Annotated in this window: 35 protein-coding genes, 1 rRNA gene and 2 pseudogenes; 5 read left to right on the top strand and 33 right to left on the bottom strand. The window is 41.0% G+C overall.

The window, feature by feature from the left end; translation table 11 throughout:
- Nucleotides 1-232: 232 nt before the first annotated feature.
- Together KQI87_RS06230 and KQI87_RS17175 are read right to left on the bottom strand one after the other, a co-directional pair.
- Complete coding sequence (locus KQI87_RS06230) at nt 233-1,639, bottom strand: MATE family efflux transporter (RefSeq protein WP_253292400.1); 1,407 nt, start codon at nt 1,637-1,639, stop codon at nt 233-235.
- A gap of 350 nt (nt 1,640-1,989) precedes the next feature.
- A pseudogene (locus KQI87_RS17175) lies at nt 1,990-2,103 on the bottom strand (DUF6783 domain-containing protein); the annotation flags it as partial.
- Here KQI87_RS17175 and KQI87_RS17170 point away from each other — a divergent pair.
- Nucleotides 2,053-2,232: pseudogene (locus KQI87_RS17170) on the top strand (DUF6783 domain-containing protein). The pseudogenes KQI87_RS17175 and KQI87_RS17170 overlap by 51 nt on opposite strands.
- Nucleotides 2,233-2,302: 70 nt before the next feature.
- Here the strand turns inward: KQI87_RS17170 and KQI87_RS06225 are convergent.
- From KQI87_RS06225 to KQI87_RS06200, 6 genes are all read right to left on the bottom strand, one after another.
- The gene (locus tag KQI87_RS06225) at nt 2,303-3,163 is read right to left on the bottom strand and encodes a carbohydrate ABC transporter permease (protein ID WP_216459366.1); all 861 of its coding nucleotides are present in this window, start codon (nt 3,161-3,163) and stop codon (nt 2,303-2,305) included.
- Complete coding sequence (locus KQI87_RS06220) at nt 3,163-4,215, bottom strand: carbohydrate ABC transporter permease (protein WP_216459365.1); 1,053 nt, start codon at nt 4,213-4,215, stop codon at nt 3,163-3,165. The genes KQI87_RS06225 and KQI87_RS06220 overlap by 1 nt, the downstream gene beginning before the upstream one ends.
- Nucleotides 4,216-4,417: 202 nt before the next feature.
- Nucleotides 4,418-5,665 carry an ABC transporter substrate-binding protein gene (locus KQI87_RS06215; RefSeq protein ID WP_442860612.1) on the bottom strand — a complete coding sequence of 416 codons (1,248 nt, stop codon included), beginning with the start codon at nt 5,663-5,665 and terminating at the stop codon, nt 4,418-4,420.
- A 373-nt stretch (nt 5,666-6,038) separates the two neighbouring features.
- Nucleotides 6,039-6,203 carry a substrate-binding domain-containing protein gene (locus KQI87_RS06210; protein WP_216459363.1) on the bottom strand — a complete coding sequence of 55 codons (165 nt, stop codon included), beginning with the start codon at nt 6,201-6,203 and terminating at the stop codon, nt 6,039-6,041.
- Between the two features lie 130 nt (nt 6,204-6,333).
- A complete protein-coding gene (locus tag KQI87_RS06205; protein ID WP_253292399.1) occupies nt 6,334-7,899 on the bottom strand; it encodes an alpha-amylase family glycosyl hydrolase in 1,566 nt (521 codons plus the stop codon).
- Nucleotides 7,900-8,167: 268 nt separating this feature from the next.
- Nucleotides 8,168-9,814: a glycoside hydrolase family 43 protein gene (locus KQI87_RS06200; protein WP_216459362.1), complete on the bottom strand. Its 1,647-nt coding sequence runs from the start codon at nt 9,812-9,814 to the stop codon at nt 8,168-8,170.
- A 264-nt stretch (nt 9,815-10,078) separates the two neighbouring features.
- Between KQI87_RS06200 and KQI87_RS06195 the strand changes: the two genes are divergently transcribed.
- A complete protein-coding gene (locus tag KQI87_RS06195; protein ID WP_216459361.1) occupies nt 10,079-10,924 on the top strand; it encodes a helix-turn-helix domain-containing protein in 846 nt (281 codons plus the stop codon).
- A gap of 79 nt (nt 10,925-11,003) precedes the next feature.
- Here KQI87_RS06195 and KQI87_RS06190 read toward each other — a convergent pair whose 3' ends face one another.
- The 12 genes from KQI87_RS06190 to KQI87_RS06135 all read right to left on the bottom strand — a co-directional run bounded on the left by KQI87_RS06190 (nt 11,004) and on the right by KQI87_RS06135 (nt 29,441).
- Complete coding sequence (locus KQI87_RS06190; RefSeq protein WP_216459360.1) at nt 11,004-11,618, bottom strand: ECF transporter S component; 615 nt, start codon at nt 11,616-11,618, stop codon at nt 11,004-11,006.
- Between the two features lie 382 nt (nt 11,619-12,000).
- Nucleotides 12,001-13,173, bottom strand: a complete 1,173-nt coding sequence (locus KQI87_RS06185; RefSeq protein WP_008705797.1) for an NAD(P)-dependent malic enzyme — start codon at nt 13,171-13,173, stop codon at nt 12,001-12,003.
- Between the two features lie 199 nt (nt 13,174-13,372).
- Nucleotides 13,373-15,136 (bottom strand): DUF4179 domain-containing protein, encoded by a 1,764-nt coding sequence (locus tag KQI87_RS06180; protein ID WP_243097063.1) that lies wholly within the window; start codon nt 15,134-15,136, stop codon nt 13,373-13,375.
- Between the two features lie 7 nt (nt 15,137-15,143).
- Nucleotides 15,144-15,794 carry an RNA polymerase sigma factor gene (locus KQI87_RS06175; protein ID WP_118521738.1) on the bottom strand — a complete coding sequence of 217 codons (651 nt, stop codon included), beginning with the start codon at nt 15,792-15,794 and terminating at the stop codon, nt 15,144-15,146.
- 318 nt (nt 15,795-16,112) lie between these two features.
- Nucleotides 16,113-16,619 (bottom strand): HD domain-containing protein, encoded by a 507-nt coding sequence (locus KQI87_RS06170; protein WP_118593596.1) that lies wholly within the window; start codon nt 16,617-16,619, stop codon nt 16,113-16,115.
- A 156-nt stretch (nt 16,620-16,775) separates the two neighbouring features.
- Nucleotides 16,776-21,644, bottom strand: a complete 4,869-nt coding sequence (locus KQI87_RS06165; RefSeq protein WP_216459359.1) for a YDG domain-containing protein — start codon at nt 21,642-21,644, stop codon at nt 16,776-16,778.
- 104 nt (nt 21,645-21,748) lie between these two features.
- Nucleotides 21,749-22,444, bottom strand: a complete 696-nt coding sequence (locus KQI87_RS06160; RefSeq protein ID WP_253292398.1) for a TetR/AcrR family transcriptional regulator — start codon at nt 22,442-22,444, stop codon at nt 21,749-21,751.
- 398 nt (nt 22,445-22,842) lie between these two features.
- Entirely contained in the window at nt 22,843-24,000 is a 1,158-nt protein-coding gene (locus KQI87_RS06155; RefSeq protein ID WP_216459358.1) for an FprA family A-type flavoprotein, read from the bottom strand.
- A 203-nt stretch (nt 24,001-24,203) separates the two neighbouring features.
- Nucleotides 24,204-24,812 carry a cytidylate kinase-like family protein gene (locus KQI87_RS06150; RefSeq protein WP_216459357.1) on the bottom strand — a complete coding sequence of 203 codons (609 nt, stop codon included), beginning with the start codon at nt 24,810-24,812 and terminating at the stop codon, nt 24,204-24,206.
- Nucleotides 24,813-24,932: 120 nt separating this feature from the next.
- Nucleotides 24,933-26,291, bottom strand: coding sequence for a Na+/H+ antiporter NhaC family protein (locus tag KQI87_RS06145; RefSeq protein ID WP_253292397.1), 1,359 nt, complete (start codon nt 26,289-26,291; stop codon nt 24,933-24,935).
- A gap of 145 nt (nt 26,292-26,436) precedes the next feature.
- Nucleotides 26,437-27,918 (bottom strand): aldehyde dehydrogenase family protein, encoded by a 1,482-nt coding sequence (locus tag KQI87_RS06140; RefSeq protein ID WP_216459356.1) that lies wholly within the window; start codon nt 27,916-27,918, stop codon nt 26,437-26,439.
- 152 nt (nt 27,919-28,070) lie between these two features.
- Nucleotides 28,071-29,441: a putrescine aminotransferase gene (locus tag KQI87_RS06135; protein WP_216459355.1), complete on the bottom strand. Its 1,371-nt coding sequence runs from the start codon at nt 29,439-29,441 to the stop codon at nt 28,071-28,073.
- A gap of 368 nt (nt 29,442-29,809) precedes the next feature.
- On the opposite strand from KQI87_RS06135, the gene KQI87_RS06130 reads away from it, so the two are divergent.
- A complete protein-coding gene (locus KQI87_RS06130; RefSeq protein ID WP_216459354.1) occupies nt 29,810-30,565 on the top strand; it encodes a helix-turn-helix domain-containing protein in 756 nt (251 codons plus the stop codon).
- 35 nt (nt 30,566-30,600) lie between these two features.
- Here KQI87_RS06130 and KQI87_RS06125 read toward each other — a convergent pair whose 3' ends face one another.
- Nucleotides 30,601-31,548, bottom strand: coding sequence for a 3-hydroxyacyl-CoA dehydrogenase family protein (locus KQI87_RS06125; protein ID WP_216459353.1), 948 nt, complete (start codon nt 31,546-31,548; stop codon nt 30,601-30,603).
- A 258-nt stretch (nt 31,549-31,806) separates the two neighbouring features.
- Here KQI87_RS06125 and KQI87_RS06120 point away from each other — a divergent pair, with 258 nt between their 5' ends.
- Complete coding sequence (locus KQI87_RS06120) at nt 31,807-32,544, top strand: epoxyqueuosine reductase (protein ID WP_216459352.1); 738 nt, start codon at nt 31,807-31,809, stop codon at nt 32,542-32,544.
- Nucleotides 32,545-32,608: 64 nt separating this feature from the next.
- Here KQI87_RS06120 and KQI87_RS06115 read toward each other — a convergent pair whose 3' ends face one another.
- The 10 genes from KQI87_RS06115 to hflK form a co-directional block, all read right to left on the bottom strand.
- Nucleotides 32,609-34,423, bottom strand: a complete 1,815-nt coding sequence (locus tag KQI87_RS06115; RefSeq protein WP_216459368.1) for an amino acid ABC transporter ATP-binding/permease protein — start codon at nt 34,421-34,423, stop codon at nt 32,609-32,611.
- 43 nt (nt 34,424-34,466) lie between these two features.
- Nucleotides 34,467-36,209 (bottom strand): ABC transporter ATP-binding protein/permease, encoded by a 1,743-nt coding sequence (locus KQI87_RS06110; protein ID WP_216459351.1) that lies wholly within the window; start codon nt 36,207-36,209, stop codon nt 34,467-34,469.
- Between the two features lie 44 nt (nt 36,210-36,253).
- Nucleotides 36,254-36,613 (bottom strand): nitrous oxide-stimulated promoter family protein, encoded by a 360-nt coding sequence (locus KQI87_RS06105; protein WP_216459350.1) that lies wholly within the window; start codon nt 36,611-36,613, stop codon nt 36,254-36,256.
- 1 nt (nt 36,614) lies between these two features.
- The gene (locus tag KQI87_RS06100) at nt 36,615-37,010 is read right to left on the bottom strand and encodes a YbaN family protein (RefSeq protein WP_216459349.1); all 396 of its coding nucleotides are present in this window, start codon (nt 37,008-37,010) and stop codon (nt 36,615-36,617) included.
- 208 nt (nt 37,011-37,218) lie between these two features.
- Nucleotides 37,219-38,085 (bottom strand): hypothetical protein, encoded by an 867-nt coding sequence (locus KQI87_RS06095; protein ID WP_128866726.1) that lies wholly within the window; start codon nt 38,083-38,085, stop codon nt 37,219-37,221.
- The gene (locus KQI87_RS06090) at nt 38,078-38,977 is read right to left on the bottom strand and encodes a metal-dependent transcriptional regulator (RefSeq protein WP_216459348.1); all 900 of its coding nucleotides are present in this window, start codon (nt 38,975-38,977) and stop codon (nt 38,078-38,080) included. Before KQI87_RS06090 ends, KQI87_RS06095 begins: the two co-directional genes overlap by 8 nt.
- A gap of 267 nt (nt 38,978-39,244) precedes the next feature.
- The gene (locus KQI87_RS06085) at nt 39,245-39,679 is read right to left on the bottom strand and encodes a HEPN domain-containing protein (protein WP_118521733.1); all 435 of its coding nucleotides are present in this window, start codon (nt 39,677-39,679) and stop codon (nt 39,245-39,247) included.
- Entirely contained in the window at nt 39,670-40,023 is a 354-nt protein-coding gene (locus tag KQI87_RS06080; protein WP_008705807.1) for a nucleotidyltransferase domain-containing protein, read from the bottom strand. Before KQI87_RS06080 ends, KQI87_RS06085 begins: the two co-directional genes overlap by 10 nt.
- 156 nt (nt 40,024-40,179) lie before the next feature.
- Nucleotides 40,180-41,046, bottom strand: a complete 867-nt coding sequence (hflC, locus tag KQI87_RS06075; RefSeq protein WP_019160930.1) for a protease modulator HflC — start codon at nt 41,044-41,046, stop codon at nt 40,180-40,182.
- An 86-nt stretch (nt 41,047-41,132) separates the two neighbouring features.
- On the bottom strand, nt 41,133-42,155 hold the full coding sequence (gene hflK / locus KQI87_RS06070; RefSeq protein ID WP_330655705.1) for an FtsH protease activity modulator HflK: 1,023 nt from the start codon (nt 42,153-42,155) through the stop codon (nt 41,133-41,135).
- 374 nt (nt 42,156-42,529) lie between these two features.
- Here hflK and pepT point away from each other — a divergent pair, with 374 nt between their 5' ends.
- Complete coding sequence (pepT, locus tag KQI87_RS06065; RefSeq protein WP_216459346.1) at nt 42,530-43,747, top strand: peptidase T; 1,218 nt, start codon at nt 42,530-42,532, stop codon at nt 43,745-43,747.
- A gap of 272 nt (nt 43,748-44,019) precedes the next feature.
- On the opposite strand, the gene KQI87_RS06060 is transcribed toward pepT, so the two are convergent.
- On the bottom strand, nt 44,020-44,640 hold the full coding sequence (locus KQI87_RS06060) for a methylated-DNA--[protein]-cysteine S-methyltransferase (RefSeq protein ID WP_216459345.1): 621 nt from the start codon (nt 44,638-44,640) through the stop codon (nt 44,020-44,022).
- Nucleotides 44,641-44,764: 124 nt separating this feature from the next.
- Nucleotides 44,765-44,987 (bottom strand): 23S ribosomal RNA (locus KQI87_RS06055); the annotation flags it as partial.

Below are 44,987 nucleotides of genomic sequence, written 5' to 3'. Positions count from 1 at the left end.
AGACAGGTCTGCCATTAACGTCTTATTTTCTTGGAAACGGAGACATTAAAAAAGTGCTAAGTCATAGGTTCTAATCTATGGCTTAGCACTACTTTTTTAATTCAACTCCTAAAGTCAGGGATGATACACTATAGTATATCGGTTAGTCAAGCCAAATGTTATTGAGAATTATTATCATTTCATTCACGGTGCCAATCATAAAAACACTCCTGAAAACTTTGGAGCACGATACTTATGACACAATATTCTGCAGCCATACCCCTTTCTTAACCAGCACAAATCCAATCACACATTTAATCAGATCTGCCAGCTGTACACAAGCATAAATCGCCAGCACATGAATTCCTGTAAAGCGGCTCAACACAAACGCGATCGGCACACTGACACACCAGATAAACACACTGTCAAACAGGAACGTAATAATCATCTTTCCACCGGAACGCAGAGTAAAATAGGTTGCATGCAAAAACGCATTCTGCGGCATAAAGAATGCTGTGAGCATAATCAGATACTTCGCCAGCTCCCTCGCCTCATCATTAGTATTATAGAGCATTGGAAACAGCGGTGCCATAACAAACATCACCATTGCCACACAGGTACAGCACATCACTGAGAACGCGATCATCTTGTTATCTGTATCTCTCGCTTTCTTCATATCTCCCGCACCCAGAAGCTGTCCCACAATAATCGCAACAGAATCTCCCAGCGCAATAAACACAATATTAAACACATTGTTGATGGTATTGGAAATATTCAGCGAAGCAACCACATTCAGCCCTCGAATCGAATAACACTGAGTCAGCATCGCCATGGCCGAAGCCCATAAAGTCTCATTAAACAACAGCGGTGTACCCTTAACCAAAATCTTCTTTGTCAGATTCGCAGGAACCTTAAGCGTACTGTACAGCCCCTTTGCAAATGCATTTTTCTCCGTATGCCTGTGTGTCCAGCCTATTACAATTGCAGCCTCCACATAACGTGACAGTACAGTTGCGATTGCCGCACCTCTCACACCCAGTCTCGGGAAGAAAAACACACCATAGATCAGCAGGTAATTAAACAACAGATTCACACAGATTGCCACAACTCCTGCTTTCATTGGCAGAACAGTCTCTCCGCACTCTCTCAGAGTACTGGAATAAATCTGCACCATCATAAATGGCGGCAATCCCAACAGCATAATATCCAGATACTGCTTTCCATACTTAAGCGTATCTGCGATCTGCTGCGTAGTACCCTCTCCCTGAAGATACATACTGATCAGATTCTCTCCAACAGTCAGAAACAGTAAAATTGTCCCAATCGTCAGAATCACAGCCATCCAGAACTTATACCTGAATGTCTGCCTCACACCCTCGTGATCCTTCTGTCCAAAATACTGCGCCGTGAAAATACCCGCTCCGGATACCCCTCCGAAAATACACAGATTATAGACAAAAATCAGCTGATTCACAATGGAAGCCCCTGACATCTGCTCCGTACCGATCCGCCCGATCATAATATTATCCAACAGACTCACGAAATTCGTGATTCCATTCTGGATCATGATCGGAACAGCCACAGCCAGAACCATCATATAAAACTTCTTGTCACCGATAAACTTCTTACGAAACGATGACCTTTCTTTTGTCCTTTCCATAAAATTTTTCCTCATCCTTCTTCACAAAAATAGACTGTCCAGAGACAGCCCTCGCCTTAAGCGTTGTATCACCTACATTACTATAAAAGCCCCAACATTTCAAGCCCATATCTGTAAAATTTATACTATCATTTTCTATTCCGTTTATGTTCCGTTTCTATCCATTCCATCTCCAATAACACACTTCCATACCTATCATTCACAGTCCCAGCCAGTTCACAGCGAAGAAAAATAAATGTTTTGAACCACATCTACAGGGGGTGTAGCAACTCTTAGTCTTTGGGAATTTGCGTTATGTCAGAAAAATTCACTGTCTGAGCGAAGCGAGTTTGAATTTTTCTGGCATGGTTTTAGCAAATTTCCAAAGGCTTAGAGCGTGTCTGAAAAAGGCTTTCTGCAAGATGTGCGTCACAATTTGTGGGATATTTTGCCCGGATGAGGGCGCCGTAGCGGGCTACGGCAACTGAATTCGGGTGAAATATCCTACAAAGTGGGGCGTGCAGATTGCGGGAATGATTTTTCAGACACGCTCTAGAGTTCCTGCCCCCGCAGCCGTGGTTCAAAACATTTATTTTTCTTCGCGTCCCCTTTGAAACCATAAAAAAGCTGTCGTCCCCAATAAATGAGGAAAACGACAGCCTTTTCAAAAAAGTATTTGCAAGCCTATTTAATAGCACCCTCAACCATACCATTCATAATCTGCTTCTGAGCAAGCAGGAATACGATGATCATCGGAATCATTGCCAGGAGTGCCGCAGTAAGGATCAGATCCCACTGCTTAACATAAGAACCAACAAACGCCTGTACAGCAACCGGAAGAGTCTTAACCTTACCATTCTGTCCTAACATCAGAGAAGGAAGAAGGTAATCGTTCCAGATCCACATACCATTCAGAATAGTAACAGTAACAATAACCGGTTTCAGAAGCGGAAGGATAATGCGGAAGAAAGTTCCCTCAGGAGAACATCCGTCAATCGCTGCAGCTTCTTCCAGTTCATATGGAATACCTTTAATAAAACCAGTTAAGATAAATACTGTCATAGCACCACCGAATCCACAGTATGCAAATACAATACCAGGAATAGACTGAAGCATGTTGATTCCAAGGAATTTACCTACATCACGAAATGTAGAAACCAGAGGAAGCATAACTACCTGGAAAGGAATTGTCATGGATGCGATAAATGTCATGTAAATAACTGTAGACCATTTTGTCTTGTTACGGCAGATAACCCATGCAGCCATACCGCCAAATAAAGCAAGTAATACAAGGGAAACAACTGTAATGACCGCAGATGTTCCGAATGCACTCCAGAAACTGAAGTTAGAGTTGTTGACAACGTTTGAAATATTTGTCTTAAACTGTGCAAAGCTTGCACCCACAAAGCTTACAGGGTTTGCAACAATACCGTTTGCATTCTTAAATGTATTAATAAGTACCAGATAGAAAGGAGATAATATGTACGCTGCGATAACAATCGCAACAGCTGTAAGCACTACCTTTGGCGTTTTCTTCGTAACCATTACATTTCAACCTCCTTCTTATTGGAAATTCTAACCTGAATAATAGATACAGCAGCCAGGATAATGAAGAACAGAATAGCTTTCGCCTGACCAAGTGCATAATTGTTCTTGGAGATCGCTGTATTATAAATATTCAGAGCCAGCATCTGAGTACCGTTTGTCAGATAGTTTCCGAAGAAACTTGCAACAGAACCTGTACCATTTGTTAAAGCCATGTTAACATCGAACTGTTTGAATGCTGATGTTAAGGTAAGGAATGTACAAATTGTAATTGTAGCTGCGATCATCGGAATCTTAATCTTAAATAATGTTGTAACTGCATTTGCGCCATCGATCTGTGATGCTTCCAGTACATCTTTAGGTACCTGTGTCAGACCAGTTACATAGATCAGCATGATATAACCCGCATACTGCCAGATATAAACAACGATGATAGCCATCATAGCTGTGTTTGTCTTTGACAGAAGTGAAATATTATTTGTCATCTTGATCAGTACGTTGTTAAATACGAACTGCCATACATAACCGAGTACGATACCACCGATCAGGTTTGGCAGGAAGTAGGAAGCTCTGAAGAATGAGATTCCCTTAATCTTAGAGGTACAGAGCAATGCAAGCATAAACGCTACTACATTTACCAGAACCATGTTCAGAACTACAAACAGAATTGTGATGATCAGTGACCAGAGGAAACTTGGTTCATTGAACATTGTCTTGTAGTTTGCAAATCCTACAAATCCTGTCATCTTGATTCCATTCCAGTCTGTAAAGGAATAAAACACACCAAGGCATAATGGAATAATGACTGTTACTACAAATGTAAATAACAATGGAAATACAAATATAAAGTTAACGATGCTTCTGTGATGTTTTAATGTCGGGAATAAATACATTCCCAGTAAAATGCCGATTGCACCAATGATCAGTGCCGGACCTCTCCAGCCTGCTCCACTTCCGGAAATATCCTGAATCAATGCTACAGCCAGCAAAATAATACCGGCAATCAGGCATACCATGGAGATTACTTTTTTACTAGCACTGTTTGTATTCATTTTGCCTTCACCCTTCCTATTTCTTATTCAAAGCAAAAATGCTACTGTCAATTTCGTTCTAAGTAACACAAAAATCAATGCGTCTTAACCGTTTTTGCGTACCTGAATGGAGGTCTGCCCGGACCTTTACTCAGGTATGCAGCGCAATAAAAGTGGGCGGCAACATAATCGCCGCCCAACAGATATCAGTTATTCATTCTGATTAGTTTGCGTATGCACTCTCAAGAACCTGCTGCATTGTCTTTACAAATCCAGCTTCATCAAGGCTTCCAGATGCATAGTCAGCAAATACCTGACCTGTATAGTTCTGTGCGATACCTTCTTTGAAACCTGGAATTGACCAGTGCCATGCGGATGTCTTTCCTGCTTTCTGATAATCAGTAATTGTCTGAGCAAACGGATCATCGCCTACGATTGTGCAGGATTTGAATGGGCTTACGAATCCAGCTTCTTTTACGAGAACTTCCTGAGCTTCGTCTGTTGTCAGCCACTGAAGGAATGCTTCTGCTGCTTCTACATTACCATCTTTGTATACAGACCACCAGGATGGGGAGCTTGTAAGGATTGTATCCTGTCCGTCTTCGAATGCGTATGGGATCATACCAACTTCGAAGTTACCAGCTTCTTTGTAAGCGTCAGCGTCATCACCAACCATTGTTGCACCGATCCAGGATCCCTGTGTAACAAATGCATATTTACCGGATGAGAAGTTCAGAATCTGCTGATCGTATGTACCGGAAACAAGGAGTGCAGGATCTGAATACTGGTTCAGAAGACCTACAAAGTTAGCGAAATCTGTGAAACGTTTTTCGTCAAGTTTACCGCCATCATTGAGCATGTCAATGTAAGTAGTGTCTTCTCTGTCAAGACCTTCATCCAGATATGTACCAAATAAATGGTTACCAGTTGACCAGTAAAGATTAACCGGTTCTGCGCCATATCCGACAACTGCTGTCAGACCAAGTTCATCTTTCTTGGAATCGATTGTCTCAAATGCTTCTTTGATTGCATCCGGACTTGTTAATGTGGAAGGATCAATTCCTGCTTTGTCAAGGATGTCTTTGTTATATGCAAGACCGATTGCTTCTGTTGTATATGGGAAACCGATTGTACCCTGGCTCTCATCAACATAAGCTGCATCTGTATCAGAAGCCCATTCCTGATCGCTCATATCTACTAACATATCTGTCCAGTTAGCAAAGTCTGCTCCACTACCGTTTACGAAAATATCAGGCATGTTATCTGACTGATAGTATCCTTTCAGAGTACCCTGGATATCGATTCCGCCGCCCATGGATTCGATTTCTACTTTAGTTCCTGTTTCTTTCTCATACATTTCAGCTAATTTCTTTAACTGAGCGTCAACTTCGATCTTACCGTTTACAAGACGAATACTGTCACCGTCTGCTGCCTGTACGGATACTGCTGCCGGAACCATTGATGCGATCATAGATACTGCTAAAAGTGTTGCAAATACTTTTTTCTTCATTTTCGTCACCTCGTCATTTTTTTAACTGTTTCTTTTTACCTTTTGCGCATAAGGTTTTTTGATAGTTGTATAATACCACTTTGTTTCTGAAATAGCAAGACCTTTTTCGCATAAGTTTGAATTTTTTTATCTTTCTTTTTCGTCATTTGTTAAATATGCACAATTTCTTTTTTCTATCTTATTACACAATGTCCAAAAAAGTGCTATTTTGAGGTCAAAAAAGTGCATGTCTTTTGGATTCTCTCCTCTGACATGCACTTCTGTCTTACTTATTCACACCTGACCATCCGCTTCTGTTCTTTCGTCAGTAATCTTTTTTATTCAGTAATCTTCTTTACTCCGTAATCTTTTTCACACTGTCCCTGAATACCATCTCTACAGGCAGTGTATAATTTTTCTTTTCCAGTTCCTCACCTCTGATAAGTTTCTCCAGACAATCCACTGCCACTCTTCCTTTTTCTCTGATATTCTGATGGATCGTCGTGAGCTTCGGTCTCATAAGTCTGTACTATTTTATGTGTCTATTTCTCGTATACTTCCGTGCAATACAAAATCCGGCAAAATCAGGGAAGTTCTTTCCATTCTTTTGCCGGATCATATTTTTAATTATTTTCTGTTAACTCAGATAATCAGTTCTCTGCTTTTAAGAATGTAGCAGATGCTGCAGGTACTTTCCATTTGCCGTCTGCGTAAGCTGCTTCTCCGTGATTGGAGTAAATTACCTGTACATTCTGTGGAATCTGTGCGTCACATTCTACGTCCTGTCCGGATGGATTAAGTACAATGTAGATTGTCTCGTCTTTTCCGGTTCTCTTGTATACTAACGGATATGCAGATTCTTTTACATATACAAATTCCATCGGTGCTGTATTCTGTAATGCCTGATGTTCTTTTCTCACTGCGATCAGTTTCTTCACTTCATCATACAGGCTATTCTTTCCTGCAAGTGCGTCCTCTGCGGTCGGACGGTCTTCATCAGGATCGATCTGAATGTAAAGTTCTTCCGGTTTACAGCTTGAGAATCCTGCGTTAGCACTGTGATTCCACTGCATCGGGCTTCTTGAACCTGTACGGTGGAAACCGCCTTCTACGGATTTGATGCCTGAGAGATATTTCATACCGATTTCATCGCCATAGTAAATGAATGGAGCTCCAGGTACGGATAACAGGAATGCAAATGCAATCTTAATCTCTTCATCATCCAGAGTTTCTTTGATACGGATCATATCGTGGTTTCCGGATGGGATACAGATCAGACCCTCTCTGTTTGTTGCCGCATAGTTTTCTTCATAAGTTTTAACAAATTCAGAGATATCTCCTTTTCCCCTTCTGGAGAAATATGGCTCTTCTACACGGAACAGGTCAAGATAATGAGATGGTCCGAAGTGAAGAAGGAAATCCATATGGAATCCGCCTCTTAATGAACGGCCCGGCTCGCCCCACTCAGAAAGAAGTGCACATTCCGGGAATTCTTCATCCATAAATTTACGGAAGTCCTGCCATAATGCGATAGTTCCTTCCTGATCATCATCGTTCTTTACCAGAGATCCTGCCATATCTACACGGAAACCATCACATCCCATAGACATCCAGAAACGCATAACATCTTTCATTGCTTCTCTGGTTGCCATTGGTCCAGGTGCATCCATCGGCTGCTGCCAGTCCTTGTCACATCTTGCAAAACCGAAGTTCAGAGCCGGCTGTACAGAAAAGAAGTTTACTGCACAGCAGCCGTTTCTTTCGGAAAAGCCACGGATGCTTCCACGAATGCTTCCTACATCCTGGAAATCATCCCATACATCATTTGTCCATACATAACGGTCTGTGTATTCATTTTTCTCAGCTTTGCAGGACTCTTTGAACCACTCATGATCTGTGGAAGTATGTCCCGGTACAAGGTCAAGCAGGACTTTCATTCCTTTTTCATGAGCTTTCTGGAAGAGTTCTTTTAAATCTTCGTTTGTTCCGTAACGTGGTGCTACTTTCTTATAGTCAGCAACATCATATCCTGCATCATAGAATGGTGATTCAAAACACGGATTTAACCAGATTCCGTCACATCCTAAATTCTTGATGTAATCCAGTTTACGGATGATTCCCTGGATATTTCCGATTCCGTCTCCGTCTGTATCCAGAAAAGTCTGTGGGTAAATTTCATAAAATACGATGTTTTCTAACCATGATGGCATTCCCATTGTAAAAATCCTCCCTTAAATCTTAGTTTTTCTTGTATGCCTGCGCAATTGGTCATACAGCAAAAAATTCTGATATAAGCAAAAAATATGATATTTTGTAGCAATTTTCTTTTAGCAATTTAATTATATCTCAATTATTCAGGGATCTCCACTGAAATTTTGACTAATTTTTATATTATTTTGACTTTTATCCAAAGAAAGACCATACCTCAACGCTGAAGTATGATCTTTCTCTTATCATCTGTTTTTATTTTTTATGTTGGCTAAATTACTCAACCTGACGACTCTCGTCTGCTTTGTATTCGAAGAAATCGAAGTCTGCACATTTTTTATGAAGTACACGGTCTGCACATGTGATCCCTACCATAGTTCCGGTGAATTCACCGTATTTACAGTATTCATCGGAGAATCTTGTTGTATCGAAAATTCGACCGATCTTCTCATAGTTTTCGCCGTCATAGCTCCACTCAAACCAGGATTTACGTCCTTCGATATAGAGTCTCAGGTAGATCGGTTTGTCTTCTACCGGAATTCTGGTGTTGAGAAATTCTGTTTTTTCACCGTTCTCCAGATGAATAATTGACAGAGCACTCTGTCCAAGAGTCTCACTGTAATATTTGCGGAGATTGATGTAGTTCATATTGTCGTAGTACAGAATCAGACCTGCGCTGTGCTGATGAACTTCAGGTACAAATTCCATCTTTGTGGTGATTCTTGCATAAACGCTGGTAAGCTTACGGGCAAGGATACTTACTTTATTCAGAGATGTACGGGATTCCTGCCCGCGAAGTCTTACATAACCTTTTCGGGCTTTTACATCTGCAAATCTCTGCGGCATGATTCTTGGAGCATAATAGAAGTTTCCAAGTTCGTCTCCGTTAAAATCGTCAAAATCAGGAGTTTTTTCTACCGGATATTCTGGAAGAGAACTTTCCGGCACTTCCAATTTTGCCATGTTGGTCCCGTCTGCCATGCGCAGCCAGTTATCTTCTGTCCACATCATCTTCTGGATAGCAGTTTCACGTCCCAGTGTACAGCGAAGTTCCGGTACAAACGGTCTGGAGCAGAGGTGAACCAGATATACCTCACCTGTAGGCAGTTCTACATAACTTCCATGTCCGGATTTCTGTAAAATGGATTCCGGATTATAATATTTCGGTTTCAGATGATCCGGGTCCTGTCTTTCATAGGATTCACCAGGTACACTGGTAACAATCGGATTCTTAGGATCTTTTTCATATGGTCCCCAGACGTTTTTGGAACGGCCCATTGTAACACAGTGGTTGTATCCTGTACCGCCCTCAGCACACATAATGTAATAGTACTCGCCACGTTTAGTCAGATGCGGTGCTTCGATGCATCCTCTGTCTGTGCCGCCTCTCCAGATTCGTTTCGGGTAACCTACGATTTCTTTCTTTGCAGGATCATATTCTACCATGCAGATTGCACCTGGTTTCTCATATCCTTCTCTTGTCTCCCATTCCAGAGATACAATGTATTTCTTTCCGTTTGTATCATGGAACATGGATGCATCAAAGCCGGAAGAATGCAGATATACAGGTTCGCTCCATGGTCCTTTAATATCTTTCGCGCAGATCATAAAGTTGTCTACGTCGAAGTATCTGGCGTTCATGGAATTCATGACGCCGTAAACAACATAGAACATATCTTCCTGCTCGCAGTAAGTCAGGCATGGTGCCCAGATTCCTTTTGCACTTGGAAGTTTCTTGAGATCTACTTTCTCATCGTCTGTAAGTACATGTGTATATAATTCCCAGTTCTTTAAGTCTCTGGAATGATAAACCGGTATTCCCGGGAACCATTCAAAAGTGGAAACTGCAAGGTAATAGTCATCCCCTTTTCTGCAGATGCATGGATCAGGGTTGAAGCCTGGAAGTATCGGGTTCTGGATCATATTCTTTTCCTCCTGTTATTTCTTCTATTCTTATCTGTTTCATTTTGCTGTATTTTCTTTGATGAATTCATATTACCATAAACTCCAAGCAGATGTCAGGCATGATAAGAACAAATATATAGGTCGATATTCTCTTTTATTGCTTACATTCCTGATTGCTCATGTCAAGTTAAACCGATAAAATCATCCGCATTCGACAAAAATATGATATGATAATTACCAGATAATTTTCATCGGAGATTTTTGAGAAAGTGAATTGAAATTATGGAAAAAAAAGAAAATTCTTATGAGATTATAGATGTGTCAGATATTACAAATGTACGTTTTTATACCTCCATTGACCAGGGCAGTTATATTCCGCCCCACTGGCACCGGGCTGTGGAGATTATTTACATGCAGGAAGGTTCTCTGGATATCACTGTGGAATCCCAAAATTTCACGATCTATCCCGGTGACTGTACTCTGATCAATGCCAACATTCTGCATTCTACCAAATGTACAAGTCCAAATAAAGCGATTGTTCTGCAGATTCCTGTTGATTTTATGGAAAAATATATTCCAAATATTCAGCAGCTTCTTTTTATGCTGGATCATACAGTTACAGATCCGGTGCGTAAAACTAAAACAGCCATGCTCTGTACTGTCCTGGAGCAGATGCAGATCATCGACGATATCCGTCCGGATGGATTTATCATGCGGTTTAACAGCCTGCTTTTTGAGCTGCTTTTTCAGCTTTACCATAATTTCAGTGTAAAAATGTTCCAAAGCGATCTGAGTCAGAAGAAAAAAGATCTGGACAGATTGAATCTTGTCCTGAAATACATTGCAGATAATTATAAACGGTCAATTTCCCTGGCGGAAATTTCCGAGGTTGCTTATCTGCAGACCGGATATTTCTGCCGCTTTTTTAAGAAACGCATGGGCGTTACATTTCTGGAATATCAGAACGAATATCGGCTTTCTTTTATTTACAGGGATCTGATTTCTACGACAGATCCAGTTCATGTGATCCTGGAACGCCATGGATTTACCAATTATAAGCTCTTTCGGAGAATGTTTCAGGAGCATTTCGGAGACACTCCTACGCAGATACGTAACAGCTATCAATAAACTATAAAAAACAGCATTTCAGGTTCTATGCCCGAAATGCTGTTCTATGTTGTCTGATTTATTTTCTATTCAATTAATCTTATGCTGCCTGGCTGTTTTTCTTATTTGTGACTGTAAGCAGATGACTCTTGATCAGTACCGGACGTACTGCATTATAGATCACTGCTACCAGAATTATGGAAACAACCGCATTGAATAAGGTAGCTGCCGCACTCATTTTTGCAAGTGCTTCTGCAAGTTCCTGCGGCTGTCCGAGGATGTACTGTTTGTAGAAGTATCCCACGATTGGGTCTGCCACTACGTTAAAGGCAAGTCCTGCGATAGATGCAATAAGACTCCATTTGAATACGTAAGCTTTATCTGTGCTTTCGTTGATCTTTGCATATTTGTGTGCTACCAGTCCTGTAATAAGACCGATACAGAATTTCAGGACAAATGTTTTCGGTGCACCAGTGATATATACCGGATCCATCAGGTCTGCGATTCCCATTCCGATAGCACCGGATAATCCACCGTATACGCCGCCGATCAGAAGTGCTGCAAGTACGCAGAATGCATTTCCAATATGAATGGAAGTTGCATCTCCGCCAGGTACAGGAATCTTGATCTGCAGAAATGTAAAGGATACATAGCATAATGCAGCCATTAATGCTGTCTCTGCCAGTTTCGTTACTGTACTGTTCTGTGTGTTCATAATAATTTTCCCTCTCATGTTGCTTTTTTTGCTGATACATTTACTTGCATATCTCAAATGAACGTTATTTTACAGATGTTTAACCACTATTCCCTCTGTATTTTCACTTTAGCATGGTACTGTATCAACATATAGCGGTATCATACACCCTACATTTTTTCATTTCAATGACCAGTTTATTTAATTTTTCAGAGGTCAGATCAAAATCAGATTTACTTCTCATCAACAAATTTCCCAACATTGTTGTCCGTTCAGGAAAATAATAGTACGGATAATATAAAAAGTCCTCTGTTTCACAATATTTACACGAAACAGAGGACCTTATAATATTTATGATCTTACTCTCAGGCTTCCCTTCAGCCCGATCCTGTTATTTATCTGATCAGATTCTTGCTACGCCAGATTTTCTTGCAGCTTCTGCTACAGCTTTCGCTACAGCGTCTTTTACACGTGGGTCAAATGCTGCCGGAAGAATATATTCCGCTGTTAATTCTTCGTCGCTTACCAGACCTGCGATTGCATATGCTGCTGCAACTTTCATTTCATCGTTAACATCTGATGCTCTTGCGTCCAGTACACCACGGAAAAGTCCCGGGAAGCAGAGTACGTTGTTTACCTGGTTCGGGTAATCAGAACGTCCTGTGGATACCACTGCTGCGCCTGCTGCTTTTGCTTCGTCAGGGAAGATTTCAGGTACCGGGTTTGCACATGCAAAGATGATAGGATCTTTTGCCATTGAGCGGACCATATCCTGTGTCAGTGTTCCAGGTGCGGATACACCGATGAAGATGTCTGCGCCTTTGATCACTTCTGCAAGAGTACCTTTCTCTTTGTTGAAGTTTGTGATCTTAGCCATCTCTTCTTTGATCGGGTTTAATCCTTCTCTGCCTTCGTAAATCGCACCTTTTCTGTCTGTCATGATTACATTCTTAAGTCCCATGGACATTAACAGTTTGATGATAGCGATACCTGCAGCACCTGCTCCGGAAGTAACGATCTTCACTTCATCAAGCTTCTTGCCAACCAGTTTCAGCGCATTGATAACACCTGCAAGTGTGATAACTGCTGTTCCGTGCTGGTCATCGTGGAAGATCGGAATATCACAGCATTCTTTCAGTTTCTTTTCGATTTCAAAACATCTCGGTGCGGAAATATCCTCAAGGTTGATTCCTCCAAAGGATCCGGCCAGAAGACTTACTGTCTTAACGATCTCATCAACATCTTTACTGCGGACGCAGAGCGGAATCGCATCTACACCGCCAAATTCTTTAAAGAGTACACATTTGCCTTCCATAACAGGCATACCTGCTTCCGGTCCGATATCTCCCAGTCCAAGTACCGCAGTTCCGTCTGTTACAACAGCAACTGTATTCCAGCGTCTTGTCAGATCATAACTCTTGTTTACATCCTTCTGGATCTCCAGACAAGGCTGAGCAACACCCGGTGTGTAAGCAAGGCTTAAAGCATCTTTGGAATCTACTTTGGCTCTTGATACAACCTCAATTTTACCTTTTAAGTCATAATGCATTTTTAAAGATTCTTTTGCGTAGTCCATTTTGTTTTGGCTCCCTTCTGCACTCTTTTTTTGAGACGCCTACATTGTAACATTAACCTGGCTCAGATTCTACTGTTTTTCTGACCTTTTTTTATCAAAATAATTAAAACATCATCTTTCTGCAGAAAATTGTGAAGATGCTGTTTCAGTTACGGGACTTTATCATCTGATATCAAGGACAAAAAGAAGCTTTATATCATTATTTATCTGTATCAAAATGTACTTCTGTGCCGGCAACTGCCCGTTCATCCAGGAGCTGTTTGAAGGTCCTGGTCTTTGCTTTTTCTTCGTAGTCATCGGACCAGTAGTAGCCTTTCAGCTCATCCATATACTCATAGTAGTCACAAAGATAAATATATACAGTGGAAATGTCTCTGTCCTGTATCGCATATGTGTTATTGCTGTTTGACACGCCTCCATATGGCATGATATCTCCATTGGCATCCAGCATAACTGCAAAATACTTTGCTTCCGGATCCTGCATTTTCATAGTGATCTCAAATGGTGTTTTCGTAATGGAGAGAACACCATCTCCATTTTCATCTACCACATTTACATCCTTTTTAACCGTATCGGAAGTATTTTTCTCTACATCTACGTTGAACTTCCAGTCACCCTTCAGTGTCCATGAGTTATATCTGTTATTACCTTCAATTGCCTCAGGATACCGTTCAAAATACTCATTCCACATCTCAGTGAAAAACTGATGTTCCAGATCCTTCTGTTCTTCTGTCAGGCTCTCATAATCTGCATCATCTGTGCTGATTCCATGCTCTGCCATTTTCTGATTATATTCATCCCGCAGATCCTGAGGGATATCCGGGGTAGTATCCTGGTCATCCGGAAGAGTACCCACAATATCTTTCAGATCCAGCTCCATGGCAAACCTGTCAGGTACTTTGATGTCTTTGACATAATCGCTGATTGCCGGACCTCCCACCTGAGGAAGGTTCTCATCACTGTATTCATCCATTCCCAGTGTCTGGGCTAACTTGTCAAAACTAAAGTCCTCAGAATCTACATCAATCCCTTTTTCCTTGAAAAATGCATTACGCACCTCATAAAATTTTGTCCATCCTGCATCATCCACTGTCATATCTTCCACAGGAATACGCAAAACTCCTGCATAAGTATTATCATCCAGCATTTTTCCATCCAGATAAGCATTGAACAGATTACTTTTTCCATCCATGTAATCATATTTCACTGTAGAATTTTCGCTGAGCTTAATATTAGGTTTTCCCTCAGATGTGATGAAGGTATCCGGAAATTTATCTTCTGTATGGATTGTCATAGACAGATACATTGCCAGTTCATTACAGTATACCTCTGAGAGTGTGACAGTTGTTCCATCTACCGTTTTGCTGTAGGATTGATCGTCTTTCGTTTTATCTGCATTGTGATTTTCTGTTGTATTCTGATCCTCAACCTGAACATTTTGAGAATTACTGCTACCCTCCTGACTTCCATCAGCATCTGCAGACTGTGCACCTTCTGCTGATTCTGTCAGCTGTTTTGCATATTTCGAATAATCACCATAAAATCCCAGAGAATTGCCGAGCTGCTTAAATACATTTCCGACCAGAGGAATGTTCTCTGCAAATGCAGGATTTGTGATACATACTGTGGAAAATACGGCTGCAGCTGCGGTCAGTCCCAAAGCTGTTTTGTATACTGCTTTGAATTTCTTGTGCGATTTTGCTGTTCCTGTGGATTTCTTTCCGTAACTTCCTGTTGATTTCTTTGTTGATTTTTCTGTTGATTTCTCCGGTAATCTTCGCACCATGTTCTCTGTATTCTCCACATGTCCAGAATCTGCTGCCATTTCCCTAATCCTGGCAAATGCTTCGTTTTTTGCATCTTCCGCCTGCTTTGGCAACGGAAAATCTGCCTGCATGATTTCCTCTATCACATTGTCATTTCTGTTATTCTTTTCTTTATCAAAATCCAACTTCTTCGCCATAATCACTTCATCCCTTTCTTGCACTTACCGTTATACTTCCTGCTATTACCGATCCTGTTCTCATATTTCCATTCTGGTTTTCCGCAAGCTCTTCTGTTATACCTGTAAATTCTCTGTTTTTCTTTTTCTTCTGCTGCAGTCTTTTCTTCTGAATATTATCTTCTGCTGAAGTATATTCCTGCTTTAGCTGCACCCGGGCCCTGACCAGTCTGGTTTTTACTGTGTTTTCATTCATATTTAATATAGAAGCAATGTCTGCAATCCGAAATCCCTCTACATAATACAGAACCAGTATGATTCTGTAGGATTCGTCCAGCATTCCAAGCATTTCCTTGAACTCAAATTCCTCAATGGACATATCCTGTCCGGGGACTTCCGGAAGTTCTTCAGCTCTGCTGAAGTTTTTGTAGTGTCTGTGGATTTTATTGCATTCATTGATCAGGATCCTGATCATCCAGGTTTTGAAATATTCCGGATTTTTCAGTGTATGTATTTTTTCAAAGCAGGTAAGTATGGTATCCTGCATGGCATCTGCGGCATCCTCATCATTATCCAGGATTCCCCGCGCCACCTTGTACATTGCCAGAGAATTCTTTTCCATCAGTTCCAGAAATGCATCCGCATCTCCTGAGATGGAGCGTTTTACCAACTGTATCAAATGCTGATCCTCCTTGCTTAGAGTTTTATGTGTTACTGTTTACTTCATGTCCAGTAGCTCTTATGTTTTTACAAATATGTTTCATTCGAATGAAGCTTTGTTGTTTTGTTTTACACTTATTAGATGGGGAATTATAGAGAAAAGTTTCATATCTTTTAAATAAATTTTCAGGGGTCAGATTTTTTATATTTATTATAACCGCTCATCTGCATATAATTGTAATACAAACAAATTATAATCCCTAGATTTTCCCACAAAAAAACCGGCACATTTCTGCACCGGTTTTTTTCACTCATAATCTTTCTTAATGTTTTCCTTTTATTCTTCAGCATTCAATCTCTTCTGATACATAGACTGGAGCAGGAATTTTCCTGTCTCTGTTTTGAATACTTTTTCCAGCATGTTTCTCACATTGTTTCCGGAAAAATTACTCTCATCTGCATTTACCAGATAATCTGCCTCTATCATGATCTGATAATCAATACCGTCGATTCCGGTTATTGTATGATGATGACTTACAATATAAGAAACACGATCTACAAATTCTTTCGGCAGATCTGAATCTACAAAAAATTCCTCTATCAGTGCCGCACTTTCTTCCTCCTGATGTTTACCGTTGGCATTTCCGTATTTTACTCTGCAGAGAGGGCAGGCAATATCATGGACAACCGCAGTAACCTCCACCAGCTTCTGCTGCTCCGGTGACAGATTTTCGCCCTCTGCGATTGTTTTTGCATATGCGTATACTTTCATGAAATGGTTGATGTCATGAAGATCTCCCTTGGAATACTCTACCATTTTCTTTATAACTTCTGCTACTGTCATGTTTTGTTCCTGCCTTTCTCCTACGGTATTTTCTTCTTGTAGTTTATAGCTCAGGCTTCCTTAATACTTTTGGAATTTTCCTCTTCCTGTAAGAAATTTATCTGCCAAAGTATACAACATTGCTAATGCCTTATCAGAAGCTTCATAATTTCCTTCTCATTTTACTGTTACCGTCACTTTTTTGTACACTCCGTTGTTGGCCAATATGTATATAGTGCAGACTCCTTTGCCTTTTGCCTTGATCACGCCGTCTTTGTTTACCGTTGCCACTTTGCTGTTGGTGGTGTAATAACGGAAGGGACTGGTATGGGAAACCAGATCTTTCCTGCTGTCTTCGGCTTTGAGACTGCATTTTAACTGGAAGGTTTTTCCAACTGATAAGGTAATCTCCGTCCGGTTTACTTTGATGGAAGCTGCGTTTGTTGTGGAAGCCTGTTTCAGGGCAACATGCACGTCATTGGATCTGGCAATATAAATCTTTCTTCCTTCCACCATCTTATAAGCTGCAACAAAGTACTTATATTCATGGTTTTTCTTCAGTTTCTTATGGGACATGGAAAGTTTTCCGCTTTTGACAGTTCCAACCTTTTTATAGTTTATTCTGCCGTCACAATAACTCCAGTAAACATCGTATCCTGTCGCGCCGGCATATTTCTTCCAGGAAAGGGTAATGCTGTTCTTATTGGCTTTTCCTTTTGCGAAAAATACCGGAAGTTTCAGGCGGTAAATATCCTTTCCTTTCAGTTTAGACTGGTCGGCCTGCTGGATTGTGAAAATACCCTTCTTAAATGTAATCTTGTAATTTGGGTTTGAGCCTTTTTTCTGGGAAACTTTGATCGTATATGTTCCCACCTTCTCCCCCGCTTTTCGTTTCACGACAATTCCGGACAGGGTATCCTCTCCTACCAGACCACTGGCTGTGTAAGTAAGGACAGGGTCTGCCCCGCCAACGATCTTCTTCAGATTATCCGCTGTTACCGTTATTTTTTTTGGATTGATATCTGCTATGGTATCTGCCTGCTGTCCGTCAGCGGTCAGGACGTAGTTACTTGCCGATCTGCCTCCCAGTACCAGGTTTGTGATCGTAACCGTTTTTCCTTTGGCTGCATTACTGTCAGCAAATGTACCTTCTGCACTTACCGTAAGGGCATCTCCCTCAATCAGCCTTGCAAACACTACTTTGCTGTAATCCAATTCTGCATTCTTATTTCCATCATATACCTTCTTATTTGCGGTAATTCCGGAAATCTCCACTCCTCTTGGCTTAATGGTATAGGTCTTTGTTGTTGAAGCGGCGGTAAAATAACTGTTTCCAGGTACACTGACCTTCACTTCATAAGTACCGGCATATGTTGGTGCTTTTGTCTGCCAGATTCCATTTACGTTGTACTCAACTTTGACACTGGCAGTGCTGTTTGTTGTATACACCAGATCTGCAGGCTGTCCGTCATACTCTTTATCCAAAACACTTGTGATTTTTACATTTGCTGTCTGGTATATTACATTTACTGTCTTCTGTTTTACCTTTAACGCGATCTGGCTTTCAGCAGGTTTGTCACCGTCTCTATACTGTGTTTCTCCCTGCGGATGATATGCAACAGTCAGCGTATAAGTTCCAACTGCCAAAGTATCAAGATATTCTCCGCTGAACGTGATTTTGTCTGCGGAAACTGTATAATCCGTTCCTTCTTTTAAAATGTCCTGCCCATTTTTTACAGACGCTACGGTGTTTCCATTTAATGTTACCTTCGCATCTACGGAAGTTTTGGTTGTTTTTGTGTAGTCGATGGAAGAATCCACAACTACAGAATCTTTAAATACAACCACTCCATCTGAATTGATGATGGTCTGATTTCCTGCATTGTCAGTAATACGCGCATAGATCACATACTTGCCGCTTTCTGTCAGGGAAAGTTTATTAGCCGCGTCCCATGTAACCCATGTGCCATTTACATCATAGGATTCATCTGCCTTCACCTTTTGGTATTCTATTGAGGCAATTCCACTGGTAGAATCTGCTCCTGTGATATCAACAGCAGCATTATCCCAGAACCAGTAACCGTAAGCAACAGGGTTCAGAAAACTGCTAAATGTATTTGTTCCAATTTCAATTTTTCCTGTTGGTGCTTCAGTATCAATTTTGAAAATTGCTGTTTTTTGGTCTGTAATGTATCCATTTGTATCTTTCAGATAATAGGTTACAGAATGTTCTCCCTTATCACTGTACTCAAGAGAATTACTCCACGTACTCTTATCCGTTGAAATTTCATAACCAGTTTCCGGCACAAGTGACACTGGGCTTACATACCAGTCATTCTTCCCCTCAGTTCCGGAAACACTAGCACTTCCCTCTGCAAGATAAGTAATCTTCCAATCAATCTGTGCCTTTTCTGTTTCCGGCAGTTTATAGTTGGGGTTTCCAAGGTCTGTAACTTTGGCTGTATAATTTCCAGCTTCTGTCTTTTTATTATCAGTATAAACAGGTGTAATTTGATCTCCACTAATAGCATTGTTTACAGTTGCTTCTATGCTATGTTCAGTACCTGTGTAAATAAATTCTGTATTTCCCCATGTAAATTCTGCTGTACGCTTATCAATAGAAGCCTTTGTCTGTAATTGGTTAATTGTCACATCATAATTATCTGCACCATTTCCGGAAATCACAGCCTTCGACTTGTCAACTGTTACTTTTTTATTAGATCCAGCATTCCGGTCTTCAAAAGTACCTGTAAGGTTTGTAATAGTAATGCTATCACCGGATACCAGTTCACTCTGATTCACTGTTGCATTTACAGTGGCAGAGTCGCTTCCATCGTAAGTTTTATTATCTGCACTTACGGTTGCATCTATGGGTTTCCTTGCAATTGTAAATCGCCCCGGTTCTGTAATACCAGCTGCATAATTTCCGTTCTCCGTCACAGCAGCCTTTACATAGTAAGTACCTGCATTCTTTGGTACTTTTCCGTCCGCGTTTGCGCCATTTCTAACAGTTGTTACATTTGTACAATTTTCATTTGTATAATATGTGTAGGTAAACTGTGACTCATTGTATGAAGTGGTAATATCACTTCCACCTGACTTAACTGTCACCTTCGGTGTATTTGCGTTCTTTCCATAAGTCCAACCATCAATGGTCACTGTCGGATTAATTTGGATTCTGATTTTAAAATCGGCACTTATGATTTGACCACCTAGTGTGACTTTTACAGTATAGTTCCCAGGATTAACCGGAGCAGCACCTTCACTGGCAGATCCGCTATTGCTGCTGCTTGTGAGTGCACCATCCTTCAAATAATATACGGTACTTGCTTCAGCGCCCGTAGCATAGGTAATATTATTGGTTACCGTTGCTCCGGTATACGCGTTACCAGAATAGTATTCATCTGTTGCTGTCAGGGTTAAATCCAATTTATCGGGATTAAATCCGCACTCTTCTTTCGTACATGTTGCAATGATTTTATTCTCACTTGGTGAATAATTCCATGAATGAGCATGATCGTCTATCTCCAGATACTTTCTAGTTGTATTATAATTTACGGAATTAGAACCGTTAGCATAAGTAATCTTTGCACGCATATCCGGTGATGTTTCAGATGTCGTAATTTGACGTGGAAATTTAATAGTCTCGGTCCAATCATCCTCCGCCCAAACACTCGCAGTTCCTTTGAAATCATCTTTTATGGTGAATATTGCTCCCTCTGCAAGCCAAATATCTCTTTTATTTTTTAGAGTTGCATTTCCGCCAATACTTAATGTCAAATTTGAAGAAGCTACTTCAATACCATCAGAAAAGTTTTTGATTGTTCCGCCAACAATGTTGACGCTATCTGCTTTTATTCCAGTTCCGCTTTGTTTAATTGTTGTAATAGTTCCGCCATACATATTAACAGTTCCGCCATAGATAGTAGACCATGTATTATATCCATTTTCAAAATTAGTTCCATCGTAAATATTTATTCTTCCTGAAGCCTTTGGTGGATAATTTCTTACAATTGTCCCACAACCAATCTCCCACTCTTGCTCTGTTGTATGAAATGAAGTATTCTTAAAATTAATCTCACCCGCATTAAAAATCAAAGCATTTCCATTTATTGTATCTGACGATATATAAATACCTCTCTCAAAAGTAACTATTGCATCTTTCTTTTCATTATATAAAACCTGGCACGTAACCTTCACAGTATAATTTTTTTCGTTTTTAATCGTTAGTTTTTTGCAGGCACTTTGCACATAAATAAAATTGCAGTCAATTTTCCCATTTACATTAATATCTCCAGTAATCTCCAGGGTAACTTCTTCCGTAGTGTTAATATTGATCACACCACTTTTATAAGGAGCAGTATAGGTTCCTCCCGCTATCTTATACGTTCCCCCGGTAGTAATGGTTACATTATTTCCAGGTGAAATTGTGTCACCTGGCGAAATTGTGTTGGTATCCGCTAACTCTTCCGTCATCCCATTAAAATACCCAAACAGCGCTTCCAGCCTGCTTACATCCACCAGCCCTTGTTCTTCTTCAGAAAGCAGGTCCAGTTTTTCCGCGATATCCTGGGCTTCTGTATACACATCTGTCTGCGCCTGATTCAAGGTGCTTCCTTCTACCGTAGTACCATCGGCCAGGTTCTGAAATTCTTCCACAGTTGGAAGGGCGTTGATCCGCTCCTGCAGTTCTTCTACAGATGCCAGGCTCTGGAAGTCAGATTCTACAGAAGAATCTCTGCCATTGCTGCCAAAAGAATCACTCTCGTCTGTAAAGCCACTTTCCATATCCACTGTATCATTTCCATTTTGAACATCTGGCATATCCTGAAAATCAGTAAGCTCCTGATCTTCCCCGTCTCCACCAGCCCCGGGCATAGGATCTGATGTGGATCCAAAGCCCAGACTCTCACTGTCTCCAAATTCCTGCACTTCCTCTGCCGCCCAGACAAAAGATTCCGGTATCACAGACGTGGTGAGCATTGCTCCTGCCAGGATCGCGGAAAATAGTTTTCTGCTCTTTTTTGCGAATTTGATTTTCTTCATCTTGTTTCTCCCTCCATATTCCTGCTTTTTAATTGTTCCTCATGTTTTTCTGGTTTCCTATGAAACAACTGCTTTGGCTTAAGCCGAAGACAATACAATGTTACTTATATATCATTCAGCACTGACTCAAATCCTTCTTCTGCTTTTCTCACTGTATCAGCAATAATTTTTTCGGCCATAGATTTTAAATCTAACTTTAAAACCTGTTCTATAATTTTCTCCTGTTTTTCTTCAGGCACCTTGTACAAGGTGAAACAGCATTTGAGAAATCTTCTTAATTTATCTTCCATGGTAAAATACATATCACACTTTTTTGCCATAAATCCCCTGGTAATTCCTGCCGAGGCAATGTCCATTTCATAATAATCTTTCAGCTCCGCGGTTCCCATATATTCTGCAAAAATAAACTGCAGTTTCTTTGCCGTACTAAGATAAATGTATTCCGATGTAGTGGGAAGCGTATACCCTACCACGTATAATTCACGCAGCGGCTCTGACATTTCTGCTATATACATCTGCAGGGATGTTTCGACCCCATAAATAAGTAATGGGTCGGCATTCTCCCCCAATATAGCCCCTGTATTTTCAAACTGGCTACTAAACATGGTTTTTACCAATGTCAGTAATAACGCCTCCTTATTCTCAAACGCCGCAAAAAAGGATGATGGTGCCATTCCTGCTGCTCTTGCAATCGAAGCTGTTGTGGTTTTTTCATATCCATTCTTTAAAAAAAGCTGTACTGCTGCATATAGCATTTTGTTTCTTCTGACAATTCCTTTATGCTGTAATCCTTTTGGCATTTTTTCTCCAATCATAATATTGTTTGCACTTTTGACTATAGTCAATTATATAGTAAAATCTGATTATTCGCAACTATTATTTGATTTTTCAAGAAAAAATATAGCCTTCATTTTATGAGATTCTCAAAATCTTTGCCGGCAGCATGCGGTTTATATTATACATTGAGTTTCCGCGGGAAAATATAAGAAAACACTATAAGACCCGGTATATCGCAGGGTCTTCGTTTTACAAAAAAATACCTCCGCGGAAATCCCGTGGAGGTTAAAAAAGTTTTTCTGCTGTCTATGGAGCAGTTTGTTTTTAAATAAATTCTGTATCAGATAATAATTCTTCTTTAGAATGTCCTTTTGGGATAAAATAATAAAAGAGAAAATTCATGAAAAAACTTACCTGAAAATTATTTGCAGAGTTCCTCTGCCATAGCCTCAATCTCTGCTTCGTTTGCTTCGCTTAAGGAAGAAGTGATCTTTACATTATTTTCAAGCCATGTAATGTTTTTGCTCTTTTCGAACATTCCCTGCATGATTCTTGCCGCAGCAGGTGCCCAGCTTCCGTTTTCGATGAGACCGATGGTACGGTTCTGGTAGCTGCGTTCTGTAAGATTCTCAATGTAAGTACGCATAAATGGGAAAATATCTCCGTTGTATGTAATTGTGGCAAGTACCAGTTTGCCGTAACGGAAAGCATCTTCTACTGCTTCTGCCATGTCATCTCTTGCAAGGTCAAATACAGTTACTTTCGGGCATCCTTTTTCTTCCAGTTTCTGTGCCAGAAGTTCTACTGCTTTCTTTGTGTTTCCATAAACAGATGTATAGGCAATCACAACACCTTCGCTCTCTACTTTGTAGGAGGACCAGATATCATATTTCTCAAGGTAATGTCCCAGGTTCTCTGTGAGGATCGGTCCATGAAGCGGACAGATTGTCTGGATATCCAGAGTTTCGGCAGCTTTCAGGAGCTTCTGAACCTGTGCACCATATTTTCCAACAATTCCGATATAGTAACGGCGTGCTTCGCAGTCCCAGTCTTCTTCTACATCAAGTGCTCCGAATTTACCGAAACCGTCTGCTGAGAACAGAACCTTATCAGTACTGTCATAAGTAACCATAACCTCCGGCCAGTGAACCATTGGTGCAAATACGAAAGTCAGCATATGTTTTCCAAGTGTCAGGCTGTCACCGTTTGCAACCACCAGCTTCTTTCCGTCCAGATTCAGGTTTCTGAAGAAATTTCCCATCATAGTGAAGGTCTTGGTATTTGCAACTACGGTTGTGTCAGGATATGCTTTCATGAAGTTCTCGATATTTGCGGCATGATCCGGCTCCATATGCTGTACTACCAGATAATCCGGTTTTGCACCGTTGAGAACTTTAGCTACGTTTGCAAGCCATTCGGCTTTGAAGTTGGCATCTACAGTATCCATAACTGCAATCTTCTCATCCATGATCACATATGAATTGTATGACATACCATTCGGCACCACATACTGTCCCTCAAACAGGTCTACCTGATGATCATTTACACCTACATAATAAATATCATTTCCGATTTTCATTGTAAGACTTTTCCTCCTTGTTGAGCCCATCTTCATAGCTGTGTATCTATGATTTTGTCTTCTTTTTATTTCTGTACCTATTATATCCAATTTCTTACAGGAAATCAATACCGTCTGCATATCTGCCCGCAGAATTTTTCAGGTACTTTAACGCCAAAATTCCCAACCACAAGATAATAATACCTATGGTCAGGAATTCTTATTCAATCATAAAATTTTTTCTTTACAGCTTCTGCAAGAAATTCCGCTGTTCCTTTTACCCCGAAAAAGCTACTGTCAATGAGAATATCTTTATAGCGTTTATCATCTGGGAGATATCCTGCATACTGCATATGATAGGAATTTCGAGCCTCATCTACGGACTTGATCATCCTGCGGGCTTCCTGTTCTTCCAGTCCCAGGTCTTTGATGCAATGTTCAAGTCTTGCTTCGTAAGATGCATAAATATAAATATGAAGACTGTTCTTCACATCACTCAGAATGAAATCTGAGCAGCGGCCTACGATAATGCAGTTATTCTTTTCTGAAAGAAACTGTATGATATTTTTCTGTGTATCGAAGATTTTGTCCTGTGTATTGCTGGTTCCTTTTCCAAGGGGAAATATCATTCTGGAAAAAGGATTCACTGCCTGTTTTACTGCCTTTTCTTCTTCCTGATCTACTACTGAGATTGGAAGTTTCAGCTTCTTTGCAGCCTGATCCACAATATCTCTGTCATAATAATCTATTCCCAGGATCTCACTCATCTGTCTCGCGATCGGACGCCCAAGGCTTCCGAACTGTCTTGTAATAGTAACCACAAAATGATCCATCCAATACCCTCCTGCTCTTTTTACCGTCAACAATGTTCATTTACAATATCTGTATCACAAAGTTCAAAAATCATTCGAAACTGTATTCGAAGACTTTTGACTCTAACATCTCAGCTACAATTATAGCACAAATCCAACCACACCGAAACAAAGAACGGACAATACACTGGCAATGATCACATAAGGAATCTGTGTCAAGGCATGTTCCATACTGTCTACTCCGGCAGACTGTGCTGCAAGCAGAGTTGCATCTGAATAAAAGCATGCATGGCTTCCGAATGTTCCTCCTGAAATAACGGCAGCCATGATCAGAACCGGGTTTGCTCCAAGAGCTGCTCCAAGTGGAAATACGATTGGTGTGATAATGGAGCTCATTCCCCAGTCAGAACCTGTGGTGAATGCAAGAACAGCACCAAGGATAAATACCATAGCCGGAAATACTGCTGCAAAAAGGAATGGCTCTGCAAGCTGAATGATGTACTCTGTCATTCCCATTTTTCCGGAAAGGTCTTTTAAAACAAAAGTAACCAAAAGCATGGTCAGTGTTGGAAGCATATCACCAAATCCACGGATCATACTGTTCAGGAAAGCATCTACTGTAAGGATTTTTCTTGGAACATAAATTGCAAAGCAGACAATTAATGCCAGGATCACGGCGCTTAAAATATCACCGGAAACAACTGCAACTGCAACCAGAACACCCATTGGGATCAGGAAATTCCAGATATTTCCGTCGTCATCCAGCTCTGGATTCTCATGGTTGTACTTTCTGCTGGACTCTGAATAAACCATTCCAGTCTCTTCTACTCTCTGATATGCCTTTTTCATAGGTCCGATCTTCGGCATCCATCCCATAACAAACAGGAATACAATGACCAGTGTAATGATCGGATAAAACAGGAACGGGATCGCTTTCAGGTAAGCCCCCATAGCACTTGTTACTCCCAGAGCTTTGACACTGTCCTGTTCATAAAACAGGCTGGCATAGAAAACTGCCCATGTAGAAAAAGGAAGCAAAACGCACACTGGTGCTCCTGTGGAGTCCAGAAGATATGCAAGTGTTTCTCTCGGAAGTTTCTGCTTGTCACTGATTTTTTTCATACATGTACCGATTGACAGTACATTCAGGTAATCATCCACGAAGATCAGAATTCCCATGATAAATGTAGTCAACAGTGTTTTTCTTTCTGTATTGCAGACTTTGGAAATGTATTTGGAAAAGCCGAAGCTTCCTTTTGAATCTGTAAGCAGACTGATCAGACCGCCAAACAGCAGGCACACCAGCATAACCCACACGTTCTCTGCCAGCATATCCTGAAGTGACTGGCTCCATCCTGCCAGAAATCCTTTTCCATAGAGAAAAACTGCTGCTACCATGGATCCTGCGATCATAAATTCCACGCAGCGTCTGGTAACTACCGCTCCTACAATGATCAGAAGCGTAATAATAATTGCCACAAGTCCTAAATTCAGATGCATATATCAGGCCTCCTTTTTCATACGAATTTTAATCAGATCAGGTAAATCCACTGCTTTAATTTCGAAAATCAATAATTATTATTGAGGTATGGATTCCGCAACAAAGCAAATGATTTTGAAAAAACACTCATCTCTCAAATAACGCTTAATGTTCATACCATCCTACAGTTCCAGGTTTCATATTAATATTGATCTGCTTAATCTCCTGATACTCTTCCAGTCCGTGAACACCCAGTTCTCTTCCGATACCGCTCATCTTGTAACCGCCCCACGGTGCTTCGTTAAAGGTTGGATTGTAGCAGTTGATCCAGGTGATTCCGGCACGGATTTCTTTGATCACATGCATGGCTCTGGAAATATCAGAAGTAAAGACTGCACCTGCAAGTCCATAAGGAGTGTTGTTTGCCATATCAATAGCTTCCTGCTCTGTTTTAAATGTCTGCACGGTCACAACTGGTCCAAAGATTTCCTCTTTTACGATCGTCATGTCGTCTGTGCATTCGTCAAAAACAGTCGGGCGGATAAAGTATCCTTTTGCGCATTCACCCTCAGTGTAACGTTCGCCTCCACATACTAATTTAGCACCTTCTTCTTTTCCTTTTTCAATACACGCCAGTACTTTCTCCATGTGGCTCTTAGAAACCATAGCTCCCATATCCGGATTATCCATCGGATTTCCGATCGTGATGGCATTGGCTTTCTTTACAAGTCTCTTGATAAACTCGTCTTTAATGCTTTCTTCTATGATAATTCTGCTTCCTGCGGAACAGATTTCACCCTGATTTAAAAAGATTCCGATCATTGCCCACTCTACAGCTCCATCCAGATCTGCATCTGCAAAGATCACATTCGGGGATTTTCCGCCAAGTTCCAGACCTACTTTCTTTACATTCACTGCTGCCTGACGCATGATACTCTGTCCAACTTCTGTACTTCCTGTAAAGGTTACCATATCCACATCTTTACTTCCTGCAAGTTCATTTCCGATGGTTCCACCAGGTCCCATAACCAGATTTGCAACACCTTTCGGCAGTCCGCATTCCTCAAAAATCTCAAACAGTTTGATACAGGACAGTACGCATACAGAAGCTGGTTTAAATACTACACTGTTTCCTGCTGCAATGGATGGTGCCAGTTTCCATACTCCCATAAGAAGCGGATAGTTCCATGGAGTGATCTCTGCGCATACACCTACCGGTTCATGAACTGTATAGCTGTGCATTTCTCCAAAACCGTAATTGACATCATAGCATCCGCCATGTGGTGTCTTGATCAGACTTGCATAATATCTGAAGCAATGTACTGCATCATCCACATCTGCCTGCGCTTCTCTGTAAGGTTTTCCCATATCCAGACAGTCCAGACGTGCAAACTCTTCGCTGCGTTCTTCCAGTTTGTCTGCGATCTTAAGAATGATATCGCCTCTTGCCTGCGAGTCCATATCTCTCCATTCTCTTGTTTCATAGAAAGATTTTCTGGCAGCTGCGATGGCACGTCTCGCATCCTCAATGGAAGCTTCTGCGATTTCTGCAAGTACTTCACCTGTTGCCGGGTTTGTAGACTGAAATGTTTTTCCTTCGCTTCCTGTTACCCATTCACCGTCAATGTATAATTTCTTTATTTCCATACGCATTTTTTCCTTTCTTATTGATCAAAGTCCTGTTACAAATTTTCCCTGACAATGCAAAAAGGGTACTATTCCGCCATCTGACGGAATATGTGCCCCTTTGCTCACAATCATGATCTTATATCTTTATTTAACTTGAATATTTTTTATAACTATTTTGTTAATCCTGCTTTTACATCTGCAAGTGCTTCATCGAATCTGGAGATTACGTCTTTGATATCCTGTTCGGAAATGACTGCTGTCGGCTCGAAACGGATAGTCTTTGCGTTAACCAGAGTTCCGGCTGTCATGACACGTCTTGCAAATAATCCTTTAGAAGTTTCATATCCAAGTTCGCATGTATGGAATTCAACAGCAAGCATCAGACCTGTACCACGAACTTCCTGAATGATCTCCGGATATTTAGCTGCCAGTTTTTCAAGACCAGCTTTCAGTACTTCACCTTTTGCTTTGCAGACACCTGGGATATCGTTTTCCAGCATGTATTTAATAGTAGCGATGGCTGCAGCGCAACATAACGGGTTTCCACCAAATGTAGGAGAACCAAGAAGCCATGGGTTTTCAACAAGCTGATCTACCCACATGGATGGTTTACAGATGATACCTGTAATAGGAAGAATACCACCGCCGAATGCTTTACCATATGTCATGATATCCGGTGTAACGCCTTCTGCTTCGCATCTCCACATTGTACCTGTACGTCCCATACCTGTCTGGATTTCATCGAAAATCAATGCTACGCCGTATTCATCGCAGATTTCTCTGACTTCTTTTAAGTATCCCTTAGGTGGAACAATGACTCCGGCTTCACCCTGGATTGGCTCAAGGATGACTGCTGCAACTTTCTCACCGACTGCTGTCAGGTTGCGGATTGCTTTACGCATATCTTCTGCATTTCCGTATTCTACATGCTGTACCTGCTGTACCATTGGTGTGTATGGAACACGGTAAGTGGATTTACCACCCATGGAGATGGCACCCATTGATTTGCCGTGGAAAGCACCTACTGTAGAAATATACCAGCGTCCGCCTGTTGCAATACGTGCAAGTTTCAGTGCCATTTCTACTGCCTCTGCACCACCGTTTGTAAAGAAGCAATACTGCAGGTCACCTGGTGTGATATCTGCCATTGCTTTTGCCAGATATCCACGAAGCGGATCCAGAAGTTCCTGAGAATGAAGTGCCTGATGATCAAGCTGTGCTTTTACTACATCCAGGATTTCTTTGTTACGATGTCCGCATGTGTAAATACCAAAACCGCCGAGGCAGTCGATAAATTTCTCTCCATTCAGTCCGTAGCAGTATGCGCCTTCATCCTGCCATTCCAGAACTGCTCCGCCTTCAGAGTCGGAAGATACAGATTTACGATATTTTAACCAGCCCGGGCTTACATAGTTGTCGAAATGATCCAGTGTTTCTTTTACCATTGCTTTTTTCTCTTCTGCCGGGATGTCCTTTGTGTCTGTTTCGATGAGTCTGATCACTCTGTCAAGATCTTTGATTACCTGTTTACTATCTGCCATAATTTCCTCCTCACTGCCCGGTCACACCGGACCTGTCCATTAATTTTCAGGGTAATAAAAAATGGCGCATCTGGAGATATATTCCAGATACGCCTTTGTATCATAATCAATATTTCTATTTTACCTGACCTTTTCTTTTCGGTAGGTGTTTTGTTTTTTAACTTGGATTTATGATACCATTTCCTGCAGGGTGTGTGCAATGGTTACTTTTTTCTATTTTCCGGTTATTTTTAAGTATGTCTACTTGTTTTTGAGTAGTTCTGATGATAAAATAATTGTAATTATTTACATAAATACTCCCCCACTTCTTAGAGCATGGAACTTATTTGATTCGGTTAAACTATTTTAAATCTTATGGAATGATAATTATGGAAAAGAATAAATTTTTGATGATCAATGACCTGATTTATGAAATATATCTGTGGAAAAATGTTTCTGATATAGATGCGTTTTTCTTTCAGAGACTGAAAATGATCGTACCTTTTGAATACGCCAGTCTGTTTCTCCATGATGAGACTGCTGATAATCCTTTTTCTCTTGGAAATCCGATCTGCTTTCCTTCTTCTTTTCAGAAAGCAGAACTTCAATATACACAATTTGCAGGTGAGGATGAACTCCTGTGGATCCTTCATGGAAAAGAATCCCAGCTGATCCGGGAAAGTGCAGTGCTGGACGAGGAACATCGTCTGAATTCTCCTCTTTATCTCAAGTGTTATCGCAAGTATAACATTTACGACAGTCTGCAGTATACGATTGTTTTTCAGCAGAAGTTCCTCGGTGTTCTGACTCTTTTCCGGACACGGCCAAATGGGACTTTCGTATCCGATGATATGTTTTATCTGCGTGCAGTTGCCATGCATCTGAATCCGGTACTGCATCGGATGATTTTTGAAAAATCTTCTGAAAATCCGGCAGGAATATCCGGGCTGGCCCAGTTGTCAGAATATCATCTGACTGCCAAAGAAACCGAAATACTGAAATGTCTTCTGAATTTTCAGGACAATGAAGAAATTGCGGAGACTCTGCATATTAAAGAAACCACTTTAAATAAACATCTGCAGAATCTTTTCCGCAAACTGGAGGTACGGTCACGCTGGGAACTTTTGCGTAAACTGCGTACATAATAAACTTTCCAGATTTTTAGGTCAACTTCTCCCGTTTATGCCAGTAATTCTTTTTCGGTTTTCAGAATGCCAAGGATCATAGCATCTCTTGTCTTTTCTTCATTGACAAGGTCTGATTCCTGGTATTCATAGAAGCCTTTTCCTGTGGAGATTCCGTTATTTCCTTCTTCTACCAGTTCATCCAGGAGATGATTTTCGCTCTTTTCATCAGAAAGATCTGAATACAGATATTTTGCTACAGAATTAAATACAGACAGACCACCAAGATCTGCAATCTTAAATGGACCGGAGCAGGTGTAACGCAGACCATTTCCATACTTGATGGTACGGTCGATGTCTTCCGGATCTGCCACACCCTGTTCTACCAGATAGGTTGCTTCACGAAGCAGTGCAAACTGAAGTCTGTTGGACAGGAAGCCTTTTACATCTTTTTTCAGAAGTACAGGTTCTTTTCCCATATCTTTGAAAAGAGTGTAAAGAGTTTCACATACTGTCTGATCTGTTTTATCCCCTTTTGTGATCTCTACCAGTGGAATGATATGCGGTGGGTTCAGGAAATGGGTTCCGCAGAATCTTTCCGGGAATTTTATGAATTCGCTGAGCTGGTTTATTGAAATTGCAGAAGTATTGCTTGTCAGGATCGTATCTTCCGGTACAAGTTCTGATATTTCCTCATAGAAATTCTTTTTCAGATCCATAATCTCCGGGATTGCTTCAATGACCAAATCTGCATCTTCAAAACATTTTTTATCTACTGTAAACTGGATTTTTTCTTTTATCTCATCTGCGGTCTGGCTGGTCAGACGTCCATTTTCAACCAGTGCTGCCAGACTTTTATCGATTACTTTTCCCGCTTTATCAAAATCTTTCTCTGCTACACTGTAAAGGACTGTCTCAATCCCATACTCTGGAAACATCAGGCTGATTCCAGCTCCCATGAGTCCACCACCTGCTACAACTACTTTCTTTATTGTTTTTTTCATCGGTCTGCCTCCTGATCTGTTCTTGTTTTTCCTCCATATATGTCGGCGGAATTTTGTTTGCATACAAGATAAACCTTATCTCTAAATGAGAGTCAACCCTGATTTTAACAGTTTTTTTGCTCTGATTTTGTACATAATTCTGGTTTTTCGGATTAAAAGTCCGATTTTTTGTACAGATGCAAAGTCCGATTTTCCCTTGACTCTATCATAAGAACAGATTATATAATAGATTCATATTTATTTTAAGGAAGTGATCCCATGACATTAGAGGAAGAAATACGGGAATTGATCTGTGTAATGGTTAAAAATCATCCGAAATCCGCCTATTACCGCGAACCGGTGATCGGATTTGCCAGTGCATCTGATCCTCTTTATGATCAGTTAGATGAACTGATCGGAAATCCCCAGATTCACCCAAAAGATATGCTGGATGGAGCGCAGACTGTACTTGTACTGTTTCTGCCCTATTCAGAGGTTATTTATAAAGATATCAAAGGCGAATGCAAAACCTCCAGCGTCTGGTCTGATGCTTATATGCATACCAATGAACTGCTGGATCATATCATGCGCCAGGTTCAGAATCTTCTTGAAATGAAAGGCTACCATAGTGTCACTGAACCACCTACTGAAAATTTTGACCATGTATCAAAAACTGCACGGTGGGGGCATAAATCTAACGCCGTAATCGCAGGGATCGGGACTTTTGGTCTGAATCATCTGCTAATCACCAAGAGAGGCTGTCTGGGCAGAATGAACAGTCTTGTCACGGATGCGTATATTACTCCTACCAGACGTACGGATCATCAGTACTGCCTGTTTCATCAGAATGGAAAATGTAAAGCATGCATTATGAACTGTCCATCCGGTGCCATTTCTCCAGATGGAACTATAGACAAGAAAAGATGCGCTGCCTATCTTGAAGGCAAAAATATCCATGACTGGCAGCAGGGATGCCCGCAATGTTCTTTGGGACCATGTGCACTGAAGGGATTTTAGCGGACAAAATCATCTCCGCTTCGCTACTTATTCATCTATTCTCTTCTAAGTTCTGATATCAGGCTCATGAAATCCTGCCATCTTTCATTTCGAATACGGTATCAACGATATTCATAGTAGATTTTCTGTGTGATACAAGTACTATTGTCTTTTTCTCTGCGGCTTCCCTCAGGGATTTCAGAATGATTCCTTCATTCAGGGAATCCAGATTTGAGGTTGGCTCATCCATAAGTATCAGCGGACTGTCGTGCAAGAATGCTCTCGCGATTCCGATTCTCTGTTTCTCGCCGCCGGATAAGGTATCACCCAATTCGCCAACTTCTGTGTCGTAGCCTTTCGGAAGTTTCATTATAAAGTCGTGAATAGAAGCTTTCTTTGCTGCTTCGATGATTGCCTCTCTGGAAGCTCCCGGGCTGCCAACTGCAATGTTATTGGCAATGGAATCGTGGAACAGATGAGTTTCCTGTGTCACGTAGCTTTCCATGTCTCGCAAATGTCTGGTTGGGATTTTTCTCACATCTTCGCCGTCTACAGATACACTTCCCTCGTTTACATCCCAGAAACGCATGAGCAGTTTCAGGAGTGTAGACTTGCCGGAACCACTGGCTCCGTGGATACCGGTGATCTTGCCTGGCTCCAGTTTCAGTGAATAATCATCCAAGATTGTTTCATTTTCATAGGCAAAGGTAACATTATTTGCTTCCGCACCTGAAAATGCATTTCCTCTGCACATTTCTCCACCTGCAGAAATACCACTTAAAATGTTTTTTTCATTTTTGGTAATATCATCTGTCTCATTCGAAATAGCAGACATATTTTCGGATGTCATTTTTATATGCATATCTTCCGAAATTTCTTCCACCATCGGTGTTTCTTCCAGTAAAGACAGAACTCTTTCCCCACTGGCCAGTGTCTGATTCAGGTTATTGGACAGACTGGATAACGATACCACCGGTCCAAATGATCCCATCATTGCAATGGTACAGGTCAGGATTCCCTCGAATCCGATCTCTCCTTTTCCATAAAGCCATACAGTCAGTGCCAGCATTCCAAAGGATGCCAGCAGAATCACCAGATTGGTAAATGATCTCTGAGCACCTTCCATTTTACTTAATTTCTCCTGCATTCCCGCAAGACTCCTGGAGCGCTCAGACATTTGTTCTTTTCGTTTCTCCCCCTGATCGTACTGGATTGTTTCATCCAGGCCACGAAGGGAATCTAATACAAAGCTGTTCAGTTCCCCGAAATTTGTACGGAATTCCATTCCCATCTGGCTTCCACGTCTGCCGTTCCACATAGGGATCACGATTCCCACGATCATATAAGCGGCCAGCGCCAGAAGTCCTGTCAGCCAGTGATATCTTCCGATAAATATCACCATGATCAGAGAAGTCAGGGTTGCAATGGCAATCGGTGATATTGTGTGTGCATAAAACACTTCCAGAAGTTCGATATCTGTTGTAATGATAGAGATCAGGTTTCCCTTGTCCCGGCCTTCCAGCTTCGCAGGACAGAGTTTTCGCAGTGCTGCAAATACTTTGTAACGGATGATCGCCAGAAGTTTAAATGCAATAAAATGATTGCAGTATTGTTCTGCATAATGCAGGATTCCGCGGAGAACTGCTATGATGATCATTACAGTTATGATTGTTTTTACACTTCCTGTACCTCCGGCTATAAGCCCATGTACAATTACCTGTCCTGCAAGAATAGTCAGAAAAATAGCACAGAGATATCCGGCTGTTCCCAGGATGATTGCTGCCAGCATGATATGAAGCAATGGTTTCACCAGACCGATCAGACTTCCCATAATTGAGATAGCACTTCTGCGTTTTTTCGTTGCAGCCGCTCCATATGATGCTGTGCTCTCATTCACCATCTTCTTTTGTACTGTACTTTTCGGCATATTTTTTTTATTCGTATCAGACATCCAAAGGTTCCTCCTTTCCATAGTTCTCCAATGCCATCTGGTTGTCATACAGATGTCTGTATTCACCATTCAATTGCATCAGCTCTTCATGTTTTCCACTTTCTTTTATTTCCCCGTCTTTCAGGAAATAAATCTGGTCGGAATTTACCACATTTGCCAGTCGATGTGAGATCAGAAGTACTGTCTTTGTTCTTGCAAGTTGGTGGATCACCTCCATGATCAGTTCTTCACTCTCCACATCAATATTGGAAGCAGCCTCATCAAAAATATATACTGCCGAGTCTTTCAGTAATGCTCTGGCAATCGCCAATCTCTGGCATTGCCCGCCGGACAGGTTGCCGGCTTTTTCCAGAAGTTTTGTCTGCAGTCCGTCCTGGGTCTGCAGAAATCCCAGAAGATTTACCTTCTCAAGAACTTCCTTCATTTCCGCTTCTGTTGCATCCGGTTTTGCCATGCGAAGATTCTCCTCTACAGTTCCTTTAAACAGATAACTGTTATGGCGGACCAGTACCACATGTCTCATCAGATTCGTTTCCTTCACCTTGGAAAGCGGCACACCGCCAATGGTAATCTCTCCGGTAAATCCTCTGTTCTTTGCAGAAATGATCCCTGCGATCGTACTCTTTCCGCATCCGGATTCTCCTACCAGAGACACAAAGCTTCCCGCCGGAAGGTACAGATCGATTCCTTTTAAAATCTCTCTGTCTTCTTCATATGCGAAATGTACATTCTTAAAGGAGATATCCAATGATCCATCAGGCAAAATCTTCTCTCCTGTCTGTGGTTCCGGTAAATCTAATATTTTAAAAATCTTGTCACTTGCTGCCATACCATTCATCGCAATATGGAAAAAAGATCCCAAAAGTCTTAATGGCAGAAAAAATTCACTTGCCAGAAGAACTATACATAAAGTTCCGGAAATGCTGATATTTCCTTTCAGAAATTCAGATACTGCCACTGCCATACCAATTGCTGCGCCGCCATATGCCACAATGTCCATCACGCTGGTAGAATTCAGCTGCATGGTCAGCACTTTCATGGTAATTCTGCGGAAGTTCTGGGATTCCATGTCCATCTCATCTGCCTTCTGCTGATCTGCCTGATAAATTTTCAGAGTTGTCAGTCCCTGCAGATTTTCCAGAAAAGAATCTCCAAGACCTGTATAAATGCTCCAGTATTTATCCAATAACTTTTTCGCGATTTTCTGTACTGCTACAATGGAAACCGGAATCAGCGGTACACAGATCAGAAGAATCACACTGGCTTTCAGGCTTACTCTGCTGAGAATGACAAACAGTGTCACCGGTGCGATCAGACTGTAAAATAACTGGGGAAGGTATTTTCCGAAATAAGTTTCCAGCTGCTCTACACCTTCTGTTGATACCTGAACTACTTCTGAAGAAGATACCTGTTCATTGTAAGATGCCCCAAGTTTCAGCATCTTTTCATAAATTTTTTCGCGCAGGATACGCTTCACATCCACGCATGCCAGATAGGATGATCTCGCCCCCATCCGCTCACAGACAAACCGGACGATCACTACAAAAATCAGCGTAATGATTGTTCGCTCAACCGCTGCTGTTGTCACATTCTGATATACGACTTTTTCCAGTAAATCTGTGATTGATAAAACTGCCAGCACCTGTGACAGAAGTGCTGCCCACTGCCACAGGATTGTATACACAATATACTTTTTTGCATGGGATAACAGTCCCACCAGTCTTGTTTTTATCATAAGTTTTTTACCTTTTTATGCCCCTTTTGAGTTAATTGCTTATGTTACTTTCCTGCATCTTCTTTCTGTCTACGCTTCTCTTTTTTGCTGCATATCAGATGCCAGACTGCAAGAATCGGATGATACATGATTATCCTCGGTCCTGAGAATCGCATTACCTGGCGGATCTGTTCTCTTTTCTCAGGTTTATAGCAGTGTACCTTACAGTTTGCGCAGAATGTCTTCTGCTCCATAAATGGACATTTCTGGCTTCTGAGCTTTGCGTAATCAGAGAGTTCCTGACAGGCAGGGCACATCTGTCTGCCCTGACGTTCTTCTTTGGAATGATTTTTCCGGCAGTACAGTTGGATCATTTCTTCCACAACGTGCTGCTCTCTCTGACGTTTCTTTTCCACTTTGTTCATGTTATTCTGCACCTTCCAGTATTTCTTTTTCTGTTTTTACTCTCAAGAAAAAATACAATACATGGCAGATCCAGACCACGATCAGACAGATTCTGCCAATCGGCACATTTTTCATACATAAAAATCCTATGCCCATGATTACAGTTACCGTTCCCATGATGCGGAGTTTTGTTCCCATGGTCATGGCTCTTTTCTGCACAAAACTGTCAAGATGTTTCCTATATAAATTTGTTCCAAGAAACCATGAATGAAGCTTCTCTGAACTATTGGCAAAAAAGAATAACGTTGCCATATAAAATGGAACCGTGGGCAGGATTGGCAGTACAATCCCCACCGTTCCAAGCCCAAGACACAAAAATCCCAGTATCATCCAAAAGATTTTGAGTGTATGTTTCATAATTTTCTCCATCCTTTTCTCTATCTGGTTATCTATTGCTAACCGTCAGGTCATTGTATCAGTACTATTGGATTAGCGTCAACTAATTTTTGCAGTTTCGTTCCTTATGAGAACGGTTTATGAATTTCTGAAATACCTGTAAAATCAGCTTTTTGTCATAATTGTGCATAATAAAAAGGCCGAACTTTCTTCATTTCGACCTTTAATCCTACATCCAGAATGTCAGCACTGCTGTACTCTCCGGCATATGTGCGTTTCCAATATTACAGGCAACAGTAATGTGAACTGTGCCCTTTACATTTCCCATCCTCCCACGGAAAAAATGACAGGCACTGAGCGGAATTCTCAGATGTCCGTCCTTTATAACCGCTTCATAAAGCTGTCCCTGCTTCTCATATTTCAAAGAAGAAATATGTCCCCACATCTTGGTTCCATCAATCCTGGATCGTCCGTTAACCTCCCGGATTGTCAGCTCCAGCCAGCTTCCGCGTGTATTATTTCGAATAAGTGCAAGATGCTCAAATCCCTGATGAGCCATGGAAATCCTGGTTTCACTGTTTCTGCTCATCTGATGAACCGCAATCCCAACCTGAAACTTTCCTTTCTCCAATATTTTCTCAATAAAATATGCATTCGACTCCCTGCTGTGCTGACTATCTCTGGCATCTTCCTGACTCTTATCCTGTTTCTCTATATGCTCTGCAGTCTGCCTCCCATTCCTTATCATATTCCTGAGCAGATCATAATCTACATTCTCAATCAACTGCCGCATTTTCTCAGGAATCTCTTTTTCCGGAATATTCATTGCTTTCAGATACAGTTTCACATCCCGCAGAAGTTTCTTGTAAATCAGTAAGGCATGCGTTCCCTCGGCAGTAAACTCATATTTCTCCGTCAGATATCCTCTCTCCATGCACTCTTTAAAGAAACGACTGACCGGTCCATGACTCACCCCACAGATGTCTGCGATCATTGTAACACTTCCACGCTTTTTCCCCACCTTTTCCAGTTCCATAAGATACTGGATCTGAAGCATTGAGGGATGCAGAAGATCCACACTATCCTGTTTATTCATGCCCCTTATCCTCCGACTTCCAGATATGTACATCAAGTTCCCGGCTGTTCCAGTCAACAGGCTTCTCACCTTTTCTCGTAAACGCAATCAGCGCGACTCCCTCTATGATCGGATCTTGACATCGGGTTAGAAACTTAAATGCACCAGATGGTATCCGGGGATTTCCCATTCTCTCTTCCGCCTGTATCCATCCCTGTTCCGGATCTTTGTACCATAAATTCTGAGCTGAAGCCTCACCTTCCCTTTTGATCAGTTCAAAACTGCTCTCATCTTCTGTAACATGCAGCCGGATATTCTCAGAAAAACGTTTAAATTCCCTGGCAAATCTTCTCGGATACGTCTTCTCTATCTGGTAGATTCCCATAAGAAACTGATAACTCCCCGGCCGGTACCAGCTACGCAGATCCGACTGCTTCAAAATCCTCTCAAAAGTATCTCCATAATCCACAAAATTGCAAATCTGCTGAACCGTCTCCTCACTAATCACATGCTCCATACGACAGGCATCCTCTTCTGCCTTCTCCTCTGAAACACCCACAAACTGCAGAAACTGCCTCAGAATTTCATGACGATATTGAAATTCCTCACCTGTAATCTTCCCAAGCTCTGTGAGAAAAATCCCTGATTCAGCTTCTTTCCCCTGTAATCCTATATACGTCTCTTTCTCCCCGACAACATATCCATGATTTTTTAATTGTTTCAGACAAAAATTAACTTCTCTTCTGCTCATATTCATACGGCCACATAACTCCTCAACCGTAATCTCTGCTCCTGCATTCGCGATCAGACAAATCTGCTCTAACATGTCTTCCTCAATCTCACGTCGTGAAGATGGAAGCTGAATATTCGTTTCCTTTATTTCTTTAAAATCAGTTTGCATCCGTTTTCTCATTTTGATCCCACCTGAATTATTCTATAATAATTTTCTCTCCAAGTACCTTATATCAAAAGGTTAGTTTTGGCTAATTTGTATTATATGAACAATTCTGCGTTACTGTCAAGCCAATTCTGTGTTTCTGTTTTTTATACAAACTGATTGATTGTTACTGTTCACACACCACTATCCCGAGACATACAAGCCAAAATTCCATTGCCGCAGGCAATCTGGAATGAATTTTGGCTACGTTACTGAGAACGGAGTGAACAGTAACGATTGATTTTATACCTCACCCTTTTTTAACTTTTGTTCTAACTCTAAAACTTCTGTTCTGCACAATTCTATTGCATCATTACAGGTTTCCACATCATCACCATCTATCTCTATGCTATCGTCACCAGGATATCTGGTTGAAAAATAGAAACCATCTATCATTCTCATATGTGTCTGCGTATTTTTTGAAAACTCTGCTCCCATATTTCCTTTTAGAAATTTCATCAATCTGTTCAGACTATGTGTACGCAAAATATTTTCAAAATCTTTCTGTTGTATAGCATCATCCGGTTTATAGTATTCTGAGATCAGATGCTTCATATATTTTTCGCATATTCCCTGCGCCATGGCACCCATCATATTTGCAACTATCCCCGCATCATAAGAGGCTTTAAAATATTGAAAATCATTTTCTGCAAAATCAAAATAACTGTTCAAGGCCATATCTGAATTCCTTCCTTTCGCACATTTGTATAATACAGCATTTTGTTCCTTTTCCAGTCATCGCCAACTACAATTTTCAGATCCGTTTCTGCATCATCCAATTCCTCAGAGGATACTTCTGATTTTAGAAGATAAAGATATTTTTTAAGTTCCGGCCGGGAGCGGAATGACTCTGACAGTTCCAGAAACAGATCAACATCACTGCTATATTTCTCTTCTCCCCGTGCACAACTGCCATACAGATATATTGTCTTAATATAAGGCCTTATGCATGATGACTGAATAGTTCGTAAAGCATACTCCGCTGCATCTCTCTGCCGTTTTGATCTGATACATGTCAGCATTTTCTATCCCTCCGTTTTCTCTGTATATTATTTCCAGATTATACTTACATTTTCTGCTTCAGGATTTCTTTGTAAAAAATTATAACATTCCTTATCTTCTATGTCTATCTTCCATTTATTTGGTGAAGAATTAGAGTGTATTATTGTTACTTTCTTTTATTTTCCTTCAAAGATCTGAGCGATCGGTGAATCTGCAGACAGTATCACTGTTTTGTCCTCACCTTTCATAGATGTTTTCAGCGCATCCAGGCTTCTTACAAATGAATAAAACTCACTCCTGTCCTCTTCTCCATAAGCCTGCGCAAGGATTTTCATATATTCCTGCTCACCCTCTGCCTCCAGAATCTCTGCCTGTTTTTTGGCATCGGAAATCTGGATTGCTACTTCTTTGTCTGTTTTATTTCGGATCACCTTTGCTTCGGAGTTTCCCTCTGCCTTGTAAGTCGCTGCAATATTATCTCGTTCAGAAATCATTCGTTCATACACAGCTTCCTTATTATCATCCGGCAAATCCAGCTGCTTGGTTTCAAATTTGAGAAGTTCGATTCCATACTGATCCATGTTTGTTCCTATTGCCTCCATAACCATATCAGACAGTTCTCCGTCACGGCTTGTGATCACCTGATCCTGTGACATACTGCTGATCGCATTTTTGGTGGCATTATACACAGCAGTATTAATTCGGCTCTCACCACTTTCCACAGAAGAGTTTAATGTCTGTGCAAATTTAAGCGGATCGCTGATTTTCCAGAGAACATAGCTGTCGCTAATCATCGTTTTCTTATCTTTTGTAATTACATCAGATGCTGCCAGATCATACAGCAATGTTTCCTTTGGCAATGACTGTGTACTCTCTATAAACGGAATCTTAAAACTGATTCCCGATGAGCTGATCACCCTGTCAACCTTACCAAACTGGCGTATTAGTTTGTATTCATTTTGCTGAGTTACTGTTACCGATGCTCCGACAGCTACAACTGCTGCAGCCACACCAATTAATATTCCAACTTTCTTACCTTTCATATATTAGTCCTCTCCAAATTATATCTCTATTCTCCGTATTTCTTTTACTAAAACACCTTTTATATGAAATATTTTCTGTCATTTCATTATTCGTTCTCAGAATCATTTAAATCTTGTGTGTCCTGAGCAGGATCTGTGTTCTGTGTCTCTGTCGGATTCTCTGAACCGTTCCCTGTAAAAGAATCTAACGGCAGAACCTTCTGCACTCCATCTCCATTATCAATCACAATCTTCATTCCCGGCAACACATCTTCCATTGTCTCATAGAACATACGCTTCTTTGTGATCTCCGGATTCTTTACATATTCCTCGTACATGGCATTAAAACGTGCAACCTCAGCTTCCGCTTCATTAATCCTTACCTGTTTCTGCGCCTCAGCATCCTGAATGATCTGGTCTGCTTCTGCCTCAGCCTCCGGAAGCTTTTCGTTTCTGTATTTATTGGCATTATTCAAAGCAGTTTCTTTTCCCTGCTTGGCAGTTTCTACTGCTTTAAATGCTTTCATAACTTCCTGTGTGGGCGGTTCTGAATCCTGGATTGTGATATTCACAAGCTGGATTCCCAGATCCTGTTCCTCCATCTGTTTCAGTATCATTTCTTTGATCTTGCTCTGGATTTCACCTTTTCCGGTTGTAAGTACTTCATCCACATCATAACTTGCGATTACTGTACGGATACAGCTTTGAGAAATATTTTTTAGAATATCTTCCGGTTCCTCTGAATTATAAAGATATTTTACCGGTTCTAAAATTCTGTACTCAACAAAGAAATCTACATCAATAAAGTTATAATCCGAGGTAATCATAATGCCCTCATTCTCAACCACCGAATTATCTCCCATACTATATCCAATAGGAAATCCCTGGATCGTTGTATTTACTTTCTGTACTTTCTGTATAAAAGGAATCTTAAAATGCAGTCCTGTTTCTGCCACTGCCTTCGGCACTCCGAAAGTTGTCAATACTGCCTGTTCCTGCTCCTGGATCTGATAGGTAGCATCTCCTGCAAGCCCTGCAATAATCACCAACCCTGCTGCTCCTATTACAATACGTTTCACATGTTTTCCCGGCTTCTGTAATTTTTTAAATGGATTTACTCTTTCGTTCACTTTTCTCCTCCGTTTCACCATTTGGCATAATTAAATTTTTTGCTTCTAAAAATTTCTGAAGAAAAGAAAAAGACTTTCATTTCAGACATAACATGAGCTCTTCTCTTAATGTCTAAAACAAAAGTCTTGCCGATTATATCATAATGCGGGCATTCTTAATCTGCCGTTCTGACGCATTTATGTACCATTTATAGGAAAAACAAGTCCAGTTCTTCATAACGATGGCCGCTACTCCCTTTTCTTTGAGTAGCATCATATCATAACCATTTACAAAATGCAAGAAATATTTTCACGTAAGCTCAGTGACATGTTATACTTAACATACAATGCTGAGTTAAAAATATGTGGCTCAGTCCAATATCAGGAGGTTTTTCATGAAAGCATACGAACGCTTATTATCTTATGTAAGAGTTTTTACTCCAAGCAGTGAAGAAACCGGCACTTCCCCTTCCACACAGTATCAGTTTGACCTTGCCAGACAGTTGGTTCAGGAATTAAAGGAACTGGGGGTGGAAGATGCCAATGTAGATGAACATTGCTACGTCTATGGACATATTCCGGCAACCCAAGGATATGAGTCCCGCCAAAAACTGGGCTTTATTGCCCACATGGATACAGTATCTGATTTCTGCGATCACCCGGTTACTCCGGTTGTTACTCCGAATTACGATGGCAGAGAACTTGCACTTGGAACCAGCGGCAGAATTCTCTCTCCAAAAATGTTCCCACATCTGTCCACATTAAAAGGAAGAACTCTCATCACTTCCGACGGAACTACCATACTCGGTGCGGATGATAAAGCCGGTGTTGCAGAGATTATGACCATGATCGAACACCTGAACAACGGAACTATTGCTCACGGCCCAATCTCTGTTGCCTTTACTCCGGACGAAGAAATCGGAATGGGTACTGACCATTTTGATATAAAGAAATTTAACGCAGACTATGCATACACTCTTGATGGCGATACAGAAGGAGAAATTCAGTATGAAAACTTTAATGCAGGACGCGCAGTAGTTGAATTTACCGGCGTAAATGTACATCCCGGTTCTTCCAAAAATACAATGATAAATGCAGCATTGGTTGCTATGGAATTTAACTCCATGCTTCCCGCCGCAGATACACCAAGAAATACAGAAGAATATGAGGGATTTTTCCATCTTGATGCCATGAACGGTAATGTCTCTACAGCAATGCTGGACTATATTATCCGTGATCATGATGCAGCTTCCTTCTCCTGCAGAATCAAAACACTGGAACACATTGCTAAAATTCTTAACGAAAAATGGGGGGAGGGTACTGTAAAACTTACGGTTACAGAGCAATACAGAAACATGAAGGAAATTATTAATACCTGCATGGACCTGATTGACTGCGCAACCGCAGCCTGCAAGGAATGTGGAACTCCTGCACTTATTACTCCGATTCGTGGTGGCACAGACGGTGCACGCTTGAGCTTTATGGGTATTCCATGCCCAAATCTCGGAACCGGTGGACACGCTTTCCATGGTCCTTATGAACACATTACTGTTGAAGGGATGGACATCGCTGTTGAAGTAGTATTAAAGATTATTGAATTATTCTACAAATAATTTCTTATTTAACCAAATCAAGCAAGACCCTCGCTGCCGGCTAAGGTAACAGCGAGGGTCTCATTAACATATCTATGTTGGTTGAAACAGGAAACTTACTTGACTTAAATCAGGCGGATATTCACAATCCGCTTCTCTGTCTGCTCACAAGAAAGAATTCTGTTTACAGGAGTCTCACCGCCTTAATTATATTTAGAAAAAATTTTGAGAAATGACAACTCTGTCAATAAATTTCTTCTACTATCTGACGGCAGAATCATAAAATTTTGCCGTCAGATTCCATATTTTTTCAAATCAACTTTTCCATCCTCTACTTCTATTCCATCTGCTTCCAAAAGCTTTGCCTGCTCACCGGCTCCGCCGAAGGCAAATTCTCCTGCAAGTTCGCCCTTTGCATTTACAACACGAAAGCATGGGATATGTTCCGGATCGGGGTTCTTGTGGAGAGCATTTCCCACCGCTCTTGCCATTCTGGGATTGCCAGCCATCTCCGCAACTTTGCTATAAGTTGCAACGTGACCCTTTGGTATTTTTTTGACTGCCTCATAGATTCTTTTAGTTGGGCTATCTGTAACCAAGTCATAACTTTCGGATATCATCCTTTTTATATCTTTATCCGGTATACTTCCGTCCAAAATAAGCGTATTCCAGTGTTCCTTATTCTGATGATATCCCGCAATTACTGAATCATATGCGCTACGCCAGAAATCACGCCACTGTGGATCTACCTTTACATTCAGATTAATATATCCATCCCTTTCATAAATCCAGAGAAAAGCCTTTTTACTTCCTCTGACTCTTACTAACTGCCAGTTCTGGTCATGAAAAGGTTTTTCTTCATATACATTTTTAAATGATAGTCCATATTTTAATGCTTCTTCCCTTGTTTTCATATTCTTTTATTCCTTCTTTTTATATTTAGGCACAAAAAAACCAGCTATCATCTAGCTGGTTTTAGTATATCTTCAAAACTACATACATGTCAACATTCCCTGAAAATCATTCTTCCTGCGATTCTTGGTCAAGCCCTCACCCGATTAGTAACAGTCAGCTCCATGTGTTACCACACTTCCACCTCTGCCCTATCTACCTCGTCGTCTTCAAGGGGGTTTACTTCTTAACGAATGGGATATCTCATCTTAAGGGGGGCTTCACGCTTAGATGCCTTCAGCGTTTATCCCTTCCGGGCTTGGCTACTCGGCCGTAGACTTGGCAGTCTAACCGATGCACCAGCGGCCCG

Origin of the sequence: Blautia sp. MSJ-9 (assembly GCF_018919065.1) — a bacterium.
GTDB lineage: Bacteria > Bacillota > Clostridia > Lachnospirales > Lachnospiraceae > Blautia_A.
This window is presented reverse-complemented; position numbering and strand designations above follow the sequence as displayed.

Bases quoted from the DNA above. Each gene is read 5' to 3' on its own strand.
- KQI87_RS06120 (WP_216459352.1), top strand. From the start codon at position 31,807: ATGACATTAGAGGAAGAAATACGGGAATTGATCTGTGTAATGGTTAAA.
- KQI87_RS06210 (WP_216459363.1), bottom strand. From the start codon at position 6,203: ATGAGACCGAAGCTCACGACGATCCATCAGAATATCAGAGAAAAAGGA.
- KQI87_RS06205 (WP_253292399.1), bottom strand. From the start codon at position 7,899: ATGGGAATGCCATCATGGTTAGAAAACATCGTATTTTATGAAATTTAC.
- KQI87_RS06195 (WP_216459361.1), top strand. From the start codon at position 10,079: ATGGAAAAAAAAGAAAATTCTTATGAGATTATAGATGTGTCAGATATT.
- KQI87_RS06110 (WP_216459351.1), bottom strand. From the start codon at position 36,209: ATGATAAAAACAAGACTGGTGGGACTGTTATCCCATGCAAAAAAGTAT.
- KQI87_RS06095 (WP_128866726.1), bottom strand. From the start codon at position 38,085: ATGAATAAACAGGATAGTGTGGATCTTCTGCATCCCTCAATGCTTCAG.
- KQI87_RS06170 (WP_118593596.1), bottom strand. From the start codon at position 16,619: ATGACAGTAGCAGAAGTTATAAAGAAAATGGTAGAGTATTCCAAGGGA.
- KQI87_RS06090 (WP_216459348.1), bottom strand. From the start codon at position 38,977: ATGAGAAAACGGATGCAAACTGATTTTAAAGAAATAAAGGAAACGAAT.
- KQI87_RS06100 (WP_216459349.1), bottom strand. From the start codon at position 37,010: ATGAAACATACACTCAAAATCTTTTGGATGATACTGGGATTTTTGTGT.
- KQI87_RS06140 (WP_216459356.1), bottom strand. From the start codon at position 27,918: ATGGAAATAAAGAAATTATACATTGACGGTGAATGGGTAACAGGAAGC.
- KQI87_RS06190 (WP_216459360.1), bottom strand. From the start codon at position 11,618: ATGAACACACAGAACAGTACAGTAACGAAACTGGCAGAGACAGCATTA.
- KQI87_RS06165 (WP_216459359.1), bottom strand. From the start codon at position 21,644: ATGAAGAAAATCAAATTCGCAAAAAAGAGCAGAAAACTATTTTCCGCG.
- KQI87_RS06105 (WP_216459350.1), bottom strand. From the start codon at position 36,613: ATGAACAAAGTGGAAAAGAAACGTCAGAGAGAGCAGCACGTTGTGGAA.
- KQI87_RS06225 (WP_216459366.1), bottom strand. From the start codon at position 3,163: ATGGTTACGAAGAAAACGCCAAAGGTAGTGCTTACAGCTGTTGCGATT.
- KQI87_RS06085 (WP_118521733.1), bottom strand. From the start codon at position 39,679: ATGGCCTTGAACAGTTATTTTGATTTTGCAGAAAATGATTTTCAATAT.
- pepT (WP_216459346.1), top strand. From the start codon at position 42,530: ATGAAAGCATACGAACGCTTATTATCTTATGTAAGAGTTTTTACTCCA.
- KQI87_RS06135 (WP_216459355.1), bottom strand. From the start codon at position 29,441: ATGGCAGATAGTAAACAGGTAATCAAAGATCTTGACAGAGTGATCAGA.
- KQI87_RS06160 (WP_253292398.1), bottom strand. From the start codon at position 22,444: ATGCCAAAAGGATTACAGCATAAAGGAATTGTCAGAAGAAACAAAATG.
- KQI87_RS06145 (WP_253292397.1), bottom strand. From the start codon at position 26,291: ATGCATCTGAATTTAGGACTTGTGGCAATTATTATTACGCTTCTGATC.
- KQI87_RS06150 (WP_216459357.1), bottom strand. From the start codon at position 24,812: ATGGATCATTTTGTGGTTACTATTACAAGACAGTTCGGAAGCCTTGGG.
- KQI87_RS06215 (WP_442860612.1), bottom strand. From the start codon at position 5,665: ATGATCGCATCAATGGTTCCGGCAGCAGTATCCGTACAGGCAGCAGAC.
- KQI87_RS06180 (WP_243097063.1), bottom strand. From the start codon at position 15,136: ATGGCGAAGAAGTTGGATTTTGATAAAGAAAAGAATAACAGAAATGAC.
- KQI87_RS06060 (WP_216459345.1), bottom strand. From the start codon at position 44,640: ATGAAAACAAGGGAAGAAGCATTAAAATATGGACTATCATTTAAAAAT.
- KQI87_RS06230 (WP_253292400.1), bottom strand. From the start codon at position 1,639: ATGGAAAGGACAAAAGAAAGGTCATCGTTTCGTAAGAAGTTTATCGGT.
- KQI87_RS06125 (WP_216459353.1), bottom strand. From the start codon at position 31,548: ATGAAAAAAACAATAAAGAAAGTAGTTGTAGCAGGTGGTGGACTCATG.
- hflC (WP_019160930.1), bottom strand. From the start codon at position 41,046: ATGAAAGGTAAGAAAGTTGGAATATTAATTGGTGTGGCTGCAGCAGTT.
- KQI87_RS06115 (WP_216459368.1), bottom strand. From the start codon at position 34,423: ATGGTGAATGAGAGCACAGCATCATATGGAGCGGCTGCAACGAAAAAA.
- KQI87_RS06220 (WP_216459365.1), bottom strand. From the start codon at position 4,215: ATGAATACAAACAGTGCTAGTAAAAAAGTAATCTCCATGGTATGCCTG.
- KQI87_RS06155 (WP_216459358.1), bottom strand. From the start codon at position 24,000: ATGAAAATCGGAAATGATATTTATTATGTAGGTGTAAATGATCATCAG.
- KQI87_RS06185 (WP_008705797.1), bottom strand. From the start codon at position 13,173: ATGGACTACGCAAAAGAATCTTTAAAAATGCATTATGACTTAAAAGGT.
- KQI87_RS06200 (WP_216459362.1), bottom strand. From the start codon at position 9,814: ATGATCCAGAACCCGATACTTCCAGGCTTCAACCCTGATCCATGCATC.
- KQI87_RS06130 (WP_216459354.1), top strand. From the start codon at position 29,810: ATGGAAAAGAATAAATTTTTGATGATCAATGACCTGATTTATGAAATA.
- KQI87_RS06080 (WP_008705807.1), bottom strand. From the start codon at position 40,023: ATGCTGACATGTATCAGATCAAAACGGCAGAGAGATGCAGCGGAGTAT.